56 protein-coding genes and 2 pseudogenes (1 of these 58 running past the window's edge) are annotated in these 54,707 nt (G+C 63.8%); 16 read left to right on the plus strand and 42 right to left on the minus strand.

Annotated elements, in window-relative coordinates:
* Positions 1-90 precede the first annotated feature (90 nt).
* The 3 genes from Q0T48_RS05630 (at position 91) to Q0T48_RS05640 (ending at position 1,475) form a co-directional block, all read left to right on the plus strand.
* Positions 91-525, plus strand: a complete 435-nt coding sequence (locus Q0T48_RS05630) for a nuclear transport factor 2 family protein (RefSeq protein ID WP_295953815.1) — start codon at positions 91-93, stop codon at positions 523-525.
* 168 nt (positions 526-693) lie between these two features.
* The gene (locus tag Q0T48_RS05635; protein WP_295953816.1) at positions 694-1,005 is read left to right on the plus strand and encodes an MmcQ/YjbR family DNA-binding protein; all 312 of its coding nucleotides are present in this window, start codon (positions 694-696) and stop codon (positions 1,003-1,005) included.
* Positions 1,006-1,124: 119 nt separating this feature from the next.
* Positions 1,125-1,475, plus strand: coding sequence for a TfoX/Sxy family protein (locus Q0T48_RS05640; protein WP_295953608.1), 351 nt, complete (start codon positions 1,125-1,127; stop codon positions 1,473-1,475).
* A 28-nt stretch (positions 1,476-1,503) separates the two neighbouring features.
* Here Q0T48_RS05640 and Q0T48_RS05645 read toward each other — a convergent pair.
* From Q0T48_RS05645 to cbiE, 5 genes and pseudogenes are all read right to left on the minus strand, one after another.
* Positions 1,504-1,707 (minus strand): annotated as a pseudogene (locus tag Q0T48_RS05645) (methyl-accepting chemotaxis protein); the annotation flags it as partial.
* 94 nt (positions 1,708-1,801) lie between these two features.
* Entirely contained in the window at positions 1,802-2,563 is a 762-nt protein-coding gene (gene cobF, locus Q0T48_RS05650) for a precorrin-6A synthase (deacetylating) (protein WP_295953611.1), read from the minus strand.
* Positions 2,560-3,345 carry a precorrin-4 C(11)-methyltransferase gene (cobM, locus tag Q0T48_RS05655; RefSeq protein WP_295953614.1) on the minus strand — a complete coding sequence of 262 codons (786 nt, stop codon included), beginning with the start codon at positions 3,343-3,345 and terminating at the stop codon, positions 2,560-2,562. Before cobM ends, cobF begins: the two co-directional genes overlap by 4 nt.
* A complete protein-coding gene (locus Q0T48_RS05660) occupies positions 3,342-3,734 on the minus strand; it encodes a cobalamin biosynthesis protein (protein WP_295953617.1) in 393 nt (130 codons plus the stop codon). The genes cobM and Q0T48_RS05660 overlap by 4 nt, the downstream gene beginning before the upstream one ends.
* A complete protein-coding gene (cbiE, locus tag Q0T48_RS05665; RefSeq protein WP_295953620.1) occupies positions 3,716-4,897 on the minus strand; it encodes a precorrin-6y C5,15-methyltransferase (decarboxylating) subunit CbiE in 1,182 nt (393 codons plus the stop codon). Before cbiE ends, Q0T48_RS05660 begins: the two co-directional genes overlap by 19 nt.
* Here cbiE and Q0T48_RS05670 point away from each other — a divergent pair.
* Complete coding sequence (locus Q0T48_RS05670; protein ID WP_295953627.1) at positions 4,872-5,633, plus strand: cobalt-precorrin-6A reductase; 762 nt, start codon at positions 4,872-4,874, stop codon at positions 5,631-5,633. The two genes, cbiE and Q0T48_RS05670, sit on opposite strands and share 26 nt — an antisense overlap.
* A gap of 5 nt (positions 5,634-5,638) precedes the next feature.
* Here Q0T48_RS05670 and cobJ read toward each other — a convergent pair whose 3' ends face one another.
* The 4 genes from cobJ to cobG are packed head-to-tail and all read right to left on the minus strand — an operon-like array spanning position 5,639 to position 8,907.
* A complete protein-coding gene (cobJ, locus tag Q0T48_RS05675) occupies positions 5,639-6,373 on the minus strand; it encodes a precorrin-3B C(17)-methyltransferase (RefSeq protein WP_295953630.1) in 735 nt (244 codons plus the stop codon).
* Entirely contained in the window at positions 6,370-7,101 is a 732-nt protein-coding gene (locus Q0T48_RS05680) for a precorrin-2 C(20)-methyltransferase (RefSeq protein ID WP_295953631.1), read from the minus strand. Before Q0T48_RS05680 ends, cobJ begins: the two co-directional genes overlap by 4 nt.
* Positions 7,101-7,733 carry a precorrin-8X methylmutase gene (locus tag Q0T48_RS05685; RefSeq protein ID WP_295953633.1) on the minus strand — a complete coding sequence of 211 codons (633 nt, stop codon included), beginning with the start codon at positions 7,731-7,733 and terminating at the stop codon, positions 7,101-7,103. The genes Q0T48_RS05680 and Q0T48_RS05685 overlap by 1 nt, the downstream gene beginning before the upstream one ends.
* Positions 7,717-8,907, minus strand: a complete 1,191-nt coding sequence (cobG, locus tag Q0T48_RS05690; RefSeq protein WP_295953635.1) for a precorrin-3B synthase — start codon at positions 8,905-8,907, stop codon at positions 7,717-7,719. Before cobG ends, Q0T48_RS05685 begins: the two co-directional genes overlap by 17 nt.
* A 395-nt stretch (positions 8,908-9,302) precedes the next feature.
* On the opposite strand from cobG, the gene Q0T48_RS05695 reads away from it, so the two are divergent.
* Positions 9,303-9,947, plus strand: a complete 645-nt coding sequence (locus Q0T48_RS05695) for a DUF2076 family protein (protein WP_295953640.1) — start codon at positions 9,303-9,305, stop codon at positions 9,945-9,947.
* A 3-nt stretch (positions 9,948-9,950) separates the two neighbouring features.
* Here Q0T48_RS05695 and Q0T48_RS05700 read toward each other — a convergent pair whose 3' ends face one another.
* From Q0T48_RS05700 to cphA (Q0T48_RS05730), 7 genes and pseudogenes are all read right to left on the minus strand, one after another.
* On the minus strand, positions 9,951-10,418 hold the full coding sequence (locus tag Q0T48_RS05700) for a CreA family protein (RefSeq protein ID WP_295953644.1): 468 nt from the start codon (positions 10,416-10,418) through the stop codon (positions 9,951-9,953).
* Between the two features lie 14 nt (positions 10,419-10,432).
* Positions 10,433-10,696: a cell division topological specificity factor MinE gene (gene minE, locus Q0T48_RS05705; RefSeq protein WP_295953647.1), complete on the minus strand. Its 264-nt coding sequence runs from the start codon at positions 10,694-10,696 to the stop codon at positions 10,433-10,435.
* A gap of 3 nt (positions 10,697-10,699) precedes the next feature.
* Positions 10,700-11,515, minus strand: coding sequence for a septum site-determining protein MinD (gene minD / locus Q0T48_RS05710; protein WP_295953818.1), 816 nt, complete (start codon positions 11,513-11,515; stop codon positions 10,700-10,702).
* A gap of 95 nt (positions 11,516-11,610) precedes the next feature.
* Positions 11,611-12,345: a septum site-determining protein MinC gene (minC, locus tag Q0T48_RS05715; protein ID WP_295953650.1), complete on the minus strand. Its 735-nt coding sequence runs from the start codon at positions 12,343-12,345 to the stop codon at positions 11,611-11,613.
* Positions 12,346-12,461: 116 nt separating this feature from the next.
* Positions 12,462-13,280: pseudogene (locus Q0T48_RS05720) on the minus strand (outer envelope protein).
* A 240-nt stretch (positions 13,281-13,520) separates the two neighbouring features.
* A complete protein-coding gene (gene cphA / locus Q0T48_RS05725) occupies positions 13,521-16,088 on the minus strand; it encodes a cyanophycin synthetase (RefSeq protein ID WP_295953652.1) in 2,568 nt (855 codons plus the stop codon).
* Complete coding sequence (gene cphA, locus Q0T48_RS05730) at positions 16,088-18,334, minus strand: cyanophycin synthetase (RefSeq protein ID WP_295953655.1); 2,247 nt, start codon at positions 18,332-18,334, stop codon at positions 16,088-16,090. Before cphA (Q0T48_RS05730) ends, cphA (Q0T48_RS05725) begins: the two co-directional genes overlap by 1 nt.
* A gap of 154 nt (positions 18,335-18,488) precedes the next feature.
* Here cphA (Q0T48_RS05730) and Q0T48_RS05735 point away from each other — a divergent pair, with 154 nt between their 5' ends.
* From Q0T48_RS05735 to Q0T48_RS05745, 3 genes are all read left to right on the plus strand, one after another.
* On the plus strand, positions 18,489-20,765 hold the full coding sequence (locus Q0T48_RS05735) for an ABC transporter ATP-binding protein (protein ID WP_295953658.1): 2,277 nt from the start codon (positions 18,489-18,491) through the stop codon (positions 20,763-20,765).
* A gap of 2 nt (positions 20,766-20,767) precedes the next feature.
* The gene (locus tag Q0T48_RS05740) at positions 20,768-21,241 is read left to right on the plus strand and encodes a DUF1854 domain-containing protein (protein WP_295953661.1); all 474 of its coding nucleotides are present in this window, start codon (positions 20,768-20,770) and stop codon (positions 21,239-21,241) included.
* Positions 21,242-21,371: 130 nt separating this feature from the next.
* On the plus strand, positions 21,372-22,091 hold the full coding sequence (locus Q0T48_RS05745; RefSeq protein WP_295953664.1) for a hypothetical protein: 720 nt from the start codon (positions 21,372-21,374) through the stop codon (positions 22,089-22,091).
* 30 nt (positions 22,092-22,121) lie between these two features.
* Here Q0T48_RS05745 and Q0T48_RS05750 read toward each other — a convergent pair whose 3' ends face one another.
* From Q0T48_RS05750 to gspG, 13 genes are read right to left on the minus strand one after another with little or no spacing between them, the layout of a single operon-like run.
* Positions 22,122-23,885: an ABC transporter ATP-binding protein/permease gene (locus tag Q0T48_RS05750; RefSeq protein ID WP_295953667.1), complete on the minus strand. Its 1,764-nt coding sequence runs from the start codon at positions 23,883-23,885 to the stop codon at positions 22,122-22,124.
* 48 nt (positions 23,886-23,933) lie between these two features.
* Positions 23,934-24,836 (minus strand): 5'-nucleotidase, encoded by a 903-nt coding sequence (locus Q0T48_RS05755; RefSeq protein ID WP_295953669.1) that lies wholly within the window; start codon positions 24,834-24,836, stop codon positions 23,934-23,936.
* Between the two features lie 2 nt (positions 24,837-24,838).
* Positions 24,839-26,065: a type II secretion system inner membrane protein GspF gene (gspF, locus tag Q0T48_RS05760; protein ID WP_295953672.1), complete on the minus strand. Its 1,227-nt coding sequence runs from the start codon at positions 26,063-26,065 to the stop codon at positions 24,839-24,841.
* Positions 26,066-26,070: 5 nt separating this feature from the next.
* The gene (locus tag Q0T48_RS05765) at positions 26,071-27,459 is read right to left on the minus strand and encodes an ATPase, T2SS/T4P/T4SS family (protein WP_295953675.1); all 1,389 of its coding nucleotides are present in this window, start codon (positions 27,457-27,459) and stop codon (positions 26,071-26,073) included.
* A 13-nt stretch (positions 27,460-27,472) separates the two neighbouring features.
* Positions 27,473-29,662 carry a type II secretion system secretin GspD gene (gspD, locus tag Q0T48_RS05770; RefSeq protein WP_295953677.1) on the minus strand — a complete coding sequence of 730 codons (2,190 nt, stop codon included), beginning with the start codon at positions 29,660-29,662 and terminating at the stop codon, positions 27,473-27,475.
* A gap of 4 nt (positions 29,663-29,666) precedes the next feature.
* Positions 29,667-30,470 carry a type II secretion system protein N gene (gene gspN, locus Q0T48_RS05775; RefSeq protein WP_295953680.1) on the minus strand — a complete coding sequence of 268 codons (804 nt, stop codon included), beginning with the start codon at positions 30,468-30,470 and terminating at the stop codon, positions 29,667-29,669.
* Positions 30,470-30,976, minus strand: coding sequence for a type II secretion system protein GspM (gspM, locus tag Q0T48_RS05780; RefSeq protein ID WP_295953683.1), 507 nt, complete (start codon positions 30,974-30,976; stop codon positions 30,470-30,472). Before gspM ends, gspN begins: the two co-directional genes overlap by 1 nt.
* Positions 30,973-32,199 carry a type II secretion system protein GspL gene (gspL, locus tag Q0T48_RS05785; protein WP_295953685.1) on the minus strand — a complete coding sequence of 409 codons (1,227 nt, stop codon included), beginning with the start codon at positions 32,197-32,199 and terminating at the stop codon, positions 30,973-30,975. Before gspL ends, gspM begins: the two co-directional genes overlap by 4 nt.
* Positions 32,200-32,244: 45 nt before the next feature.
* Complete coding sequence (gspK, locus tag Q0T48_RS05790) at positions 32,245-33,279, minus strand: type II secretion system minor pseudopilin GspK (RefSeq protein WP_295953688.1); 1,035 nt, start codon at positions 33,277-33,279, stop codon at positions 32,245-32,247.
* Positions 33,279-33,950, minus strand: a complete 672-nt coding sequence (locus tag Q0T48_RS05795) for a prepilin-type N-terminal cleavage/methylation domain-containing protein (protein WP_295953691.1) — start codon at positions 33,948-33,950, stop codon at positions 33,279-33,281. Before Q0T48_RS05795 ends, gspK begins: the two co-directional genes overlap by 1 nt.
* Positions 33,950-34,303, minus strand: a complete 354-nt coding sequence (gene gspI, locus Q0T48_RS05800) for a type II secretion system minor pseudopilin GspI (protein ID WP_295953694.1) — start codon at positions 34,301-34,303, stop codon at positions 33,950-33,952. The genes Q0T48_RS05795 and gspI overlap by 1 nt, the downstream gene beginning before the upstream one ends.
* On the minus strand, positions 34,300-34,776 hold the full coding sequence (locus Q0T48_RS05805; protein ID WP_295953697.1) for a prepilin-type N-terminal cleavage/methylation domain-containing protein: 477 nt from the start codon (positions 34,774-34,776) through the stop codon (positions 34,300-34,302). The genes gspI and Q0T48_RS05805 overlap by 4 nt, the downstream gene beginning before the upstream one ends.
* On the minus strand, positions 34,751-35,191 hold the full coding sequence (gene gspG, locus Q0T48_RS05810) for a type II secretion system major pseudopilin GspG (protein WP_295953699.1): 441 nt from the start codon (positions 35,189-35,191) through the stop codon (positions 34,751-34,753). Before gspG ends, Q0T48_RS05805 begins: the two co-directional genes overlap by 26 nt.
* A 22-nt stretch (positions 35,192-35,213) precedes the next feature.
* On the opposite strand from gspG, the gene Q0T48_RS05815 reads away from it, so the two are divergent.
* The gene (locus Q0T48_RS05815; protein ID WP_295953702.1) at positions 35,214-35,669 is read left to right on the plus strand and encodes a type II secretion system protein N; all 456 of its coding nucleotides are present in this window, start codon (positions 35,214-35,216) and stop codon (positions 35,667-35,669) included.
* Here the strand turns inward: Q0T48_RS05815 and Q0T48_RS05820 are convergent.
* The 3 genes from Q0T48_RS05820 to ilvA are packed head-to-tail and all read right to left on the minus strand — an operon-like array spanning position 35,614 to position 38,588.
* Positions 35,614-36,192, minus strand: a complete 579-nt coding sequence (locus tag Q0T48_RS05820; protein ID WP_295953705.1) for a histidine phosphatase family protein — start codon at positions 36,190-36,192, stop codon at positions 35,614-35,616. The genes Q0T48_RS05815 and Q0T48_RS05820 overlap by 56 nt on opposite strands.
* A 7-nt stretch (positions 36,193-36,199) precedes the next feature.
* Positions 36,200-37,000, minus strand: a complete 801-nt coding sequence (locus Q0T48_RS05825; protein WP_295953708.1) for an adenosylcobinamide-GDP ribazoletransferase — start codon at positions 36,998-37,000, stop codon at positions 36,200-36,202.
* 1 nt (position 37,001) lies between these two features.
* Entirely contained in the window at positions 37,002-38,588 is a 1,587-nt protein-coding gene (gene ilvA, locus Q0T48_RS05830; protein WP_295953710.1) for a threonine ammonia-lyase, biosynthetic, read from the minus strand.
* Between the two features lie 272 nt (positions 38,589-38,860).
* Here ilvA and Q0T48_RS05835 point away from each other — a divergent pair, with 272 nt between their 5' ends.
* Complete coding sequence (locus tag Q0T48_RS05835) at positions 38,861-39,313, plus strand: OsmC family protein (protein WP_295953714.1); 453 nt, start codon at positions 38,861-38,863, stop codon at positions 39,311-39,313.
* Here Q0T48_RS05835 and coq7 read toward each other — a convergent pair.
* Together coq7 and Q0T48_RS05845 are read right to left on the minus strand one after the other, a co-directional pair.
* Positions 39,310-39,954 carry a 2-polyprenyl-3-methyl-6-methoxy-1,4-benzoquinone monooxygenase gene (gene coq7 / locus Q0T48_RS05840; RefSeq protein WP_295953717.1) on the minus strand — a complete coding sequence of 215 codons (645 nt, stop codon included), beginning with the start codon at positions 39,952-39,954 and terminating at the stop codon, positions 39,310-39,312. The two genes, Q0T48_RS05835 and coq7, sit on opposite strands and share 4 nt — an antisense overlap.
* Positions 39,955-40,072: 118 nt before the next feature.
* Positions 40,073-41,323, minus strand: coding sequence for a porin (locus Q0T48_RS05845; RefSeq protein WP_295953720.1), 1,251 nt, complete (start codon positions 41,321-41,323; stop codon positions 40,073-40,075).
* A 450-nt stretch (positions 41,324-41,773) separates the two neighbouring features.
* Here Q0T48_RS05845 and Q0T48_RS05850 point away from each other — a divergent pair, with 450 nt between their 5' ends.
* Positions 41,774-42,886: a porin gene (locus tag Q0T48_RS05850; RefSeq protein ID WP_295953721.1), complete on the plus strand. Its 1,113-nt coding sequence runs from the start codon at positions 41,774-41,776 to the stop codon at positions 42,884-42,886.
* 122 nt (positions 42,887-43,008) lie between these two features.
* On the opposite strand, the gene ylqF is transcribed toward Q0T48_RS05850, so the two are convergent.
* Both ylqF and Q0T48_RS05860 read right to left on the minus strand, forming a co-directional pair.
* Positions 43,009-43,944: a ribosome biogenesis GTPase YlqF gene (ylqF, locus tag Q0T48_RS05855; RefSeq protein ID WP_295953723.1), complete on the minus strand. Its 936-nt coding sequence runs from the start codon at positions 43,942-43,944 to the stop codon at positions 43,009-43,011.
* A 12-nt stretch (positions 43,945-43,956) separates the two neighbouring features.
* The gene (locus tag Q0T48_RS05860) at positions 43,957-44,457 is read right to left on the minus strand and encodes an Lrp/AsnC family transcriptional regulator (protein ID WP_295953726.1); all 501 of its coding nucleotides are present in this window, start codon (positions 44,455-44,457) and stop codon (positions 43,957-43,959) included.
* Positions 44,458-44,558: 101 nt separating this feature from the next.
* Between Q0T48_RS05860 and Q0T48_RS05865 the strand changes: the two genes are divergently transcribed.
* On the plus strand, positions 44,559-46,085 hold the full coding sequence (locus Q0T48_RS05865) for an aminotransferase class V-fold PLP-dependent enzyme (RefSeq protein ID WP_295953729.1): 1,527 nt from the start codon (positions 44,559-44,561) through the stop codon (positions 46,083-46,085).
* 51 nt (positions 46,086-46,136) lie between these two features.
* Here the strand turns inward: Q0T48_RS05865 and Q0T48_RS05870 are convergent, their stop codons facing one another.
* Positions 46,137-46,598: a glycine zipper 2TM domain-containing protein gene (locus tag Q0T48_RS05870; protein ID WP_295953732.1), complete on the minus strand. Its 462-nt coding sequence runs from the start codon at positions 46,596-46,598 to the stop codon at positions 46,137-46,139.
* A 262-nt stretch (positions 46,599-46,860) separates the two neighbouring features.
* Between Q0T48_RS05870 and Q0T48_RS05875 the strand changes: the two genes are divergently transcribed.
* Positions 46,861-48,078: an MFS transporter gene (locus Q0T48_RS05875; protein WP_295953821.1), complete on the plus strand. Its 1,218-nt coding sequence runs from the start codon at positions 46,861-46,863 to the stop codon at positions 48,076-48,078.
* A 59-nt stretch (positions 48,079-48,137) separates the two neighbouring features.
* On the opposite strand, the gene Q0T48_RS05880 is transcribed toward Q0T48_RS05875, so the two are convergent.
* The 4 genes from Q0T48_RS05880 to Q0T48_RS05895 are packed head-to-tail and all read right to left on the minus strand — an operon-like array spanning position 48,138 to position 51,709.
* Positions 48,138-48,758, minus strand: a complete 621-nt coding sequence (locus Q0T48_RS05880) for a membrane integrity-associated transporter subunit PqiC (RefSeq protein WP_295953735.1) — start codon at positions 48,756-48,758, stop codon at positions 48,138-48,140.
* Positions 48,755-50,431, minus strand: a complete 1,677-nt coding sequence (locus Q0T48_RS05885; protein ID WP_295953738.1) for an MlaD family protein — start codon at positions 50,429-50,431, stop codon at positions 48,755-48,757. Before Q0T48_RS05885 ends, Q0T48_RS05880 begins: the two co-directional genes overlap by 4 nt.
* Entirely contained in the window at positions 50,400-51,080 is a 681-nt protein-coding gene (locus Q0T48_RS05890) for a paraquat-inducible protein A (protein WP_295953743.1), read from the minus strand. The genes Q0T48_RS05885 and Q0T48_RS05890 overlap by 32 nt, the downstream gene beginning before the upstream one ends.
* A complete protein-coding gene (locus Q0T48_RS05895) occupies positions 51,077-51,709 on the minus strand; it encodes a paraquat-inducible protein A (RefSeq protein WP_295953745.1) in 633 nt (210 codons plus the stop codon). The genes Q0T48_RS05890 and Q0T48_RS05895 overlap by 4 nt, the downstream gene beginning before the upstream one ends.
* Positions 51,710-51,862: 153 nt before the next feature.
* On the opposite strand from Q0T48_RS05895, the gene Q0T48_RS05900 reads away from it, so the two are divergent.
* Both Q0T48_RS05900 and pgeF read left to right on the plus strand, forming a co-directional pair.
* The gene (locus tag Q0T48_RS05900) at positions 51,863-52,363 is read left to right on the plus strand and encodes a flavin reductase family protein (protein ID WP_295953748.1); all 501 of its coding nucleotides are present in this window, start codon (positions 51,863-51,865) and stop codon (positions 52,361-52,363) included.
* Entirely contained in the window at positions 52,360-53,139 is a 780-nt protein-coding gene (gene pgeF, locus Q0T48_RS05905) for a peptidoglycan editing factor PgeF (RefSeq protein WP_295953751.1), read from the plus strand. The genes Q0T48_RS05900 and pgeF overlap by 4 nt, the downstream gene beginning before the upstream one ends.
* On the opposite strand, the gene Q0T48_RS05910 is transcribed toward pgeF, so the two are convergent.
* Positions 53,068-53,340, minus strand: coding sequence for a hypothetical protein (locus tag Q0T48_RS05910; protein ID WP_295953754.1), 273 nt, complete (start codon positions 53,338-53,340; stop codon positions 53,068-53,070). The genes pgeF and Q0T48_RS05910 overlap by 72 nt on opposite strands.
* A gap of 150 nt (positions 53,341-53,490) precedes the next feature.
* Between Q0T48_RS05910 and phaC the strand changes: the two genes are divergently transcribed.
* A protein-coding gene (gene phaC / locus Q0T48_RS05915; protein ID WP_295953757.1) for a class I poly(R)-hydroxyalkanoic acid synthase crosses the window boundary here: on the plus strand, positions 53,491-54,707 show its 5' portion. 505 nt of this gene lie beyond the right edge of the window; 1,217 of the gene's 1,722 nt are visible here — the first part of the coding sequence; it begins with the start codon at positions 53,491-53,493; its stop codon lies beyond the right edge, outside the window.

Genomic DNA, 54,707 nt, shown 5'->3' on the forward strand with positions numbered 1-54,707 from the left:
CTGACCTCCCTCGACCAGTCGCACTGCTTCTTGCTTGAATTCGAGCGTGTATCGCGCTCTCGCCGTCTTCGTCATTTCCGTTCTCCTTGCGTGAATTTAAACACTCAGCAAGGGATACGTTTTTCGAGGGCAAGGTCAGAGCGCTCGCTCAATGAGCGGTGGAGCGCAGGAGACAACCGCGGTTATCTCGACAACTACCATGAGGACATTAGCTACTTCGACCCTGCTCTTGAGAGCCTGCTGGTGGGGCGCGATGCGGTCGTCGAACATATCCAGAAGCTGTACAAGAACCCGCATATCGTGCGCAGTGAGTATCTCAATCCACACGTGATCAGCAGCGAGGCAGGTGATCTGGCCGTGCTGAGCTACAACCTGCTTACCTATGTCGCGGATGACAACGGCGCAGAGCAACTGCTACGTGCCTGGAACGCGACGGAGGTCTACCGGAAGATCGCGGACGCATGGCGTATCGTGCATTCGAACTGGGCGATCACGCAGTCCATGGCAACGGCCTCGGCTTCCTGATCGCTGGACGCAGCGCTCCTCGGACCAAACACGCGAGTCTTACAAGCGCATGGAAAAGGTGTTCGTATAAACGTGCGCGATTCGGGTGACCCGAGGCCGGGTAGAAGAAGCCTTTCGCGGCGCCAACTCCAGCCGTTGGCCCGACAAGTGGCGGCATCGCTGCCAGGCGTGAGCCACGGTCGCCCATCCGTGGAAAAGCTGGACGTGTACAAGGTCGGCGACAAAGTTTTCATGATCGTGACCGATGATCCTGGCGAGAGGATCATCACACTGAAAGCCGATCCAGACCATGCGAGTGCGCTGCGCGATCACTTCCAAACGGTAACCTTTGGACGCTACCTGGACAAGGGGCACTGGATCTCCATCGGCGCGGGTCGGGGCATTACCCCGCAGTTGATTACGAAACTGGTCAAGACTTCCTATCAGGTGGTGGTCGAAACGATGCCGGTGCGTGATAGGCCAAAGAAGGACACGGAGTGAGCAAGAGGGTGATCCGAGCTATCAAAGTGCCTGGAGACCTGGTGCATAACCTGAAAGCATCGACGTATCGATCCTATTGAGCATTCGACAAAAGCCACCTCAACAAAAGGAACCCAACAATGACCCAGCAATCCCAGAAAACCCAAGCACTTGCAGATCATTACGTAGATCAGCTCTCGTCCTGGGCAAAGATCACGACACGGCCTCTATTCGGTGCCGTTGCACTCTATCGGCAAGATCATGTCTTTGCCATGGCTTGGCATGGAGGCATCTACTTCAAAGTTGATGACGACTCGCGCAAAAACTACGAGGCCGCTGGTTCCCATGCCCTAGGCTACGTGAGCGAAGGCGAGCAGCATGCGCTGAAGTCCTACTGGGAAGTGCCCGCCGACGTGGTTGAAGATCATGAGCAACTGCAGCAGTGGGCTGAGCGGGCCTACCTCGCGGCGGTCCACAGCGCGAAGGGTTGATCCACGGAGATGACGCTCACGGTGGGGATTCCACCCGTTCAACGTTGGTATGGATCAAGCTACCGATCTCTCGGGCCGCCTCTGCCGAGCGTGCAGCTAGGCTGCGCACTTCTGACGCGACCACCGCAAGGCCCCGTCCTTGCTCACCCGCACGGGCAGCCTTGATGGCGGTATTCAGAGCCGGAATTTTGGTTTGGAAGGGAGTTCCATCGATCACGCCAATGATCGCCGTATTCAGAACGAATGACCGCAAGGTGTCCCTTACCGAGAGTTCCGGCCTCTACATCGAAGGACAGCAAACGCTGCTTTGCAGACGTAGCTGCCGATCAACCCCGCGTGTCCCGTCGCATCAAATACGTATCCATCACCCACCCATGCGCAGCCCGCGCCGCCTGCCGCTCCACCAGAATCCGCGCACTGACTTCCGTCAGCGGCCCGCACACCAAAATCTGCTGCGGCATGCCCAGATAGGCCCCCCACCAGATCGTGACACCCTCAGTCGCTAGATGCTGAAACGCACAGTGCCCGTCCAGCATCACCGCCACAGTATCCGCATTCACGGGCCACCCAAAGTCGCGCAGTTGGCGGCCGGTGGTGATGGTGACGGGAGCGTTGATGTCGTTCAGCGCGATGGCGTGGGCGGCAGTCAGGGCTTGCAGGGCGGTGATGCCGGGCACCACCGTTACCTTCACCGGCAGATGCACCGCCAGCCGCTCGGCAATGCGCAGGGTGCTGTCGTACAGCGAGGGGTCGCCCCATACCAGCAGGGCAACAGAGCCACCGGCGGGTAAATGGGTGCGGATGGTGGCCAGCCACACCTCGGCAATTGCGTCGTGCCAGCGGTGCACGGCGGCGGGGTAGTCGGGGTCGTCGGTATCGCGCACCGGCATGTTGAAGCCGACGACCTGGGTGACAGGGTTGGTGACCAGTTCCTTGCAGAGTTGCAGGCGCAGCTCGGCCAGGTCGGCTTTGCCTGCGCCTTTGCGCGGCACCAGAATCAAATCGGCGGCGTTCAGCGCTTTCACGCCCTGGCGGGTCACGTGGTCGGGGTTGCCGGTGCCTATGCCGACCAAGCAGAGCTCGATCATTCCGTGTCTGCCGGGAAGCGGGGCGCGGTGCCCAGCGGGCGGTAGCGGCGGTCGTAGTCGCCTGCGTAGAGGCGGCTGTGGGCAAATTCTTCTGCACCCAAGGTATGGCCGACCAGAATCAGGGCGGTGCGCTCCATGCCTTCGCCCACGGCGGCTTCAATGGTGGACAGCGTTGCGCGCACCACGCGCTCGTCGGGCCAGCTGGCGCGCCAGACCACGGCCACGGGGCAGTCGGCGCCGTAGTGGGGACTCAGCTCGGCCACTACGCGCGGCAGCACATGGATGGACAGGTGGATGGCCAGCACGGCCTGGGTGGCGGCAAAGTTCGCCAAGGATTCGGTGCTGGGCATGGCCGACGCGCGGCCTGAGGTGCGGGTAAGCACCACCGACTGGCTCAGGCCCGGCAGCGTCAGTTCGGCCTCCAGCGTGGCCGCCGCCGCCGCAAACGCTGGCACGCCGGGTGTGACGGTGTACGGGATGCCCAGCGCGCGCAGGCCACGCAGTTGCTCGCCCATTGCCGACCACACCGACAAGTCGCCCGAATGCAGGCGGGCCACGTCCTGCCCGGCGGCGTGCGCGGCGCTGATCTCGGCCAGTATTTGCTCCAGCGACAGCGACGCGGTGTTGACGATATGCGCGCCGGGCGGGCAATGGGCCAGCACGCCTTCGGGCACCAGTGAGCCCGCGTAGAGGCACACCGGGCTGGCGGCAATCCGATCGCGGCCTCGCAGGGTGAGTAAATCCGGTGCGCCAGGGCCTGCGCCGATGAAGTGAACGGTCATGCTTGGGTCTTTTCAGTAGAAGCAATGGCGGCTGTCGCCAGTCGGTCGGGGCTGACGCAGCGGCCAACCCGCAGCACGGCAGCCGGGCCCGCCGCCGCCAGCGCGGCAGCTTCGGCCACGCTGTGCGCGCCGTAGCGGGCGGGCACGTGGGCGCTCGGCGTGGCGGCTTGGGTAACCAGCAGCGGCTGGTGGATGGGGATGATGGGCAGTTGCAGTTCGGCAGCGAGTTGCAGCAGGGCGGGGTGGTCGGCTTTGTCGGCGGCAGTGGCCAGGGCGGTGAGGGGCGCGCTGTGGGTGTGTTGCGCGGCATGGAGAGCCGCACGCAAAGAGGCCACGCTGCACTGGGCGCGAAAGCCCAAGCCCGCCACGCTCACAACACCACGCTCCACTGCACCACCGCTCGGCTGGGCTGCCAGCCACGCATGCGGCCCAGGGGCGCGGCCTGCGCCAGCTCTATGCGCAGGAGGGTGCCGCCATGCTGGGCGTGCAGTTGCAGCAGGGCGGATTCGGTCTCCAGCGTCACCGCGTTCACCACCAGGCGGCAGCCTGTGGGCGCTGCGGATTGCAAGCTGGCAAACAAGGCCGCATCGAAACCGCCACCGACAAAAATGGCATGGGGCGTGGGCAGGCCCGCCAACAGGTCTTGTGTGGCACCACAGTGCACGCCCAGGCGGTGGTCCATGCCGAAAGATGCGGCGTTGGCGCGGATGTTCACCACGCGCTCGGCGTGCTGCTCTACCGCGCTGGCCGTGCCGCCCGCCAGGCACCACTCCACCGACACCGACCCCGAGCCTGCGCCCAGGTCCCACAGGTGTTCGCCGGGGCGGGGTGCGAGGGCGCTGAGGGTGAGGGCGCGGATAGGTGACTTGGTGATTTGGCCGTCGTGGGCAAAGCTATCGTCTGGCAGGCCGGGGGTGTTCGGTAAGCCCAAGGGGCCCATGACTTGAACGGCCACGGCCACCGGGCTTTGGATGTCTGCGAAGTCCAGGGTGCTGGCCGCGCACTGGCGTATGCGTTCACGCGGGCCGCCCAGGGCTTCCAGTACCCACAGGTTGGATGCACCCAAGCCTTGCTGGGTCAGCCATTGCGCAAAGTCGCGCACCGCCGGGCCATCGCGCAGCAGGCACAGCAGTTGCGCGTCGTTGTGCAATGCAGAGCGGCTGCGGGAAAAAGGTGCGGCGTGCAGGGCCAGGCAATGCACGTTTTCCAGCCGCCAGGCCAGGCGGGAGGCGGCCAGCGAGAAGGTCGAGGGTGCCGGAAAAGCCTGCCATTCGCCGGGCACCAAATGGCTTGCCAAACTGCCACCCGCGCCAAACCAGAACGGGTCACCCGAGGCCAGTACGGCCACCGGCTGGCCGCGCAGGGCCAGCACCGGGGCGATGTCAAACGGCAGCGGCCACTCACGGCCCCGACTGCCCGCACCGGCCAGCGCCAGGTGCCGTGCGCCGCCAAAGACGTGCTGTGCGCGCGCCAAGGCCGAGCGGCTACCATCGCCCAGGCCATGCAGACCATCTTCTCCGATTCCTATGATTGACAGCCAGGGTTCAGCCATTCACCGCATCCTTGTTTTGGGGGGCACCACCGAGGCCAGCCGCCTGGCCCAGGCCTTGGCGCAGGCGGGCGTGGACGGCATATTTTCGTACGCAGGCCGTACCAGCGCGCCCATCGCCCAGCCGCTGCCCACCCGCGTGGGGGGCTTTGGCGGGGTGGCGGGTTTGCAGGCTTTTTTGCAGGCTGAGCGCATCACCCAGGTGGTGGATGCCACCCACCCGTTTGCCGCGCAGATGAGCAGTAACGCGGTGCAGGCCTGTGCCGCAGCAGGCGTGCCCCTGCTGGCGCTGGAGCGGCCCGCGTGGCAGGCCCAGAGCGGTGATGTGTGGCAACACGTGCCGGATATCGCTGCTGCGGTGCAGGCCTTGCCCACCGAGCCCGCCAGCGTATTTTTGGCCATTGGACGCCAGCACCTGGCACCGTTTTTGGCGTGTGCGCAGCATTGGTATTTGTTGCGGCTGGTCGATCCCGTGCTGGACTTGCCCGCCGAGCGGGGCCAGCTGGTGCTGGACCGGGGTCCCTTCACTCTGGAAGGCGACCGCGCCTTGCTGCAGGCGCACGGCATCACCCATGTGGTGTCCAAAAATTCGGGTGGTGCAGGCGCGCAGGCCAAGCTGACGGCGGCGCGGGAGCTGGGTTTGCCTGTGATCCTGATAGCCCGGCCCTTCATACCCGCCCGCACAGTAGTGCATAGCGTAAACGAGGTCCTGCGCCGTATCCATGGCGTGAGCAGCTAGAAAATTCATAGCGCCGAGCGCGGGGTGTAGACAAAGCGGCCCACGCGGCGGGTGGCGGAGTTACCCACAATCACCACGGTGCGCATGTCGGCCATCTCGGGCGTGGCCTCAAGTAGCGTGACGGTCAGCAGCTTTTCTTCCGGCGTGCTCACGGCACGGGCAAAGGTGATGAGCCGGTCTGGCCCGCAAGTTTCACGCAATATCTCCAGCATGCGGCCAAAGGTGTGCGGGCGGCTGGCGGAGCGGGGGTTGTAGAAGGCCATGGCAAAGTCGGCCCCGGCGGCGGCGCGCACGCGGGATTCGATCAGCGCGGCGGGCTTGAGGTTGTCGCTGAGGTTGATGGCGCAGAAGTCGTGGCCCAGCGGCGCACCGGCTTTGGCTGCCGCAGCCAGCATGGCGGTGATGCCGGGCAGCACGCGGATATCCAGTGCCTGCCAGTCCGGGCGGCCTTCCAACGCTTCAAACACGGCCGCCGCCATGGCAAACACCCCCGGGTCGCCAGACGAGACGATGACCACCTGGCGGCCCTCAGCGGCCATCTGTAGCGCAGCGCGGGCGCGGTCCATCTCCACCCGGTTGTCAGACGCATGCAGCGTGAGGCCGGAACGCGGCGCGATGCGGGCGACGTAGGGGATGTAGCCCACGATGTCGGTGGCGGCCTCTAGCGCCTGGGTGACTTCGGGGGTGACCAGTGCGGCATCACCCGGGCCCAGGCCTGCGATACACAGCCAGCCGCTCATTCCAGCACCTCGGGGCGGCGGCCCTGGCCGTGTACCAGCACGATGGCGAAGTAGGGGCAGTCGGTGCCATCCACTTCGACGAGCGGTACGACGCGCTCGCCTGGCATGGTGCCGCGCTCGACCAACCAAGCCTGGTCCAGGCGGCCCGCCTTGGCCAGCGCGCTGCGCACACGTGGCAGGTTGCGGCCCGTCTTCATGATCACCAGGGCATCGGCCGATTGCATGTGGCGCAGCAGCTCGGCCTCGGGCAGCGTGCCCATCAGCACCACCAGCACATCGTCGCCCCAGGTGATGGGGGTGCCGGTGGCCGACCAGCAGCCCACCATGCCGGGAATGCCGGGGATTACTTCCACCGTAGCCCGGCCTTTGAGGCGGGTGTAGAGATGCATGAACGAGCCGTAAAAGAACGGATCGCCTTCGCACAGCACCAGCACGTCATCAAGTTGCGCCAGATTTGCCAGGCGGATGGTCCAGTCGTCGTAAAACGCGGCCAGGCAGGCGATGTATTCGGGGCTGTCGAACGGCAGCTCGGTGGTCACCGGGTATTCCATTGGGTACTCGACTACATCGTCGGCCAGCATGCCGTCCACGATGCGCCGGGCCTGGCCGGGGCGGCCTTTTTTGCGGAAATAGGCCACATGGCGGGCGGCACGGATGGCACGGTCGGCGCGCACGCTCATCAGGTCCGGATCGCCAGGGCCTAAGCCCGCGCAGAGGATGCGGCCCATCAGATCTCCCTCCGGCAGGCGAGTGCGTTCACGGCGGCGACGGTGATGGCGCTGCCACCCAGGCGGCCTTGCACCACCATGGCGGGCACGGGCGGTGCAGCCATCAGCGCGGCCTTGGATTCGGCAGCCCCCACAAAGCCCACCGGGCAGCCGATGATGGCCGCAGGGCGTGGGCAGTTAGGGTCTTGCAGCATGTTCAGCAGGTGGAACAGAGCGGTGGGCGCGTTGCCGATGGCCACCACGGCACCGGCCAGATGGGGCCGCCACAGCTCCAGCGCGGCAGCGCTGCGGGTGGTGCCCATGCTCTGGGCCAGGTCGCGCACCTGGGGATCGTTCAGCGCGCAGATGACGGCGTTGTCGGCGGGCAGGCGGCTGCGGGTAATGCCTTCGCTGACCATGCGCACGTCGCACAGGATGGGCGCACCCGCCTCCAGCGCCGCGCGGGTGGCTTCGGCCATGCCCTCGGAGAAGCACACATGGGCTTCCAGCCCGACCATGCCGGTGGCGTGCACCATGCGGACCACGGCCAGCTCTTCGATGGGGTTGAAGCGGGCCAAGTCGGCCTCGGCCCGGATGATGGCAAAGGACTGGCGGTATATGGCAGCGCCATCGGTTTCAAATACGTGGCGCATGGGGTGTAGGGAACAAATAGGAAGCAATCGTTTCGGGGGCCAAGGCCAGCAGATCGGGTAGGGCGGCTGCCGTGCCGTGGCGAACCAGGTTGAAGCCTGCCGGTGTTGCCACCAGCGTCAAGGTAGCTCGCGGATGGGCGCAACCCTTGCTGCAGCCGGAGACGTGCAGCAACTGGTCTACAGGAACCAAAGGGGCTAGTGCGCGCGCCAGCGGGCGGGTGGCTGCGGCGGCTTGCAGGCAGCCGGGTGCGCCGGTACATGCCACTACCCGCATGCGCGCGTCAAAGGGTCGGGTGACCAGGCCGTCTATTTTGGGGGCGTGCTGCAAACCCTCGACCAGCAGCATGCGCCAGGGGGTCAACCGCAGTGCGCCCAACGTTGACAGGGCGGCCAGGGTGTCGGCCTGCAACTGGCCAAATTCGGCACCTACCAGCCAGCCGACGGCGGTAGGACCTGGCTGAGGTGGGGAGGCGGAGGGTGAAAAGTCGCTAGTCGCCTGAAAGCGTTCCGGCAGCGCATGCTGCGGGGCCAGTGCCGCCATCCGTTTCCCGCCTTGCGCGGTGAACCAGTGCGCCAGCGCCATCGCGGCGGGCACAAGGTCCTGGGCGCTGACACAGGCACCTGTGGCATAGCCCTCGGCGTGCACCGTGAAGCCGCCGCAGCCGCGTTCGATACGGATGTCGGCCGGGCTGGCGCGCAGCACGGCCTGTGCGCCGCAGTCCACCGCAAAGCCGAACTTTCCGGGCAAGGCGGGGGCATCCGGCGCGGCCAGGGCTTCGGCCAGTACGGCGGCGATGGCTTGTGTGCCGTCATCCGGCTGCCAGAACGGGCTGACGAGGATGTTGCGCCGGGATTCACACTCGGCGCTGCTGTCCACCAGACCCAGGGCGTGTAGGCCCTGCAGCAAGGCGGTGTGACCATCGGGATCGACACCGCGCAGTTGCAGATTGGCGCGGCTGGTCAGGTCCAGCAGGCCGTTGCCGTGCTGGCGGGCCAGGGCGGCGATACCAGCGGCCTGGGCCGATGTGAGCCAGCCTGCATGCGGCCGTACCCGCACCACCAGGCCGTCGCCCGACAGCATCGGGCGCAGGGCTCCCGGACACCAGCCCTGGATCTGCGGCGGTGCGGCGGTGGCCAGGGGTGGCGTGGAGGGCGTGGCTATGGCGGTTCGCATCCGGAAGCGGCTGGTTTCTGGGCGGTGGTGGGGGCAGTTGGTGCGCCCGTCGGCGCAAACGCCGGGGGTGTGTGGGCCGGTGGATGGGTCAAATCCCTCCACTGGTCAAGCCTTTAAGTATCGCATTACTGCCGGGCTGCCGGTCCTGGGGCCACGCTGTGGTGGGCACCGGCTATCGGTCCGCAGTGCGCACCGCGGGCTGGGAACGGAAATTTATAAAAAATAGAGCTCTAGCGTAGGTGTTGTCTTTGCTAATAGCTATTAAAAATATAGCAATTGTGAAGTGAATCACATCGATCTTTACCCCCACTTCACCACCGCAGGCTGGTGTGGGCATTGAATTTTGGGGGCTGGGCGGTATCTACTGTGCATTCACCCATACTGTTGAGGCTTCCATGAACACCCCAGAGCGCGACCAACTCACCACCTTTTTGCAGCAACTCGGCCAGGCGCGGGCCACCGTGAAGGACGCGGAGGCGCAGACGCTGATCGAAACCGCGGTGGCCCACCAGCCCGATGCAGCCTATCTGTTGGTGCAGCGCTGCCTGCTGCAAGACAACGCCTTGCAAGCAGCCCAGGCGCAGATCGCCAGCCTGCAAGCCGAGTTACAGCAGGCCAAGTCGGCAGCCGCCACGGCACCCGCCAGCGCTAATTTTTTGGATGCCAACGGCTGGGGCCGGGCACCGGTGGCACCGGTTGCGGCCTACGCCCCGGCACCGGCCTACCCACAGGCTGCCCCAGCTGCCGCACTGGCACCCGCCGCAGCCTCGCGCTTCCAGGCCCCCAGTTTCTTGACTGGCATGGCCACCACCGCTGCAGGCGTGGCGGCAGGGGCATTTTTGTTCCAGGGGATTGAGAGCCTGATGGGCCACCACGGCAGTAGTGCGTTGGCGGGCACACCGGCTTCGGCCTTTGGCCTGAGCGAGCCGACGGCGGCTGCACCGGAGGCGGCGCAATCCGTCGCGGATGCGAACACGGATGTGTTCGGTAACGACGACGGGCTGGATATTGGCGGCGACAGCTCCAGCGACTGGGCTTGAGCTTTATTTGAGCGGGATGGGTGTCGCGTGGTCTACCGCCACGGCGGTGACAGCGTTTTCCGGCGAGCCGTCGATCAGCTTGTCGGAATAGGTCAGGTAGACCAGGGCGTTGCGTTTTTTGTCCACCATGCGCACGATGCGCAGCTTTTTGAACAGGATGGACAGGCGCTCGTTGAACACCTCGTCGCTTTGCGGCAGTGGCTTGGTGAAGCTGATCGTGCCGACTTGGCGACAGGCAATGGAGGCCTCGGCCTTGTCTTCGGCTAGGCCGAAAGCACCTTTGAGCCCGCCGGTTTTGGCCCGCGAGACAAAGCAGGTCACGCCCTGTACCAGCGGATCGTCAAACGCATCAACCACGATTTTGTGGTCTGGCCCAATCCATTGGAAAGCTGTGTCCACCGAGCCAATTTGCTCGGCTTGGGCAGCGACGCAGGTGGCAGCCAGTGCCAAAGTAACAGTCCACAGTTTCATCCGAATCTCCAGTTTTAGCGCAATGCCTCAGGCAATTCGATTTTTACTTCCAGCACTTCCAGGTTGTCCTGGCGCTCCAGATGCACCTTGATGTCCTCAGCGTTGATCGACACGTACTTGGAGATCACCGCCAGCAGCTCACGCTGCAGGGCGGGCAGGTAGTCGGGGCGGCTGGCACCCCGGCCACTGCGCTCGTGCGCCAGGATGATTTGCAGCCGCTCTTTGGCCACAGAGGCGGTTTTTTTCTTCTCGCCCAAGAAGAACGACAGGAAAGACATGGCTTATTTCCCTCCGAAAAGGCGCTTGAAAAACCCGGGCTTCACGGCTTCGACAAAACGCATGGGCTTGTCTTCGCCCAAAAACCGCGCTACCACGTCCTTGTAGGCTTCTGATACGTCGGTTTCGGTCAGGTGGATAGCGGGCAGACCCTGGTTGGATGCCTGAAGTACCGTTTCCGACTCGGGGATCACACCCATCAGCGGGATGCGCAGAATGTCCTGGATGTCCTCCAGGGACAGCATCTGGCCGTCCTCTACGCGCACCGGGTTGTAGCGGGTGATGACCAGGTGCTCCTTGATGGGCTCCTTGCCTTCAATGGCGCGCTTGGTTTTGGAGCCCAGCATGCCCAGAATGCGGTCCGAGTCGCGCACCGAAGAGACTTCGGGGTTGGTCACCACTAGGGCTTCGTCGGCAAAGTGCATGGCCATCAGCGCACCGGTCTCAATACCTGCAGGCGAGTCGCAGACGATGTACTCAAAGCCCATGTCGCCCAGGTCTTTGAGCACGCGCTCTACGCCGTCTTGCGTCAGCGCGTCTTTGTCGCGGGTTTGCGAGGCGGCCAGCACGAAAAGGTTGTCGCACTGCTTGTCTTTGATCAGCGCTTGGTTCAGGTTGGCTTCGTTGTGGATGACGTTGATCAGGTCGTACACCACACGGCGCTCGCAGCCCATGATCAAGTCGAGGTTGCGCAGGCCGACATCGAAGTCGATCACAGCCGTTTTATGGCCGCGTAGCGCGAGGCCGGAGGCAAAGCTAGCGCTGGTGGTGGTTTTGCCAACGCCACCTTTGCCGGATGTCACCACAATGATCTTGGTCATGGGTTGCGGGTCTTTCAGGGTTCTGGGTTTGAATGGAGTGATGGATGCCGACGGCGGTGGGCGGCGAACCGGGTTTTGTTTGCGGCGTGTGGCCATTACAGGGCTTCCATGACAAGCTTTTCGCTGAGCAGCCGCACCTGGGCCGGTTTGCCCAGCACCTCGGCGGGCAGGGGGATTTCAGAGGTGCGGTACACACCGGCGATGGAAACCAGCTCGGCCTCCAGGCAGGTGCTGAAAATACGGGCATCTTCATTGCCCTTGGCTCCGGCAATGGCGCGGCCGCGCAGCGGGGCGTACACATGGATGCTGCCATCGGCCAGCACCTCGGCACCGTTGCTGACCATGGCCAGTACTACCAGATCGCTGCCCCGGGCGTAGACCTGCTGGCCTGAACGTAAGGGCTTGTCGATGACCAGTGCACCGCTGGGGACCACCACGGCCGGTTCGGGCGCGGGAGCGGCCACGGGGGGCGCAGCTTGCGGCAGGGGCGCGGCGGTGGTGATGTCGGGTGCGTCCACTAGCCCGGCCTTCAAGGCTGCCTGCCGCTGCGCTGCGCTGCCGCCGTGCACGGCAATCGGCTGCATGTGGTAGCTGCGCAGCAGCTCGACCAGCAGATTGAAATTAATGGGATCGGTGCTGTCGGCCACCGGCAGCAGGTTGATGACCACCGGGTCCTGGTCGAAAAAATCGGGGGTGTCGCCAAAGCGGGTTTCCATCTCCTGGGCCAGGGCGGCCAAGTCGGCGGTTTTCATCACCACCGCAAGCAGGGGCAGCGTGGCGCTTTTCAGGTCAAAGCAGGCCCGGGCTGGCCCGGTGGTTACAGACGACATGGATGGAGGAGGGGGGAAAGGCGACAAAGGCGCGATTTTACCGCTGCCCGTGGCCCCGGCCAGGGGCTGTTACGGGCCATGCGGGTTGGTAAGGTGCCCGCATGGCGCTTTTGACGCTAGAAGTGGTAGTCGGCGCGGACCATTGGCGTTTTGGCCGTGGTACCGGTGATGGTGCCGGGGTTGCCAAACTTGTTGCGCCAGTATTGGTAGCCGATGCCGACACGGAAGGTGTTTTTGCTGGAACCGAGTGTGGGGCTCAGGTCATAAAAAATGGAGCCGTCGAAATTGGTTTCGGGCGAGGTGGTGCCGCCAAATTCGTTGTTTCCCTTGGTTCCGATGTAGTTCATGTAGCCCTCGAACGACAGCCCGGTGCCGCCGATCGGTACACCCTAGGCCAACGTGAGCATGGGATGCGTTTTGTAGCTGTAACGGCTGGCGGTGCCGATGGGGAAATTGCTTTCTTTCAATACCAGCAGGCTGACGTTCAGAAAGCCTGGTACGTCGACCATCAGCGTGGGGCCCACCACAAGCATGCGCTTTTTGGAGGCGTAGTTGGGGTCGTTTTTGGTGTTCCAGTCAAAACCTGCCGTCAGGCCCAGGCCGCGCACCGGGCCGAAAGCAAAGCTTTTGCCGGTGACTTTGCCCAAGTCCAGGGTGTGGCGGTAGACTAGGTAGGCCTCTTGGGCACCGTGGTCGGTGGAGTCCGATTCGAGGATGTCCAGGTTCAGGTAGTTGCTGCCGTATTTGTAACCACTGGCATGGGTGATGTTGACGATGTTTTTGGAAATATCGCTGGGATTGAATGGTTCCCGAAAGCTGTTGCCGTATCGGTAGCCGATGGAGGTGTCGCTCCAGTCCGCAGCGTGTGCCAGCGTGCCGGTGGTCAAAGCCGCTGCGGCTGCCAAAACAAGCGTGCCTGTGCATGTGAATTTCATCGTGTATCCCTGGTGGTTAAGTGAACTGATTGCCCACTTCCACAGTGCAAACACCATACCAACAAATACTTACATTTATTTCAAAAAATATAGCTATCTGTGTATGCCGGATATGCGCTAAAGGCCTGAAAACTTTGTAAGTGTGCGGAGATGCACCATCCAAAGGCAACAGGGCAGGATGGCTTCCACCATCCTGCCCTGTTGCAGTGCAGCATAAACCGCCCACAGGCAGAGAGCGTTCTAGGCCGCGGCTACCCGTTGCGCCAGGTGCGCCAGGGCTTCTTCCACCTGGTCCACCAAGATTAAACACAGGTCGCCGGGTTGCAAGCGCGCCAAGGCGTGGTCGATGGCGATGAATTCGCCGTAGATCTCGTCCACCGTGCGGGTGCGCTGGGCATTGGCCAGGCCTTCGCGCAGCAGCTTGACCACTTCGCCATCGGCACGGCCCCGCTGGCAGGCATCTTCGAACAGGATCACGTCGTCAAACGCGTCACCCAAAATCACGGTTTGTTCGCGGATGTCTTCGTCGCGCCGGTCTCCAGCACCGCTGATGACCACCGAGCGTCGCTTGGCAGGCATGGCCTCTACGGCGGACACCAGGGCGCGCATGGCATCCGGGTTGTGGCCGTAGTCGGCAATCACCGTGGCACCCTTGTAGTCCATCACGTTAAAGCGGCCGGGGGCGTTGTCGGCATCGTTGGAAAAGCTCGACAGGCCGCGGCGGATGGTGTCCCAGTTCATGCCCACGCCCCAGGCGGCGGCCACCGAGGCCATGGCGTTGTCCACCTGGAAGGCAATGGTGCCGGCGCGGGTCAGCGGCACATCGCGCAGGGCGATCTGTTCGCGCCACGAGCCCACGGCGGCAACGATGTGGTCGCCATCGACATACACCGTGCGCCGCCCCTGGGCGCGGTGGGTGGCCATCACCGGGTGGTGGCGGTCGGCGGTGAAGTAGATGACGTTGCCGGGGCAGGCCGTGGCCATGGCGGCGACGATGGGGTCGGCGGCATTCAGCACGGCGTAACCGGTGGCGGGCACGTTTTGCACGATGACGCGTTTGAGCACTGCCAGGTCTTCCACCGTGGTGATGTAGTTCAGGCCCAGGTGGTCGCCTGCGCCGATATTGGTGACCACGGCCACCTGGCAGCGGTCAAAGCCCAAGCCTTCGCGCAGCATGCCGCCGCGGGCGGTTTCAAACACCGCAGCATCCACATCGGGGTGCATCAGCACATTGCGGGCGCTTTTGGGGCCCGAGCAGTCGCCGCTGTCGATCTGGCGGCCATTGACGTAGACACCGTCGGTGTTGGTCATGCCGACGCGCAGGCCGCTGCTGGTGAAGAGGTGGGCGATCAGGCGGGCGGTGGTGGTTTTGCCGTTGGTGCCGGTAACGGCCACCACCGGAATGCGGCCATCGTCGCCCGCCGCATACAGGTTGCTGACCATGGCTTCACCCACATTGCGGCCCTTGCCGAACGAGGGCGAGATGTGCATGCGCAGGCCGGGTGCGGCGTTGACTTCGACGATGCCGCCGTGCTGGTCTTCCAGCGGCTTGAGCATGCTTTCGCAGACCACGTCCACGCCGCAGATGTGCAAGCCGATCATCTGGGCAGCGGCCACCGCCTGGGCGGCGACGGCGGGGTGCACGTCGTCGGTCACGTCGGTGGCGGTGCCGCCAGTGCTCAGGTTGGCGTTGTTACGCAGAATCACGCGGCGGCCGATGGTGGGCACCGAGTCCGGGGCCAGATCTTGCAGCGCCAGCCGGGCGATGGCGATGTCGTCAAAGCGGATCTTGGTCAGCGAGGTGGCATGGCCTTCGCCGCGCTTGGGGTCGGAGTTGACGATATCCACCAGCTCGCGCACGGTGTGTACGCCGTCGCCCAGCACCTGGGGTGGGTCGCGGCGGGCTGCAGCCACCAGCTTGTTGCCCACCACCAGCAGGCGGAAGTCGCTGCCGGGCAAGAATTTCTCGACCATCACTTCGCCGATTTCGGCAGCCGCCGCGAAGGCCGCTTCCAGGTGCGCGCGGTCTACGATGTTGACCGTCACGCCCTTGCCCTGATTGCCGTCTTGCGGCTTCACCACCACGGGCAAGCCGATTTCCATTGCTACTTGCCAGGCTTCGTCCAGCGTTTCCACCGGGCGGCCCAGCGGGACCGGAACACCGGCGGCGTGCAGCAGTTTTTTGGTCAGGTCTTTGTCCTGGGCGATGGCTTCGGACACGGCGCTGGTCAGGTCGAATTCCGCGGCCTGGATGCGGCGCTGGCGCGAACCCCAGCCAAATTGCACCATGCTGCCCTTGGTCAGGCGGCGGTAGGGGATGCCCCGGGCCACGGCGGCATCCACGATGGCCCCGGTGCTGGGGCCCATGCGCTCGTCCTCGTCGGTTTCGCGCAGCTGGGCGATGGCGGCATCTTTGTCGAATGCGGTGTGGTTCAGCGCCGCCTGTATCAGGGCCTGGGCCAATTCCAGCGCCTGGCGGCCCACGGCTTCTTCGCTGTACTCCACCACCACCTGGTAGATGCCAGTCTGTTCGGTAGCCGAGGTGCGGCTGAAGGTGACCGGGCAGCCAGCCTGGGCCTGCAGCGCCAACGTGGCGGCTTCCAGCACATGGGCCAGCGACACCGAACCGTGTTCGCGGTTGGGGCGCAACGGTCCGATGGCGGGGAACAGGGCGCGCACGGCGACCTCGAACCCGGGAATCTGGGCAATAGCCTGCTCAGATTCCGCGCAGGCCACCACGGCTTCCACAGCGGTATGGCGGCTCCAAAGATTAGGGCCGCGCAGGGCCCGGATGCGTGAGACTTCCATCAGTCGGTCTTTCTATCTTCTTGTTCGGTACGGGGTGCGGCCGGGGGCAGGGTGGCGCGTACAGGGGGCGTGGGGCGGACGGTGGGCAGGTCCAGTTCGAAGGTCTTGAGCCCGGCCACAATCAAATCGGGCGAAATATCCATCGCCCAAGCGGCGGCAATCGAAGCCAGGATGGGCTCCAGCTGCGCCGGAGTGGTCCAGTTGGCGGTGAGCCGCTCCAGGTTGACCAGCGGCACTTCGGCACTGCCGGTAGCCAGCATGATGTGGCCTTTGTGGATGATGACTGCTCTGCCGCCTAAAGCACGGTGTGCAATGGTGGTGGGGAGTAGCGGGTCAATTCCATACAAAATGGCGGAGCCGTCGCAAAGCTCGGCCATCGCGGCCACGCGCTCGTCCACAGCATTCAGCACGGCCACGCCTTCGGCCAGCACTACGTCCACCTGGGTGCGTAGCACTTTCACCAGTTGGTCGTCTTCGGTAATGTCGAATTCGGCCAGCGTGGAGGCGCCACCCAGGTCGGTAACGATGCCGACGATGCAGCGGTCGTAGGCCAGGCCATCGCGCAGGATGCTGGCGGCCCCGTTTTCGATTACGGCGGCTTCCATCGAGCGGTTGATCAGCAGGCGGTGGGCTGGTTCCCAGTGGGCGCAGTCCTTGGTTTCGATGCGCCGGGTGTCCAGAAACAAGCCGTCGCGGCAGGCCAGGCCGACGCGCTTACCGCTCAGGTGCAACAGCCAGGCGACCAGCCGGGCGATGGTGTGCGTGCCCTGGGTACCGGCCACGCCCACGATGGGGATGCGGCCGGTCTCGTCTTCGTCAAACAGGTGGTCTACGATGGCGCGGCCTACCGGGCGGGGCGAGCCCTCGGCGGGTTTCAGGTGCATCAGCAAGCCTGGGCCGGCGTTGACTTCCACAATCGCGCCGCCCTGGGGGCCTAGCGGTTTGGAGATGTCTTCGCACACCACGTCCACCCCGGCAATGTCCAACCCGACGATGCGCGCCGCCAGAGACACGATGTGGTCCACCTCGGGGTGCATCAAGTCAGTGCAGTCGATGGCGACGTTGCCGTTGCGTTGGATCAGCACCTGTTTGCCCGCCGCGGGCACCGCATCAGGCGAGAGACCCTGGCGCTGCAGGTCCAGCAGCACAGCTTCGTCTTTGTAGGTGTCGATCAGGCCCAGCGGCGCGTCTTCGTGGGTGCCACGGCGCGGGTCGGTGTTGATGTGTGCGTCTACCAGTTCGGCCACGGTGGACTGGCCGTTGCCCGTGACCCAGGCGACCGAACCCCGGGCGGCGGCGACCACGCGGCCACCCACCACCAGCAGGCGGTGCTCGTTGCCGCGCACAAAGCGCTCGACCAGCACTTCGCTGCCGTGCTGCTCGGCCACCAGGTAGGCAGCTTCCACATCGGCCTGGGTGCTCAGGTCCAGTGCCACGCCCCGGCCGTGGTTGCCGTCGGACGGCTTTACTACTACCGGCAGGCCCACGTCTTGTGCGGCATCCCAGGCGGCTTGCGGGCTGTCGACCACCACGCCTTCGGGCACCGGCACGCCGCAGGACTGCAGCAGGGTCTTGGTCAGATCTTTGTCGTGGGCAATGCCCTCGGCAATCGCGCTGGTGAATTCGGTTTCGGCCGTCCAGATGCGGCGCTGGCGGGCACCATGGCCCAGTTGCACCAGGTTGCCGTCGTTCAGGCGGATGTGCGGGATGCTGCGGTCGGTGGCGGCGGCCACGATGCAGGCGGTGCTGGGGCCGAGGTAGCAGTCGTCGACCTCGGTGCGCACAGCGGCAACGGCAGCGGACACGTCAAACGGCTGGTCGTTGATGGCGGCCATCAGCAACCGGTGGCCCTGGGCCAGGGCGGTGCGGGCAACCTGCTCGTCGCGGGCCCGGAACACCATGCGGTACACGCCGCGCTGCGAGGTGCTGCGGGTCTGACCAAAGCCGGTGGGCATGCCCGCTAGGTTCAGCAGCTCGATGACCACGTGCTCCAGCGTATGGCCGGCCCAGGTGCCCTCTACCAGCCGCTGCAGAAAGCCGCCACGCTCGCCCACGCCGCAGTGGTGCTCCACCAGGGCGGGCAGCAGGGCGACCAGACGGTCGGTAAAACCGGGCAGCAGGTTAGAAGGAAATTCTTCCAGTTCCCCCAGGTCGAGCCAGACTTCGAGGGCGGGCCGGTAGGTCCAGATGTTGGGGCCACGCAAATAATTGATGCGCAGCAGTTGGATATCGTCCTTGGGGCTCATGTTTTTGGCGTAAGTAGTGTCCGGGCGGCCCGGCTGCTGGTGGCTAATGTGCGCAGGTGCATATGGTAATTAGAAATGGACTTGGCATCGGCGAGAATCTGATGCCCCGACGAGGCACCGGCGCTTGGCCAGAAATCTTAGGGTCTTTATATACATGCAACATCATCATCCCGTCGAATTAAGCAGTGGCTTGCAATCGCAGCTCCTCTCCCACGAGAACGCCCTAGTCAGCTTGTCCGTTGACCTGGATGCCCAGCTGCGCTTTGCACCGGGGCTGCTGACCCTGACCGACCAACGCCTGCTGAGCCACCAGGACGGCACTTGGCAGGCCTGGCCGCTCACGCCCGGTCTGGCCTTGCGCCATTTTGACCACGCCGGTGTCGGCACGCTGGAGCTGCACGACACCCAGACCCGGCTGGCCCGCTGGCGCTACACCCTGGCTGCCGACCCGCAGGCGCAGCGCCTGGTCAAACTGTTTGACCAGCGCGCGGCCCCCCTGGAGCTGAGCCTGGACGAACCTGGCCAGTGCCCTACCTGCCACGCGCCCCTGCCACCCGACAGCGAAGAGTGCCCGGTCTGCCAGCGCGAGCTGCATACCCCGCCGTCCACTTGGGTGCTGTTGCGCCTGTGGCGCTTTGCCAAGCCGTACCGCAAGCAGTTGGCGGCCGGTTTTGCGCTGACCATGGCCTCGACTGCCGCGTCCATGATTCCGCCTTATTTGGCGATTCCGCTGATGGATGAAATCCTGATCCCGTTCCAGAACGGGCAGACTATCGAGCCGCATAAGGTGGTGGTCTACCTGGGTGGCCTGTTTGGTGCGGCGGTCTTGGGCTGGGGGCTGAACTGGGCCCGCACGTACATCCTGTCATTGGTGTCCGAGCGCATTGGGGCCGACCTGCGCACCACCACCTTCGACCACCTGCTGGAGCTGTCGCTAGACTATTTTGGCGGCAAGCGCACCGGCGACCTGATGTCCCGCATCGGCTCGGAAACCGACCGCATTTGCGTGTTTTTGTCGCTGCACGCGCTGGACTTTGCCACCGACGTGCTGATGATCTCCATGACGGCGGTGATTTTGTTCTACCAAAACCCGTTGTTGGCACTGGTGACCCTGATTCCGTTGCCCTTTATCGCCTGGATGATCCACACCGTGCGCGACCGTCTGCGCACTGGCTTCGAGAAGATCGACCGGGTCTGGTCCGAGGTCACCAATGTGCTGGCCGACACCATTCCCGGCATTCGCGTAGTAAAGGCTTTTGCGCAAGAAAAGCGCGAGGCTGAGCGCTTTCGCACTGCCAATCGGCACAACCTGGAAGCCAACGACCGGCTCAACAAGATCTGGTCGCTGTTTTCGCCCACCGTCTCGCTGCTGACCGAAATCGGCCTGCTGGTGGTCTGGGCGTTTGGTATCTGGTTGGTATCCAAACAGCAGATCACCGTGGGCGTGTTGACCGCCTTTGTGGCCTACATCGGCCGTTTCTACACCCGGCTGGACTCGATGAGCCGCATTGTGTCGGTGACGCAAAAGGCCGCCGCCGGTGCGAAGCGGATTTTTGACATCCTGGACCACGTGTCCAACGTACCCGAGCCCACCCAGCCCGTGCCGGTGCCCGTCAGCGCCAGTACCGGCGGCGTGCGCGGCCAGATCGAGATGAAGGGCATTGGTTTCCGCTATGGCAACCGCGCCGTCATCCGCGACCTGGACCTGGTGATCCGCCCTGGCGACATGATTGGCCTGGTGGGCCACAGCGGCTCGGGCAAGAGTACGCTGGTGAACCTGATCTGCCGTTTTTACGACGTGACCGACGGCTCCATCCAGGTGGACGGCACCGATATCCGCCGCTACGCCGTGGCCGATTACCGGCGCAACATCGGCCTGGTGCTGCAAGAGCCCTTTCTGTTCTTTGGCACCATCGCCGAGAACATCGCCTACGGCAAGCCCGATGCGACCCGCCGAGAAATCGTGGCCGCCGCCCGTGCCGCCCACGCACATGAGTTCATCCTGCGCCTGCCCCAGGGCTACGACTCGCTGGTAGGCGAGCGCGGCCAGGGCCTGTCGGGCGGTGAGCGCCAGCGCATCTCGATTGCCCGTGCGCTGCTGATCGATCCGCGTATTTTGATTTTGGATGAAGCCACTTCCTCGGTCGATACCGAAACCGAAAACGAAATCCAGAAGGCGTTGGACAACCTGGTACAGGGCCGCACCACCATCGCCATCGCCCACCGTTTGTCCACCCTGCGCAAGGCCGACCGCCTGGTGGTGATGGACCGGGGCCGCGTGGTCGAGGTCGGCCCGCACGAAGAGCTGATGGCCCGCGAGGGCGCCTACTGGCGGCTGTACCAGGCGCAACTACGCCGCACCGAGAGCGAAGACGAGGGCCTGAGCCTGTCGCGCCCCACCGAGCACTCAGCCCACCCCGCAGGAAACTAAGCATGACATCTACCCCTGATTTCTTGCTGGAACGCGATGCGTTCGGCCGCCTGGCCGTGGTTTTCACCACCGGCGAACGCCATGAAGGCGTGGTGCCGGTGCGCGCTTTCCCAATTGCTGCGCCGGACGAGGGCGTGTCCCTGGTCGGCACCGAGGGCCACGAACTGGTGTGGATTGACAGCCTCAGCGGCTTGCCCCCCGCCGTCCACAGCCTGCTGGTGGAGGAGCTGGCCGCTCGCGAATTTGTGCCCGAGATCCTGCGGGTCAAGGCCGTGTCTACCTTCTCCACGCCCAGCGTCTGGACGGTGGAAACCGACCGTGGCGACACCGACTTTGTGCTCAAAACCGAAGAAGACATCCGCCGCCTGGGCCGTACCGGCTTGCTGATTGCCGGTGGCGCAGGCGTGCAGTTCAGCGTGCGCGACATGACGGCGCTGGACCGGGGCTCGCGCAGGCTGTTGGAGCGATTTTTGTAAGTTGTCTATCCGGGCGTAAAGTTTTTTTAATATTTTTAGAAATAGGCCTAAATAACCCTGCATTTCTGCCGTTAACCAAAGTACGAGGTCTGAAAAAAGTATCCACAGACTCCCTTACCTGGTGAACACAATGCAAATCCCTCCTGTCGAACGTACCGTGAACTGGCCGCCCGCTGCGGCTGGCACGCGTTCTGGCGTAGGGTCTACGGCGACCCAGGGGCCAGATACACAGCCTGTAACCGCAGCCATCCAGGAAGAAACCACCAAGCTGGAGGCGGCTGCGACACCCACGCCGTCGGTCAAGCTCATCATTTCGACCACCCAAGAAGAAGTGGCCAAGCTGGAGGCCGCAGAGCAGGCCCGTACGGCTGTGCGGGCCGTGCCCAAGGGCGAGGCGGCGCAAGCCCAGGCGGTCAAAGCCGTGGGGGGCGTCGAGCCCAGCACACCGACGGCGGTAACCCAGGCCGTTAGCCAGAAGGTGGCGGCCACCGAAACGGGCGCCAAAGCTGGTAACGGCCTGCAAAACGAATCGCCTGAGACCGCAGCCAAAGCCGCCAAGCTGCTGGAAGCCGGTAAAGAACCTGGTCCGAACCAGCCGCTGAGCACCGAAAAAGACCCGTCCACCGACTGGACCACCACGCCTAAGGCGGTGGAAAAGAAGCCCGAGAATCCACCCCCTGAGCCGATCTCCAAGAAGCTGTTGGACTTTTTGCAGTTGCTGTGGCGGGCTGGTGGCAATGCCATCGATGTGGCGCATACCGCCAACCAGACCCTCAACCCCGACAAGTTGGCCGAGGGGCCGCTGACCTACGAAGACCCGTCTGCCGTCAAGAAAACGACGGGGGTTTAATCCAAAAAGCCGCTCCCAGAGCGGCTTTTTTTATAGGGCGGTTTGCGCGATCTGGTAGCGCGCAACGGCCCCTGCGGGTTGCGGCTCCAGCGTCCAGCGCTGGTTGTGGAAGGCTGCTACACCCGGGCGGTGTGCTATTGAAATAATAGCGCCTTGTGCAGATTCTACCTGGGCTAGAAGCCGTTTATATATCAAATTCTCGGCCACGGCATCCAGCGCGCTGGTGGCTTCGTCGGCAAAAATCCAGCGCGGCTTTTTCAGCAGCACCCGGGCGATCGCCAGCCGCTGCTGCTCGCCACCCGATAGTTTTTGGCCCCAGGCGGCTTCCTGGTCCAACTGGTCGGCCAGGTCGGGCAGCAGTGCGTCTACCAGGGCCTGGCGCAGGGCCTCGTCGGTGTAGCCGCTGGCGGCGGTGGGGTAGGCCAGGGCGCTGCGCAAGGTGCCGTCGGGGAAATAGGGGCGCTGGGGGATAAACATCGCGTCGGCTGGCAGGGCAATCTGCCCGCTGCTGAACGGCCAGATGGCGGCAAACGCGCGGAACAGCGTGGATTTTCCGCTGCCCGAAGGTCCGCTGAGCAAAATGTGGTCGCCAGGGCGGGCTTGCAGGTTGACACCGTTCAGTAGCACGCTGCCGTCCGGCAGGCGCAGCGTCAGGTTGCGGGCTTCCAGGGTGCTGCCTGCTACTGAATTAGTAGCTGCTTGCGAAGACTGCACCAGCGCTAGAGCCTGAATTTGTTCTTCAAACGAGGTCAGCCGGTCGGTGGTGGCGCGCCAGGTCGCCAGGCTGCTGTAGTTGTCGACAAACCAGCTCAGCGAGTCTTGCACCCGGCCAAACGCCGATGAGATCTGCATCAGCGTGCCCAATTGGATGGCACCGCTGAAAAACCGCGGTGCGGCCACGATGAACGGAAACACCACCGCTGCCTGGCCAAAGAAGCTGTTAAACCAGATCAGGCGCTTTTGGGCCTTCAGCAACTTCAGGTAGTTGACCAGCACGGCCCCAAAGCGCATGTTCAGGTGGGCGCGTTCGACCTTTTCGCCGTGGTCCAGTGCAATCGATTCGCTGTATTCGCGCACCCGCACCATGTGGTGCCGAAAATCGGCCTCGACGCGCTGCTGCTGGAAGTTCAGTTTGATCTGCGGACGGCCAATGTAGAAGGTGATGATGCTGCCCGCCAGGCAGTACAGCAGGGCCATCCAGACCATGAAGCCGGGCACAAAGTATTCGCTGCCGCCGAAGTGGAACGAAAAGTCGCCCGACAGTTTCCACAAAATCCCGACAAAGCTCACCAGGGTGACCACCGAATTCAGCACGCCCATGCACAGGCCAATGGTCAGGCCGGTGAACTGGTTCAGGTCTTCCTGGATACGCTGGTCGGGGTTGTCGGGCCCGGCCTCCGGGTTGGCCTTGGCGAAGCGGGCCAGCTCCATTTTGTAGAAGGCCTGGTTGGACAGCCAGCGCACCAGGTAGTGCGTGGTCATCCAGGCGCGCCAGCGCATTTCCAGCAGCTGGGTCAGGTAAAACTTGTACACCGCCAGCACGATCAGGGCAAAGGCGATGTAAGTAAAGCGCCCCAGCTGCTGCCAGAACACCGCCGAGTCCTTGTTTTGCAGCGCGTCGTAGAACACCTGGTTCCAGTTGTTCAGCAGCACCAGCAGGTAGACCCCCAACAGGTTCAGCGCCACGATGGAGGCCAGCAGGGCGCGGGCTTTCCATTTTTCTTCGGACTGGAAATACGGGATCGACAGCTTCCAGACTTGGGCGGTCTGGGCTTTCAGGTTGGCGAGGCGCATGGGGTCTTTATGGTGGAGAAGCAGGCGGATGGACCTGCACGCAGCGATTTAGTTCGCTGGATTGGAAACGCCGCTGCTCACGTGCCCGGCTGGCACGTGGCGGGCGGCGGAGTTGACGTGGCCGGTCTGGTCGTCGAAGAAGAAGTCGGGTTCGAATTCGCGCAGAAACTCGCCCTTGGGCAGGCCGCCGAGGAACATGGCCTCATCCACCGCGATGTGCCAGTCCATCAGCGTCAGGATGGCGCGCTCGTGCGCCGGGGCGCTGCGGGCGGTGACCAGGGCGGTGCGGATGCGCATGTGCGGGTTGTTGGCCTGTTGTAGCCGGTTCAGTGCCACCAGCAGCGGTTTGAACGGGCCGTCCGGCAGGGGCATGGTGGCTTTGTCGGTTTCATGACGCTGGAAGGCATCCAGCCCCTGGCTTTGGTAGACCCGCTCGGCCTCGTCGCTGAACAGCACGGCATCGCCGTCGAAGGCAATGCGCACTTCATCGGGGTAGTTGTGGCCCGCCTGGGTTGATTCGGTCAGCACCCGCGCCGCCGGAAAGCCCGCTGCCAGCGCATCGCGCACATCCTTCTCGTTGGCCGATAAAAACAGGTGCGCGCCCAGTGCGCGCAGGTAGCCGTAAGGCGATCGACCTTGGGTGAACACGCCCCGCTCCAGGTGCAGGCCCCCCGCCTTGCTGGAGCGGAAAATACGCATACCGCTGACCGGGTCATTGCGCGACAGAATCACCACTTCGACCCGCTTGATGCCGTCGTCGTTGAAGGCCAGCAGCTTCTTGACCAATGAAAACGCCACGCCCGGCTGCGCAGGCAGGTCCAGCCGGTCAAACTGCAGCTGCATGTAGGCCTTGTCGTCGCCCGCGTCGAAGAGGCGGTTTTCTTCTTCGAGGTTGAACAGGGCGCGCGAGGAAATCGCCACCACCAGTTTGTCGTCGAGGGAGATTGGCATGCTTACTTCGCGAATTGGTTCAATTGAATAATCGGCATCAGTACGGCCAACACGATCAGCATGACCACCAAGCCCATCGCCACGATCAAGAGCGGCTCCAGAATGGTTGCCAGGGCCATGGCGCGGCGTTGCACTTCGGTGCTGAGTTGCACGGCGGCGCGCTGCAGCATTACCGGCAACTGGCCGGTTTGCTCGCCCAACCGGGCAAACATGGCCAGCAGGCCGGGGAAGCGCTTCTTTTGCGCCAGTGCCGAGGCCAGCGGCGCGCCTTCGCGTACCAGCACCAGGGCGTCCAGCGCGTCGGCGCGCATGGCGGTGTTGTTCAGGGTTTCGGCCGCCGCCTGCAGGGCTTTCAAAATCGGTACGCCCGCCGAGGCCAGCATCGCCAGCGTGCCGGAAAACCGGGCCGCGTTGTAGCCCCGGGCCAGCGGGCCCAGCAGCGGCAGCTTCAGGAATGCGGCATCAATTTTTTGGCGAAACAAGGTGTTGGCGTAGGCAGTGCGTGCACTGATGGCTATCACAATAATAGCAATCAGCATGGCCCAGCCGTAGTTGCGCACCACGCCGCTGATGGCCAGCATGGCCACCGTCAAGAACGGCAGGGCGCGCTTGCTCCCGGCAAACACATTCGCCACCTGCGGCACCACATAGCCCACCAGAAACAGCACGATGGCAATCGCCACCAGTGTGACGATGGCAGGGTACAGAGCCGCGCCGATCAGCTTGGACTGCAACGCCTGGCGTTCTTCCAGGTCGTCGGCCAGGCGTTCCAGCACCAGGCCCAGGCTACCGCTTTGCTCGCCCGCGCCGATCACCGCCACAAAAATGGGCGAGAACTCGCGCGGATGCTGGCCCAGCGCCTTGGCAAAGCTTGCGCCCGCATTCACCTCGGCGCGCAGCGAGGCCAGCAGGTTGCGTTGGCGCTCGTCTTCGGCCTCGTCGGTCAGGGCGGTGAGGGCCCGCTCCAGCGGCAGGCCCGACGACACCAGCCCAGCCACTTGTCGGGTCCAGATGGCCAGGCCGGTGGAATTGAAAACGCGGCTTTCAAACAAGTTGGTGCGCAGGCCCTTGCCGCTTTGGCTGCCGCTAGCGTTCACCGGCTCCACTGCCAGCGGTACCAGCGCCTGCGCGCGCAGCAGGCCGCGCGCGGCCTTGGCCGTATCGGCCTCCATCACGCCTTTGCGGGTTTGGCCTTGGCTGTCGAGGGCTTCGAAGGAATAGGCGGGCATGGGGTTCAGTCTCGCGTCACACGCAGCAGCTCTTCACGCGAGGTGACCCCGGCCTGCACCAGGCGTTCGCCGTCTTCGCGCATCAGGGCCATGCCGGCGGTGCGGGCGGCGGCGCGGATGTCGGCCTCCGAGGCGCGGTTGTGGATTTGCGCCTGGATGGCATCGTTGGTGACCAGTAGCTCGAAGATGCCGGTGCGGCCTTGGTAGCCGGTCTGGTTGCATTTTTCGCAGTTTTTACCCAGGCAGACCGGGCACAGCTTGCGCACCAGGCGCTGGGCCAGCACGCCGAGCAGAGTGGAGCTGAGCAAAAACGGCTCCACGCCCATGTCGATGAGCCGGTTTACCGCGCTGGCGGCATCGTTGGTGTGCAGGGTGGCCAGCACCAAATGGCCGGTGAGCGAGGCCTGGATGGCGATCTGGGCAGTTTCGAAGTCGCGGATTTCGCCGATCATGATCACGTCCGGGTCTTGGCGCAGGATGGCGCGCAAGGCCTTGGCGAAGGTCAGGTCGATCTTGGCATTGACCTGGGTTTGGCCCACGCCGGGCAGCTCGTATTCGATCGGGTCTTCCACCGTCATGATGTTGCTGGTGCTGGCATCCAGGCGGCTCAGGGCGGCGTACAGGGTGGTGGTTTTGCCGGAGCCGGTAGGGCCGGTGACCAGAATGATGCCGTGCGGCTGGGCGATCAGCTGCTGCAGTTGGTCGAGTACATCGCCCTGCATGCCCACCGATTCCAGCGTCAGCTTGGCGCCGCTCTTGTCCAGCAGGCGCAGCACGGCACGCTCGCCATGGGCGCTGGGCAAGGTGCTGACGCGCACGTCTACGGCCCGGGTGCCGATGCGCAAGGAGATGCGGCCGTCCTGCGGCAGGCGTTTCTCAGAAATATCCAGGTCGGCCATGATCTTCAGACGCGAAATCAGGGCGGCGTGCAGGGCGCGATTCGGTTGCACCACTTCGCGCAGCGTGCCGTCCACCCGAAAGCGCACGCTGGAATGGCGCTCGTAGGGTTCGATGTGGATGTCGCTGGCCCCGTCGCGTGCAGCCTGGGTCAGCAGGGCGTTGAGCATGCGGATGATAGGCGCGTCGTCGCTCATTTCCAGCAAATCTTCGACCGCGGGCAGCTCCTGCATCATGCGCGACAGGTCCGCATCGCTTTCCACTTCGCTGACCACCGACGCGGCGCTGGATTCGCCCTGGGCGTAGGCGGCGCTGATGCGTTGTAGCAGGGCATCCAGGGCCAGAGTTTCGATCTGGCGTACGGGGTACTTGCGCATCACCTCGCTCAGGGCCGATGGGGCGCTGGCCGGGTGCAGCCACAGGGTGAAGTCGCCCAGGTTGTCCTCCAGCAGCATTTGCTGGGTGCGGGCGAAGGCGTAGGGCAGGGGGTGGCGCATGGTCAGGGCGGAATCAAGGGGCCGATGCCGTGGGCAGTGTGGTCAGCGGTCTGGGCACATTGGCTTTGCGCTCGGTGGTGGTGGGTAGCTCGGGCAGCTCGTTGGCCGAGGGCACGGCGGACAGCATGGGGTGCTGGGCGGGCTTCATGCCCTGCTGCTGCACCCGCATCATGTCGTAGCGGTCCGATGCCAGCGTGTCACTGGTATCTGCGTCACGGACCACGATGGGGCGCAAAAATACCATCAGGTTGGTCTTGGTGCGGCTGCGGCTTTCGCTTCTGAAGAAATTGCCCACATAGGGCAGGTCGCCCAGCAGCGGCACTTTTTCGACGTTGCCCGCGTAGGTGTCTTGCAGCAGACCGCCCAGCACCACGATGGAGCCGTCATCTACCAGCACATTGGACTCGAAGGAGCGCTTGTTGGTGGTAGGGCCGTTGCTGTTGTTCTTGGTGGAGGCATCCACGTTGGAGATTTCCTGGTAGATGGACATCTTTACCGTGCCGTTTTCGTTGATCTGCGGGCGCACACGCAGTGTCAGGCCCACGTCTTTGCGTTCGATGGTCTGGAACGGGTTGGCGGTGGTGGTAGAGCTGGTGCTGGTGTAGGTGCCGGTGACAAACGGCACGTTCTGGCCGACGACGATCTTGGCCTCTTCGTTGTCCAGGGTCAGCAGATTGGGGGTCGATAGCACGTTGCCGGTGCCAGTTTGGTCCATCAGCCGGGCCAGCGCACCCAGTACATAGGTGCCACCGATCTTGGTGGCCACGCCCAGGTTCAGGCCGTTGCTGAGCACGGTGCTGGTGCTGCCGGTGGCAATGCTGGTGGCCAGGGTGGCCAGATTGCTGCTGCCGGTGCCAAAGTTGGTACCCAGACCGACCTTGCCCAGCACGCCCTGCCACTGGATGCCGAACTCGGCGGCCTTGTCGCTGTTGACTTCGACGATCAGGCTTTCCACCAGCACCTGGGCGCGACGGCCATCGAGCTTGTCGATGACGGCGCGCAGCTGGCGGTACTGGGGCTCGGGCGCGGTGATGATCAGCGAATTGGTTGAGGGGTCGGCCTGGATCTGGCCGCCGGTGGACGGCTGGTTGCTGGTGGTGCCGCTGAGGGCCGCAGTGCTGGCCGTACTGGTGGCGCTGCTGCTCGAAGACATGTTGCTGGTGGTCGGGCTCAGCCCGCTGCCGGAGCTGGAGGTGCTGCTACTGCCCGAACTACCCGAACTGCTCCGGGCCTCGCCGCTCATGGCGGCGCGCAAGGTGGTGGCCAGCTTGGTGGCATCGGCGTTCTTCAGGTACACCACATAGATGTTGCCCGCGTCGCCGTTGCTACCGCTCATGGTGGGCTGGTCCAGCTTGGCAATCAGCGACTTGACCAGCGACACCCGGGCCGGATTCGCGGCACGCAAGATCACGGCATTGCTGCGCGGCTCGGCCAGCATGGTGGTTTTGAACGAGCTGTCGGTCTGCCCGGGAGCGGCGGCGGCCCCGCTGCTGCTGCCAGATTCGACCAGCTTGGTCAGCAGCGGCACCAGGTCCCCGGCAATGGCGTATTTGAGCGGGATGATCTCTACGTCGGTGGCGTTGGACACGTCCATCGCCGAGATGATGCGGCCAATGCGGCGCAGGTTGTCGGCGTAGTCGGTGATGACCAACGAGTTGTTGCCGGGGTTCAGGTTGATGGTGTTGTTGGGGCTGATCAGCGGGCGCAGCACGGGCACCAGGTTGGCGGCGTTTTCGTAGTTCAACTTGAAGATCTGGGTGACGATCTGGCTGCCTACAGCGGCGTTGTTCTCACCCAGCGTGACCGGGCCGGGCTGCAGCTTGGCATCGGCCTCGGGCACGATTTTGTCCAGCCCGGCAGATTCCACCACGGTAAACCCTTGCAGCCGCAAGGCCGACAAAAACTGGCTGTAGGCCACGGCGGGCGACACCGCGTGGTCGGTGCTCAGGGTCATGGTGCCCTTGACGCGCGGGTCCACCACCACGTTGCGCCCAGTGATCACGGCCATGGTGCGGGCCACGGACTCGATCTCGGCGTTGGCGAAGTTCAGCGTCACCGGCTCGCCGCGCTTGGGGGCTGCCGCCGCGGCCGGGGCTTGGGCCTGGGCATTTATAGAAAAAATGGCTGTACCGCAGGTACATAGTGCGCAAGCAGCTATTGAAACAATAGCGCGCGAAAAATGCTGAGAGGAAGACTGTTGCATACCGTTAGCCTACTTTGATGGTGGCGCGCGCGCCGTCGCGCCGCCCGATGATATTGAGAAGATTGGACAAGGCATCCACCCGGTCGGGTGCGGCGGTGGCCATGCCTTCAAAGTGCAGCCGTGCGCCCACCCACTGGCCGCTGCCGGTGAGCTGCAGGCTGCCGCCCAGGGTTTCGAGTTGGACGGTACTGGGGTTGCCGCCGGTCAGCGTCAGCCGGTAGCTGCCCATGGGTTTCAGGGTGGACAGGCGCGATGCCATGTCGATGGCTTCCAGCCGCGCTTGGCCCGCCAGCACCATGCGACCTGCGTTCCAGTCCAGCACCAGGGACTGGGTGCTCAGGGCCAGTGTGCCCTCGGGTTGCAGCGTATTCCAGGGCGCGCCCAGGCCCGCCAGAAGGGGCGCAGGCCAGTGCGATTGGCTGTCGGTCAGCGCCAGTTGCGCGCCGCCCCAGTGGGGCGTGGCGTGTACGTGCAGAGGCTGGGCCATGCAGCAGTCGGCCTGGAGCGCGGTGTGCAGCCCGTTCCAGGCGGGGCGGATCTGCCAGCGCAGGCGCTCGGGCAGGGCGGTACTGCCGGTACTGCCTTCGCCCCCGGCCAACACCAGTTGGGCCGAGCCGTTCCACACCGTGCCGCGCGGGTCGGCCAGTTGCACCCGGTCCTGGCTGGCCTGGGCCACACCTGTGGCCAGCCAGCGCGCCGGGGCGCACAGCAGCACGGCCAGGGCCAGGCCCAGCAGGCCGCCCGCCCAGGCCCAGCGCCAGGGGGTAGTTGCCACGGTCATGGCGGATTTGGTGGACGAGCGGCGCATCAGCGATTGCTGGGCAGGGTCAGCACCAGCGAGCCATCCCAGGTGGCGCTGGGTACGCCGCTGGTGGGGGCTGGGCCGCGCACCAGCCGGGCCTCGGTGGGCAGGGCGCGGGCATTGATGCGCACCTGGGCCAGCCAGTGGGCCAACGCGTCGGCCGGGGTGTTTTTCAGGCTGACGGTGACGCGTTCGCCGGTGACGTTGATCTGGCCGCTGCCGCCCAGTTCGGATTTGACGGCCAGCTCAACCGCCTTGAGGGCATCGTCAAAGCTGAGCTTGGGCTGGGCTTGCAGCGCCTGGGCTTCGGCCTGCAGGCTGCGCATGGTTTGCAGCTGCGCGTCCAGGCTGCGGTGCTGGGCATCGGCGGCACCCAGGGTGTGCAGGGCCGGGGCAATGGCCACCCACCACAGCAGGGCCACCACGACCAGGGTCAGCGCGGCCTGCACGCTGCGGCGCTCACGCGGGGCCAAAGTGTCCCAATGCGGGCGAATCGATGCAGGCAGCTTCATGGGGCGGCTCCGGTGGCCGGTTGCGGAATGGGTTGCAAGATGAACAGATTGCCTTCGGCCCGCACGCCGTAGCCTTGGGCACGCAGGCTTTCGGCGGTGGCCGTGTCGCTGCCGGTGGGCAGGCCTTTGAGCCGGGCTTCGCCGGGGGCAAAGTCCAGCGCGGTGGCGGCTTGTTGCGGTGGCAAGGCGGTACCCAGTACGCTGAGCATGGCCTCCAGGTCGCGGGCCGAGGTGGCCCCGGCGGTCTGGCGCAGCAGCGCCAGTTCCCGGGCCATTTGCACCGGGGCATCGACCACCACTTTCACGCCGGGGAAGGTCTGTGTCAGGATGGTGCGCAGGGCGACGCGCTTGGCTTGCAAGCTGTTGCTTTCCTTCCAGGCCCAGGCGTTCAGACCGACGATCTGGGCCAGCAGCAGCAGGGCCAGGCCCCAGCGGGCGGCCCGCCATTGCGGTGCCTGCAGCCAGACGGTAGCCTGTGCCGCCAGGCCTTTCCAGGCGCGGCTGCGGGTGGAGTTGCTCAGGTCGAACTGCGCCAGGTCCCAGCGCCCGCGGGCCGAATCCAGCCAGCGTTCAGAGGCCTGCTGCAAGGTCACGGGGCGCTGCGCCAGTTGTTCGGCCAGCCCGGCCACGGCGGGTTCGGCGACCAGGTCCACTGCCTCCGTGTGCATGGCCTGGGCCATGGCCAGCGTGGCGGTGTTCAGGGGTAGCAGGCTGACCCCGTGCAGGCTGGTGCTGAGCAGTTGGGGAAATTCGGGCGTGCCCAGCACCTGCAGGCGCAGGCTGTCGGGGGCGCATTCGGGCACGATGCGGGCCACCGGGCGCTTGGCGGCCTCCAGCACGGCCAGTGCGGCGCGCAGCCAAGCGCGGTTGCAGGCCGCTACCCACACCGGGCCGTCGGTGGGGGCATCGGGTTGCAGCGCAAAGTGCAGTTCAGTGGGTTCTTCCAGCAGGCGGTCTTCCAGCAGACCTTCGAGCACGGCGCGCAGCCGGGGCGAGTCGATGGCACCGCCCAAGGTGCCCTGTTTCAGGCTGCCTTTGGGCAGGGTGACCTGGTGCCACGACAAGGCCTGCGCAGGCACCACGGCCACCAGCTCGGCGCTACGCGGTAGTAGGGCGACGGGCGCGTGGTCGTGGCTGCCTGCGCTGCGTCCGTCAGAGGTGAGCACGTAGTCGAACATGCCGGTGGCAGGCTCTAGGGGAAGGAGGACGATCAGGGTGCTCATATGCGACGTAAAGGGTCGGCCATTGTATGTAGTGGCATGCAGACTTCAGGGGGCGGCTTGGCCGACAGGATCGGCGACCGCACGCTCGCGCTGGACGGTGGTCACCGTGCTGCCTTCGCGCCGTACCAGCGAGCGTTCCAGCACGGTGGTGGTGCCCATGCGCAGGCGGCCCAGCACTTCGAAATAGTTGGTCGCCACGCCGTGTTCGGTACTGTTGAAGACGATGGTGGGTTGGTTCAGGATGTCATTGGCATCGGCGGTGCTGCGAAAGTATTTGCTGGCCCGCGCGGCCACCAGTTTTTGGGCTTGGGCCATGCTCAGGTTGGGCACGCTGGCCACCAGCACCTGGGCGCTGGCGGTGTTGATGTTGACGGGGGTGGGTACCGGTAGCACGGTCACGTAGGGCTGCAGGGCTGCCACGGTGCCGGGCGACAGGCCCAGCCAGCCCAGTTGTGATGCATTTTTCGGCAGCAGGGGTACGGTGGCATCGGTGTTTCTGGCATTGCGGGTGTCCATCGCCAGTTGCAGTTCGGTGCTGAGGAGGGTGAGTTCCAGCGGCGGCAGGTTCAGCAGTTCAAACAGGCGGTGGAAGGCGGCCAGAGTGACCACAGAGATCTTGCTGTCCTGCACCAGGTTGGTGACGTTCAGGCGCGACTGCATGTCGGTGATCTGGCCGGACAAAAACGCGTCCACCTGTTCGTCGCTGTCGATGCCGCCGGTGTTGTTGCGGTCGGCGGCCAAAAAGGTGGACAGGCGGGATTCCTGCAGCGGTACGGCCCAGGGTTCGCCCAGGTAGTCGTTGGTGCCCGAGCGCCCGTCTTCGCGCAGGATCAGCCGTGCCCAATCGAGCGCGCCGGTCAGAATCCAGGTGGACTGCACGCGCTGGCGCTCTGCCGCTTCCACTTCCACGCTGCGCCACTGCTGCCACAGCGAGGCTGCGGCCAGGGTGGCGACCAGGGTGACGGTCAACATGGCCATCAACAGAGCGGCACCGCCTTGGCGATATTTGCTATTTAATTGAGAGCTACTTGCGTAAGTGAAATATCCGCTAGAGGCCGATTTTTTATATAAATAGACCATCAGGATTTGCCGCCACCTAACGTCGGCCGGATCCAGTCATGCGTGATCACCCCGGCCAGCGCTTGGCCGGGCGGCAGGGTCAGCACCAGGCGCACGCCGTCGGGGACGCTGGTGTCGGGGGCGGGTCCCACATTGGCCGGGGCGGGGGTCGTGGCGCTGCTGGACAGCGGGTTGCTCCAGGCCCCGTCGCGGTAGTAAAAAATGCGCCAGTCGGCCAGCGGGGTCAGCGCGACTTCGGCACGCTTGGACTCGTCGCTGGGGTTTTGCGCCCACAGTGCGGCGTTGCTCCAGGCCTGGGCCAGCTCGGCGCGGCTATGCACCTGGGGCGACTGCCAGCGCAGCCACTGGTCGGTGCCGTCCACCGTGCGGCGCGTCCAGGCCACCACCAGCGGGCCGGTGGCCTGCGGGTCGCTGCTGCGCCGGGTGAGGCGCAGGCCGCGCCCGTCCCAGTCGAGGGCGTTGGTCATGGGCTGCTCCAGCAGGGCGTCCAGGTCGGCCGTCCACTGGCCTAGCCCGGCCTGCAGGGTCAGCACCTCGTCGGCGCGCTGCTGGGTCTGGGTTTGCGCCCGGGTCATGCCGTCCAGCCCACGCCAGCTCAGCACCGCCAGCAGCGCCATCACCATCAGCGCCACCAGCAGCTCGACCAGGGTGAAACCTTTTTGGCGCTGCATCAGAACCGCCCGACGATGGTAGATAAACGCAGGATCGGGGCATTGCCATCAAACACCTGCGCATCGACGCGCCGAAAGCTCGGGTTGGGCGTGGGCAGCACGTTCAGGCGCACTTCGTAGACGTGGCCCGACTGTTCGCAGCTCTGGGTGCTGTCGCCCACGCTGGGCATCTGGGCCGATAGGCGCATGGCGATGAGCTGGTTTTCGGCGCACAGGTGGGCCAGCAGCACATCGGTTTGCCGGGTGGCGTTGGTGGTCAGTGCCTGGGTGGCCTGCAGCCCGGCGATCAGGGCAATCGACACGATGGCCAGGGCCACCAGTACTTCGATCAGGGTGAAACCTTGGGCCTTCATGGCGTGGCGGCTTGCACCGTTTGAACCGTAAAAGGCCGTGCGCCGTCGGTGGCGATGCGCAGGGCCTGGCTGGGCTGGCTGATGGACTGCAAAACGATTTCCTGGCGGCCAATCACCGGCTCGGGGCCGAGCAGCACGGGGGCGGTGTTGCGCGCCACGGTGTCGTTGCCCAGCCAATGGCTGGGCAGGGCACCGGAACCGCTACTGGGCAGGCCGTCAAAGGCAAAACCCTCGGGCGTAAGCCGCCAACGCACCGGCACACCGGTGGCACGCGATTGGGCACGGGCCGATTCGAACAGGGCGGCCAGCCGCGCTGCATCGCGCTCCAGCAGGGTCTGGCTGTTGTCGCGCAGAGCGAATGCGACCCCTGCGCTGGCGATGGCGATGATGGCCACGACGACCAACAGTTCTAGAAGGGTGAAGCCCTTCTGGCGGGCTTTCAACGGGCTACTGCCAACTGCCGATGTCGGCATTTTTACCTTCGCCACCGGGCTGGCCGTCGGCACCGAAGGACATCACGTCGATCTCGCCTTGCACGCCGGGGTTCAGGTACTGGTAGGGGCGGCTCCAGGGGTCGTTGGGTAGCTTCTCGACGTAGGGCTTCCAGTTCGGGGGGATAGGGTTGGTGCTGGGCTTGGTGACCAGGGCCTGCAGGCCTTGTTCGGCGGTGGGGTAGCGCTGGTTGTCCAGCTTGTAGAGCTTCAGGGCCTGGACCAGGTTGTTTACGTCGGTCTTGGCGGCGGTGGCGCGGGCGTCGTCGGCACGCTCCAGTACGTTGGGCACGATCAGCGCGGCCAGCACGCCGATGATGACCAGCACCACCATCAGTTCGATCAAGGTAAAACCGCGGTGCAGAAAACGGCGGGGGGAGAGTCGGTGGTGTGTCATGGGCAGCGATGATAATCAATCCATGTTACTCAACACATCCGACTCCGTTACATCGCGCTGGGCCCCTCGGCTGGTGACTTTTGTGGTCTGGGCTTTGGCGCTGGCCAGTGCGGCGTACTGGGGGCTGAAGTCCACCGCCGACGCCGCCGGTCCGCAGACGGCCGTGTCCACGCAAACCCGTGCACCCATCGACACGGCCGCCGTCGCCCGCGTGCTGGGTGCCGTGCCGCAGGGCATGGCTTCTGAACCCTTGGTCAATCCCTCTACCCGGTTTGTACTTTCCGGTGTGATTGCAGGCCGTGGCCACGGTGGCGCGGCCCTCATCGCGGTCGATGGCAAGCCGCCCAAGCCGTACCGGGTGGGGAACGTAGTGGACGGTGACCTGCTGTTGCAGTCGGTCGGCCCGCGCCGGGCCGAACTGGCTAACAGCCTGGAAGGTCGGGCAGCGTTCGCGCTGGAATTGCCCGTTCGAAAATAAGCCATTCGCCGTAGCCGGGCGCCGCGTGCGGCCACTGGTCGGCGCGGGCTATGCTGCGGATGCCCACTGCCAGCAGGCTGCAGGCCCGCGCCACCCCGGCGTGCGTAATCCACAGCGTGGGCCTTGTCCCCACGGCATCCCAGGCCGCCGCCACCCGCTGCATGAACATTTGCACCGATTCACCGCCGCCGGGCCGGTGCCGGGCGAAGTCGGCCGTCCAGGCCTCTAGTGCGGGCTGGCCGATGGCATCCCAGTGCTGGCCTTCCCAGTGGCCAAAATCCATCTCGCGCAGGCGGGGGTCAAAAATAGGGGTTAAATCAGGCCTTAGCGTAGATAGCGCCTGCGCTAGGTGCTCACATCTTTGTAGCGGCGAGCTGGCGACATAAATGCCCAGGGGCAGTGCGGCTGCCAGCGTGTGCGCCGCCGCCAGGGTGGCTGGCCCATCCGCCGCCACATCCAGCGCGCCGTAGCAAACGCCTGCCGCCACCCGCGGCTGGGCATGGCGGGCCAGCCACAGCGTCATGTGAACATCATGGGAGGGCTACCGCCGCACCCAGGTAGAACGCGATCTCGCAGATCTGCTGCGTGGCACCCAGGCAGTCGCCGGTAAAGCCCTGCAGCCGCCGCTGGAACATCCGCCCCATCCAGGCCAGTGCCACCCCACTGGCCAGTATGCCTGTTATTAAAAACGGAGCTGCTTGCGCGTATACAACAAGCGCTAGCGGCATAAAACACCATAAAAATGCAATACCCAGCGCGCTGCGGCTGATCTGGTCGGCCAGCGGCTTGCTTTTGGACGTGGCGGTGTCGCCCACGTGCGGCAGCAGGCGCACCAGCACCAGCGGGCAAAACCGCGACCACACATGCCCACCGACCAGCGCCGCCAGCAGGGCTGTGCCGCTGGTCGCGTCCAGCAGGGCCAGCAGGGCGATCTTGGCGGTCAGCGCCAATACCAGCGCCATCGCACCGTATGCGCCAACGCGCGAGTCCTTCATGATGTCCAGCGCGCGCTTTCTCTCCACACTGCCGCCCAGGCCATCGGCCACGTCGGCCAGGCCGTCTTCGTGGAAGCCGCCGGTGAGCAGCACGGTGGCAATGGTGCACAGCACCGCCGTCACCAGCGCGCTGCCCACCCGCCCGTGCAGCAGCGTACCGCTCACCGCCGCCACCGTGCAGGCCACCAGCGCCACCAGCCAGCCCACGCCGGGGAAGTGCGCCGCGCTGGCGCGCAGCATGGCCGGGCTGTAGCCCACCCAGGCCGCCAACCGCCCGGTCACCGGGATGCGGGTGAAGAACTGGACGGCGAGCAGGTAGTGGCGGATGCCGTTCACATCAGCTTTGCAGGAACAACCGGTAGACCGGGTTCAGGGTTTCTTCGATGCAGGGATAGTCCAGCGCGTCCAGGAACTTGGCAAAGGCCTTGTCGTCGGCTTTGGGCACCTGGATGCCAACCAGGATGCGGCCGTAGTCCGCGCCCTGGTTGCGGTAGTGGAACAGGCTGATGTTCCAGCCCGGGCGCAGCAGGGTCAGAAACTTCAGCAGCGCACCGGGCCGCTCGGGGAAGATGAAGCGCAGCAGGCGCTCGTCTTTGGCCAGGCTGGAGTGGCCGCCCACCATGTGGCGGATGTGCTCCTTGGCCAGTTCGTCGTGCGTCAGGTCCAGCGCCTGGAAGCCCTGCTTGCTGAAGTTGGCGGCAATCTTGGCCGACTCGCCCTTGGCCTGGGTGGTCAGGCCCACAAACACATGGGCCTTGGCCGCATCGTTGATACGGTAGCTGAACTCGGTCACATTGCGCGGGCCGCCGGGCAGCTCGGCAATCACGCCGCAAAACTTCTTGAAGCTGCCGCGCTCTTCAGGCACGGTGACGGCAAACAGGGCTTCGCGCTCCTCGCCCACCTCGGCCCGCTCGGCCACGAAGCGCAGGCGGTCGAAGTTCATGTTGGCACCGCACAGGATGGCCGCGTAGGTTTCGCCCTTGGTTTTGTGCGTGGCCACGTACTGCTTTACGGCTGCCACAGCCATCGCGCCCGAGGGCTCGACGATGCTGCGGGTATCGACAAACACGTCCTTGATGGCGGCGCACACGGCATCGGTGTCCACCGTGATGTAGCTATCCACCAGGCCGCGGGCTACGCGGAAGGTCTCTTCACCCACCAGCTTGACGGCGGTGCCATCGGCAAACAGGCCCACGTCGGCCAGGGTGACGCGCTTTTTAGCTTTGACGGACTGCAGCATTGCGTCCGAATCTTCGGTTTGCACGCCGATGACCTTGATCTCGGGCCGCACTGCCTTGATGTAGTTGGCTACGCCAGAGATCAAACCGCCGCCGCCGATGGCCACAAACACCGCGTCCAGCTTTTGTGAGCCCAGGCTTTGCAGCTGGCGCAGGATTTCCATGGCAATCGTGCCCTGGCCGGCGATCACGTCCGGGTCGTCAAAGGGGTGCACAAAGGTCAGGCCCTGCTTTTTTTGCAGCTGCAGCGAGTGGTTGTAGGCATCGGTGTAGCTATCGCCAAACAGCACCACTTCGCCGCCCAGTGCCGCCACGGCATCCACTTTGAGCTGCGGCGTGGTGGTGGGCATCACGATGACTGCGCGGGCCCCCAGCTTGCGGGCGCTCATGGCCACACCCTGGGCGTGGTTGCCAGCCGAGGCGCAAATCACGCCTTTCTTGAGCTGCGCAGGGGTCAGGTGCGCCATCTTGTTGTACGCGCCGCGCAGCTTGAAGCTGAACACCGGCTGCGTGTCTTCGCGCTTGAGCAGCACGGTGTTGTTCAGCCGCAGGCTGAGATTGCGGGCGGGTTCCAGCGCGGTTTCAATCGCCACGTCGTAGACGCGGGCGGTCAGAATCTTCTTCAGATAGTCGGCGGGGGTGAGCGGCTTGGGGGCTTTTACGGCCTTGGCGGGTGCGGTGGTCATGGGTTCTCCTGGGCCTTGGATGATAAGGGGCAGCCCGCCGGGCATAAAAAAAGCCCCGAGTCGTGAAACTCGGGGCTTAAATCCACTTTTTCAGAGGGTGGAGGAGACAACTGGGGTAACAAAGTAGTTTTGTTACGATGGTTTTATTGTAGTCGTTTTCCCTTAGTGATGTTGCGATGCAGCATGTTGTGTGGCGAAAAGCGTGAACAAGTTGGCATCGCGGGCAGAATCGGCCCTTTTCTTCCGTAATTTTGTTAAAGAAAGACAGCAGCATGGAATGCACAGTGAGTTGGACCGGCGCAGCGGGCACCCGTTCGGGTATGGGTTTTGTGGCCGAAACCGGTAGCGGCCACACCTTGGCCATGGACGGCGCGCCCGATGCGGTCAAGCCAGAGAATGGCGGTCAGAACCTAGCCCCGCGTCCGATGGAAACCCTGCTGGCGGGCACCGGCGGCTGCACGGCCTACGACGTGGTGCTGATCTTGAAACGTGGCCGCCACGATGTGCGCGGCTGCTCGGTCAAGCTGGTGTCCGAACGCGCCGAGGTCGATCCCAAGGTGTTCACCAAGATCAACATGCATTTCACCGTGACCGGCAAAGGCATTCCCGCCGTGGCGGTAGAGCGTGCCATCGCCATGAGCCACGACAAATACTGCTCCGCCACCATCATGCTGGGCAAGACGGCTGAGATCACCACCAGTTTTGACCTGGTCGAAGCAGCTTAAATTCGGTGCGCCACGGTGGTCATCACCTTGGCGGCCAGGGTCATCAGGGTTTTGACGGGCGCGGGCAGGTCCAGCGCGCCAGCCAGCGCGGCCTGTTGCGCATGGCGCTCTTCGTCGTCTTTCATTTGCACCACGATGGCCCGTGAGGCGTGGTCGTCGGAGGGCAGGTCCTCCAGGTGGCTTTGCAGGTGCGCGGCGACCTGGTTTTCGGTTTCCACCACAAAACCCAGGCTCCAGCGGTCACCGCCGAATTGACCGGCAACCAGCCCCAGGCCAAAGGCCCCTGCGTACCACAGGGGATTCAATACGCTGGGATGGGCACCCAATTCGTCCAGCCGCTGGCGCGTCCAGGCCAGGTGGTCGGTTTCTTCGGCGGCCGCGTGCAGGAAATGGCTGCGCAGCGCGGGGCTTTTGGTGACCAGCGCCTGCGCGGTGTACAGGGCTTGGGCGCACACTTCACCGACATGGTTGACACGCATCAGCGCACCGGCATGGGCTTTGTCGGCCGGACTGAGTTCGGTCGCGCGCTCGGGCACTGTCGGGCAACTGCGGCTGGCGTGCGGCTGGGTGAAAACCGTGCGCAGTGCGGTATCGGCCGCGCGGCAGAGCTGGTCGAGGGTGGGGAGGCGGGGCAAGGACATGCGTGGGCTGGATGAGGACATCCGCTCACTGTAAAGCAAGCCCGCCTGCGTGTAGTTGCCCAAAAAAAAGTCCTCCACAGGGGAGGACTTTTTATCAGAGGCCGTTCAGGCCGCCCGGTCAGAAGCGGTGGCGAATGCCGAACGCCACGTTGGTCGAATCGGTACCTGCAGTGGCTGTCACACCACCCAGGAAACCGTTACCACCGGGAGCCAGTTGCGAACTATTTTTATTATTGAAACGTGTCAGCACGGCGTTCAGGTCGGTCCGCTTGGACAGCGCATAGCTGTAAGCAACACCGTACGAGTCCCGGTCTGCATTGGACGCGGTTTTGTCGTTCATGGTGTTGTAGGCCACAGTGACGGTGTTGGCACCCATGGTCATGCGGTAGCCGATGTGAGCCAAGGTGGCGTTTTGCTTCAATGCAGTGGTGAAGGCGTTTTGTACCAATACACCTGCGCCGCCACCGACCAAGGCTGCAATGCCCGACACGCCTGCTGGATTGTCGTCTTTGATGGTGGCAAACATGGTGCTCAAAGTACCTGGGCCAATATCAACCGATGCACCCAAAATGCCATTCGTCAACGATTTTTGGCCTACTTCGTTATTCTGTGTGTTGTATCCGCCACCGACCGAGAAGCCCGCGCCTTTGTACACCACCATCGTGCCCAGCAAGCGGTTGGCCGAGTTATTGCCTGCCACTTCGCCCATGGCGTACATGACGGTGGCGGTAATGCCATTGGTCTGGATGGCGTACTGCAAGGCGTTGCTGGTGCGGATCGTGAAGGAAACCGGCACCGACACCAACTGGCCCAGCGCCAGACTGGATTCAGTATGCATGGAGTCAAAAGTAGCGGATGCCAGATAGCCAGGTGTGTACTGGCGGCCTGCCGTGATGGCACCTACTGGGGTAATAAGTCCGACGTAGGCCTGGCGGTCAAACAAATTCTTATCAATATGGTTGACGCCAAGCTGCGCGCCCAGGCTGCCTGCGACGGCCGTCACTGCGGGTTGAAATACTGCGGGCAGGCCCATGAGGGTGGCTGTATTCAGGCGATCAGGCACTTGTGAGCCTGAGGCGGGGCGGTTACTTACCGAACCCGTATCCAGTTCGACCCGGCTTTCCAATGTGAAGATGGCCTTGTATCCGCCGCCCAGCTCTTCATTGCCTTTGAGGCCCCAGCGCGAACCTTCCATGATGCCGCTGGCCAATTGGGTGACGGAACCTTGTTTCAGGCCTGTAACGTGGTTGAACCCTACATCGGCGATACCGTAAAGCGTTACGCTGCTGGCCGCAGGGGTTTCCTGTGCCATGGCTGCCGTGGCCATACAGCCCAGTGCGGCTGCAGAAACCAAAGTCATCTTCTTCATAGTTGCTCCAAAGTTATTCTCAAAATTACGCCGTTAAGCTGCTGATTCCCCAGCTGACCTCGGTTGCTTACCAAGCTGCGTGAGCCCGCATGTTGCCAAATTACAGCCGTGCACAGGTCGCTTGTGCGACTTTTTTGGCAGGTACAAACCCTGTGTTCCCCTATTTCACTGGAGCTAGAGCGCCCTATGCCAAGTATCTACTGTGTTTCTTTTGGGCAAAGTTACAACATCTTATGGTGGCACATGTAACAAGACCGGTAAGAGTTACGAAGTGATTACTTTGCGCTAAAAACCGTTGTTTAATTTCAACATATGCGCTTTTGTGACAAGCTAGTCACTGAATGTTTATTAACCGTCTGGTGTAATCGCGGCAGCTTCTGAAACAGAAGTAACGTTGAGGTGGCAGCCAGACTGCAAACCCGACACTTATCAATCTTTGGAGATACCTGAATGAAAAAATCCCTGGTTGCATTGGCTGTGCTGGCCGCTTCCGGCGCCGCAATGGCCCAATCTTCCGTCACTCTGTACGGCGTTGTTGACGTGTTTGTGGGTAGCTCGTCGACAACAAACAAGGGCAATGTTGCCGTGCCATCGTTGCGCCAGACCGTTGAGACCTCGGGTTCTGTCAATGGTTCGCGTTGGGGCCTGAAGGGTTCCGAAGATCTGGGTGGCGGTTTGAACGCCGTCTTTGATCTGCAAAGCGGTTTCAGCCTGGACACCGGCGCTTCTGGCCAAGGTGCTTCCGGCGTAGGCCTGTTGTTCGGTCGCCAGGCCATCGTTGGTCTGCAAGGCGGCTTTGGTAAGGTTGTGGTTGGCCGCGTGATCACGCCGTTCTACGACAACGAAGGTATGAATGACTCCATGCTGAACGGCTCCTTGTCGGCCCAAAGCAATGTCATGCGCACTGCCAACGGTTTCAACACCTTCTATGACGGCAAGAGCGGCCCTACCATTGCAGGCGTCGCTACTGGAGCTTTGGCTAACTACGTTCTGCGCGCCAATAACGCTGTGCGTTATGACACCCCGAACATCGCTGGTTTTGTCGGTGCAGTGGCTTACTCGCTGGCTGAGCGTACCCAAACCAATTTCGCTACCAACATCGGCATCAGCGTGGTTTCGACCTCCCTGGTGTACGCAAACGGCCCTTTGAGCGGCGTTTTGGCTTACCAATCGGAGAAGCCTTTCTCGGTGTTTGGCACGGCGACCGACCGCAATTACACCCGTCTGTCGGGCCAGTATGACTTCGGCAAGATCATTGCCAAGGCTGGCTATGGCCGCGTGAAGAATGTGGATTACGTGAAAGACGCTTCCACCAGCGAATACCAGATCGGTCTGGACTTCAAGGTAACCGATGCGTTCTTGCTGACCGGCGGCGTAGCCCAATCCAAGGACAACCTGGCTGCTGGTGATGTGAAGCGCACGGCTTACGCCTTGGGTTACAAGTACACCATGTCCAAGCGTACCTTCCTGTACGGCGGCTACGAATCCGGCGTTGGCAAGGTCAATGGTTCGCCTGATGCCAAGCAAAACATTTTTGCTCTGGGCGTCCAGCACCGTTTCTGATCTGACGCTGGCGCAAGCCAGTTGACGGTTTGAACTTCAAAAACCCACTGTGTCAAAGCAGTGGGTTTTTTGTTGCGTGTTTGAAATGCATTGGCCTTTAAAGAGGCCAATGCCGAGAAACCTTAATCTGCAGAGGCCAGGTCTGGGCCTTTCTTGTTTTTGCGTGCGTCCTTCTTGGCTTGCCGCGCAGCATCGGCGGCCTGGCCTACGGCCAGCCACTGGGCGAATTCTTCCGGGGTTTCCAGCGTCACACGGCCCAGCGTGGCGGAGCGGAACTCGGTCAGCACAATCTCGGCAGCTTTTTGCAGGTTGACCTTGCCACCGCCCAGCAGGCCGCCGCGTTTGCGGGCGATCTCGGTGAGTACGCCAACATCCGTCAGGCCCAGGATCGGGTCCAGTTTGTAACGTTCTTCCACCTGTCCGGCGTAGTGCTTTTGCAGGATCAGCAACAGCTCCAGCGCCACTTCTTCTTCGTCAAAAGCATTGCGGCCGATGGAACCGCAGGCGGCCAGGTGGTAGCCACTTTGTTCCACGATGATGCGCGGCCACAGCATGCCGGGCGTGTCGTAGGCATAGAAGTCGTCGGCCAGCACGATGCGCTGCTCCAGTTTGGTGATGCCTGCCTCGTCGCCGGTTTTGGCGGCGCGCTTGCCTTTCAGGGTGTTGATCAGTGTGGACTTGCCCACGTTCGGTACGCCGCAAATCAGCACCCGCATCGGCTTGACCATGCCGCCGCGGAGCGGGGCCAGCAGGCGGCAGGCGGGGATGAGGCGTTGGGAGGGCGCGGTTTCGCTGGCATCCAGGGCAATGGCGCGGGTGCCGGGCAGGCCGTTGTAGTGCGCCAGCCACAGTGCGGTGCGGGCCGGGTCGGCAATGTCCTGCTTGTTCAGGATTTTGAGGGTGGGCGTGCTGCCGATCAGCTCGGCCAGCATGGGGTTGGCGCTGGAGCCGGGCATGCGTGCGTCCAGCAGCTCGATCACCACGTCGGTCTCTTTGAGGCGCTCGGTGATGGCTTTTTTGGTCAGGTGCATGTGACCGGGGAACCATTGGATGGCCATGGGAAATTCTTTCTAGATTTTGTTGCTGCTGGACGTGCTGCCGAAGGAGACTAAATCCAGCGGCAAAGCCGTGGTGGATTTGATTTGCTCCATGGAGAAGGCGGAGGACACGCCGCTCAAAGGCACGGCCTGGATGAGTTTTTTGTAGAACCGATCGTAACCGCCGATGTCGGTAGTCACCACTTTGAGTAAATAGTCCACATCGCCGCTCATGCGGTGCAGCTCCTGGATCTCGGGTAGGGCGGAAGCGGCGGCGGCAAACTGGGCCAGCCATTTCTCGTCGTGGTGGGCGGTGCGGATGCTGACGAATACGGTGATGGGCAGGCCCACCTTATGCCTATCCACCAGCGCCACGCGGCCGGTGAGGTACCCGGCATCTTCCAGGCGTTTCAGGCGCTTCCAGCAGGGCGTGCTGGACAGGCCCACCCGCTCGGCTAGCGCGGCCACCGACAGGCTGCCGTCGATCTGCAGCGCGCCCAAAATGGCGTAATCCAGGCGATCAAGTTCATTCATGCTAAATATTCGATATTTATAGTTTATTTTTTCTTTTATTTGTCCATATTGTAATATTTTTGGAATCCATATTTCGAAATGGCTAGGTAGGATTCGCCGCCATGAACTCCACTATCTACCTCGACTGCAATGCCACCACCCCCGTACTGCCCGCCGCCCTGGCCGCTGCGCAGCAGGCCATGGCGGCCGTGTTTGGCAACCCCAGCAGCACGCATGCCACGGGTGTGCAGGCCCGGCAACTGGTGGATGCCGTGCGTGCCCGTGCGGCGCGGGTACTGGGTGCGGGGGAGGGCGACGTACTGTTCACCAGTGGTGCCACCGAAGGCATCCAGACAGCAGTGCTGTCTGCCCTGTGTGCCGTGCGGGGCCGACAGGCGCGCGGCGACGCAGTGGGCCGCCTGCTGCTGTATGGAGCTACCGAGCACAAAGCCGTGCCCGAAAGTCTGGCCCACTGGAACCGGGTGCTGGGTCTGCAACTGGAACTGCACGCCTTGCCGGTAGAGCGCAGCGGGCGACACGATCTGGCCGCCTTGCGTGCACTGGCTCCGCAGGCCGCGCTGGTCTGCACCATGGCTGCCAATAACGAGACCGGCGTGGTGTCGGACCTGGCGGGTATCGAAGCCGTGTTGGCGACCGTGGCCCCGCAGGCCTACTGGCTGGTGGACTGCGTGCAGGCCTTGGGCAAGCTGCCTTTGCACTTGGCGCAGACCCGCATCGACTACGCGCCGTTTTCCGGCCACAAGCTGTATGCGCCCAAAGGTATCGGCCTGCTGTACGTCCGCCCAGGTGCGCCCTTTACCCCGCTGATGGCCGGGGGCGGGCAGGAAGATGGCCTGCGTTCCGGTACCGAAAACATGGTCGGCATCGCGGCGCTGGGCGCGGTGTTGCAAGCGCTGGAGGACGGCGGTAGCTTCAGCAGTCCCACCAAAATGCTACAGTTTCGAGAGCATTTTGTGCAGAGCCTGCATGCGGCGTGGCCCGAAATCATCTTTAATGCCAAGTTTGACGATACCCTGCCCACTACCTTGAATTTTTCGGTGCCTGGTTTGCCCAGCAGCGCGGTGGTGGATGCGCTGGGTGCCGTGGGCGTACAGGTGAGCGCAGGCAGTGCCTGCTCGGCCAAGAAAGTGGCCCCTAGTTACGTGTTACGGGCCATGGGCGTGCCCGAATGGCAGGCCGCATCGGCCGTGCGCATGTCGTTTGGAGCGATGGCCGATGCGACCTTCATCGCCGCCGCCTGTAAGCGCATCGCCCGCTGTGGTGCTGAGTTGCAAACCCGCGCTGCCGCTGCCGAGGCATTGCGTTGCGGCCCGCCGCTGCAGGCCGACCCGGCCATGCACCTGGTGCCTGCCGAATTGACCGATTTTTTTCAGCAGCACCCTAACGCCGTGTTGGTGGACGTACGTGAACCTCAAGAGCATGCCGCCGACCCCCAGCCTTTGGGCTGTGGCCGCACTGCGCTGAATGTGCCGCTAGGTAGCTTGGACGCTCGCTTGGCGGACTGGCTGGGCGGAGCACCCGTACCCTTGGTGTTTGTGTGCCGAAGCGGCCAGCGCAGCCAGCGCGCGGTACATACCCTGCGGCAACTGGGTTATGTGCAGGCCTGGCAATTGCTATCTAAAGAGTAGCTACTAGCGCTTATCCCATCAGCACAAGCACCCTAAAAAGCATCAAACCGTTCAAAACCTAAATAGCTGACCATTGCCCATACGCACGCGGTCGCCGATGCGCAGGTCGGTTTGTACGGGCACGCTGAAGTAGCGGTAGCTGCCGTCGTCGGCTTGAACGCCCACGCGGTAGGACTCGTGGACCTGGCCAGGCTGCTGGTTGCTTTCGATCGCATTGCCTGCGACCGCGCCGCCTACACCGCCAAGGACGGTGGCTGCGCTTTTGCCAAAACCGCCACCGACCTGGTGGCCGATCACTGCGCCCAAGATACCGCCAATCAGGGCACCACCGCCGGTGGCCTGGGGACGCTCTTGCGTACGGATCAGCTCCATCTGGGCCACGCGGCCAGTGTCTACGCGCTGTACCTGTTGCACGGCGACAGGCTGGGGGGCCTGCTGGTAAGGGGCCACCACACAGGCGCTGAGGCCGGTGGCGAGCAGGGTGGCGGTAAGGACGGTAGTGGTAAAGCGCATAGCGGGATGTTCCTGGAAAAATGGCACCTGGACGGTGTTTTGCTTACTTTGTATGACGCGCCAAGCGGAAGATGGTTGACAGGGTCTCCCTGGCATTGGTTCCATCGGCAACGTGAACGGTGTGTAAACGGCAGACAATAGTGGTCTGCATGGAGCAGGGCCCCGCGCCCCTTACCGGCCATGCAACGCTCCGCACAATTCCCTTGTCCTTTTCGCCTGAAAGTCCGCCCCATTGGTGGGCTGCGGCCTTGTATTGCCTACCGTGAAACTCAAAGACTTCCTGCGCACCATTCCCTACCTGGCCTGGGTGGTGATCTATACCGCGTTCTGCGCGGGCATTTTTGCGGCCATTTTGGGGGCCATTACGCCCGAGCTGCGCGAGGAGCTGGACAACTACCAGCAGCTGGGTATTTTGATGATGGTCTGGTCCAGCGGCGCGGTGCTGGGGGCTTTGCAGGGCGGGCGCATGGCCCAGCGCTACCCACCCCGGGCCCTGTTTTTAAGCTACACCGCCGCTGCACTGGCCTCGATCGTGCTGATCGTACTGTCGCCCAATTTTGGCGCGCTGTTGCTGGGGTTTTTTGCGGTGGCGCTGGTGGAAACGGCGCTGTTCACCCTGGCCCACAGCATCCTGGCCGATGTGAGCCCGCAGCCCGAGCTGCGCGCCCGGCTGCTGAGCATGGTGGACGTGGCCTTCAGCCTGGGCAATCTGCTGTCGCCCATGGCGGTGATTGGCGTGCAGAGCCTGAACACCAACTGGCGCGCGCCCTATGCCTTGTACCTGGTGCCGCTGTTCAGCGTGCTACTGCTGTTCTGGCCGCGCCGCCACTTCGTGCACTTGGCGCCAAGCCACCACGCGGCCGAGGAGCAGGGCGGCGCACTCAGCTACGCACAACTGCTGCGCCGCCCACTGGTCGCCTGGGTGGTAGCGGGCGGGGTGCTGAGCGGGTTTCTGGAATGGGGGCAAAACTTTTGGTACGTGAGCTACGGCATCAGCGCCCAGCACCTTAGCGCCAATGCCGCACGGGTGGGGTTGCAGTTTTTTGTGGCCGGGATGGTGGCGGCGCGGTTGTGGCAAGCGTTTTTCCAAAGCAGCTGGTCGATACGGCAGAAGCTGTGGCGCATGAATCTGCTGGCGCTGGCGGGCATGGCGCTGAACGTGGCCTTGCCGGGCTTGGGCGGCTGGGCACTGCCCGCCGTGGGCAACTTTATGGTGGGCCTGGGGATTGGCGTGGTGTTCCCGATCCTGCTGGCCATCATGATCGACGCGGCACCGGGGCAGACCTCTCGGTTGTCGGCGCTGCTGATGATTGGTTTCAGCGTGGGTTCGCAGCTGGCGGGCTTGCTGGTGGGCAGCCTGTCGGACTGGGTGGGCCTGCGCTGGGCCTATGGCTGCATGCTGCTGGTCGTGCTGGCGTTCACGGCGGTTGTCTGGCGGATCGTGCACTTTGCCGCCCCGCCCGTCCAAAATAAACAATAAAATAGGCCGATAGCGCATTTTCTGCTTACGCTAGTAGCTATTTTAAATATAGCAATGCACTAACCTGGGCAGGTGGCGGCAGCGTCTGCATCTAGCGCCTTGACCGACGTCGCCATGCTTTGCGCCGCGCGGCTGGTCAGGCGCTGTGCGCCCTGGGCCAGGGCGGCTATGCCAGAGCCCACGGGCTCAGCCTGGCTCCATTGGCAGGCCAGAGTGCGGCTGACCATGCCGGTGCTGTCCAGACGGCGAATGGTCCAGCTGAAGCTGGCCTGCACCTGGCTGTCCACAGTGGCATCCCACTGGCGCAGTTGCACAGCGATGCGGTAGACCGGCTGGCTGGCCAGGCGGCCGCCGGTGGTTACGTCGATAGCGCCCAGCTGCTGGGTGATACCGCTCACCAGCGCGTCGTGCAGCTCGCTGTCAAACGGTGCGGCCCAGCGGTGCAGGTCCAGAATGTCTACCGGCGCGCTGGCGCTGCGAACCACCAGCTGCGGGCGCACCAAGCGCTCGGGCAGGGCGATAGGCGGGATTTCAACCTGCAGCGCGCTGGCCGGTGCCATGGTGGCTATAACGGCCGGGGCTAGGCTGTAGTAGCGCACAGCAGGCCTAGTGGCACAGCCCGCCAGGACGGCCACCATGGCCAGGGCGGCCAGGGCTGTGGCGTGACGGGTCAACTTCATTTCTTCTCCTCGGGTTTGCCGCGCAGCAGCGACTCGGGGTGCTGCTCCAGGTAGTCGGTCAGCACCTTGATGGATGCAGCGGCGCGGTTGACCTCGCGCAGGGTCTGGCGCAGGTCTTGTTGCAGGGGCGCGTCGTCGGACAGGGTGCGGCCCGCCGAGCCCAGCGTGGCGTTGGCGGTGGCTAGGGTGGTGCGCAGGTCTTGGATCGCTGCGGTGATCTCGGGGGCGGTGTCGGTGTTGAGCTTTTTCACCAGCTGCTCGGTGCTGGCCAGGGTGCCGTTCAAGGTGGCCAGGGTGGTGCGCAGGTCGGTGCTGATTTGTTCAAACGGCACTTTGTTGATCTTGGCAACGATCTCCGACACCTGGGTTTGCAGCTCGTCCAGGCCATTGGGCAGGGTGGGCAGCTCGATCGGGTCGTCCGCCTTGCCCTGCACCGTGCTGGCGGCCGGTGCCTTGGGGAAGAAGTCCAGCGCTACATAGACTTGGCCGGTGAGCAAGTTGCCGGTGCGCAACTGGGCGCGCAGGCCTTTGCTGATCAAAAACTGGATGCGTTTGCGCTGGGCGGCAAGCGGTTCAGAGGCCGGGCCGTTGCTGGACGCGCGGCGCAGACGGTCGGGGTAGACCTCGATCAGCACCGGCATGCGGAAGTCGCGCCCGGCTTTGTCAAATTCGACACCGATGGACTTGACCGCGCCGATCACCACCCCGCGGAAGTCCACACTGGCACCGGGTGTCAGGCCGCGCAGCGACTGGTTGAAGTACAGCAGCAGCGTGTCGGCCGGGCCGTCTGGGGCTTTCATGGCGGTGGTTTCGTCGTCCGACAGGGTGAAGCTGGCGTTTTCGGCGGCTTCGACTCCGGGGTTGTCGTCGGGGGCGGCCAGGGCGATGCCACCCACCACCACCGAGGTCAGCGATTGGGTGCGTAGCTTGAAGCCGCTGGCGTTGGCCTCTACATCGATGCCGCTGGCGTGCCAGAAGCGCGTGTTGGCTCCCACAAACTTTTCATACGGCGTGTTGATGAAGACGCTCAGGGTCACGCCCTTGCCGTCTTTGTCCAGCGCATAGGCCGCCACCTGGCCGACCTGGATGCGGCGGTAGTAGATGGGCGAGCCGATGTCGAGCGAGCCGACGTTGCTGGCGTGCAGCACAAACTGCCGTCCAGTGGTGTCGCGGGTGACGATGGGGGCCACTTCCAGCCCGACAAATGAGCTGCTGGTTTCCTCGGACGCACCGGCATCGGCACGGATGTACGCGCCCGACAGCAAGGTCCCCAAGCCGCTGATACCGGCGGCTTCCAGGCGCGGGCGGATGACCCAGAAGCGGGTGTCGTCGGCGGTGAAGCTCTTGGCTTCTTTTTGCAGCCGCACCGACACCACCACGTGGGTGCGGTCCTCGGCCAGGGTGATGCTGCCCACGGTGCCGATGTCCACCTCTTTGTACTTCACCTTGGTTTTACCGGCCTCCAGCCCTTCGGCGGTGCGAAAGCTGATGTCGATGGTTGGGCCCCGGCCCAGCACGGTTTTGACCACCAGGGTGATGCCCACCAGCGCGGCCACGATGGGGATGAGCCAGATCAACGAGGGCAGCCAGCTGCGCGCACGGGTGATGGTGGGCGTGGGCAGCTCGGGTGGCGTGTGGGATTCAGGCGGTGGGGGGGGGCTCATGCTGTCCATTGTGCTTGGGGAGAGGGGGGAGTTCGGAAGAAGGCGGGGGTTGCGGGCCGTCCCAGGTCAGGCGCGGGTCAAAGCTTAACGAGGCCAGCATGGTCAGCACCACCACCGAACCAAAAGCGGCAATGCCGACCCCGGCGGTGACTTCGGCAAAGCCCTGGATGCGCACCAGCCCGGCCAGCAGCGACACCACAAACACGTCCAGCATCGACCAGCGGCCAATCACCTCGACGATGCGGTACAGCCGCGACCGGTCCAGCCGGTGGCGGCTGCTGCGCCGCTGGGCCATCCAGACCATGGTGGTCAGCGCGCCCAGCTTGAACAGGGGCACCAGAAAGCTGGCCACAAACACAATCGTCGCCAGGCCCCAGGCACCGGTCACCCAAAAGTAAATCACCCCGCTCAGAATCGTGTCGGTCTGGGTTTCCAGCAGGTTGCGGGTCACCATTACCGGCAGCAAGTTGGCCGGCAGGTACATGATGAAGGCCGCCGCCAGCAGCGCCCAGGTGCGGTTCAGGCTATCGGGCTTGCGGCGGTGCAGGCGCGTGCCGCAGCGTTCGCAGGCCGCACCTTCGGCTGCGTCCTGCCAGACGGCACCACAGTGGTGGCAGCCCAGCAGGCCCAGGGAGGCGGCGGTGGTGGTCGGATTCATGCCGGGGTTTGCGGCTCGGCAAACGCCAGATGCCAGAAGTTGCGCGGCTGGAACAACAAAATCGCCGTCAGCAGCACCGTCAGCGCCACGAACGCACCCAGCGCTGGGCCAGCAATCACCTCGGCCGAGCTGGTCAGCTTGACGATGGCCACCAAGATGCCCAGCAAGAACACCTCCACCATGCCCCAGGGCTGCAGCGACTGCAGCGCCTTCACCAGCAAGCCAAAGCCCCGCGGGCGGCGCTGGCGTGCCGGGGGCTGCGCCAGCGGAATGAGCAGGTACAGCAAGATCAGCAGCTGCAGCAGCGGAAACAGCAGGGTGGTGGCCAGCACCAGCATCGCCACCTCGCCCATTCCCTCGTCGGTCAGCGCTACCACCGCGCCGACCAGGGTGGTGGTGCTGTGTTTGCCACCAATCGCAATCGACACGATGGGAAACAGATTGGCCACCGCAAACATCACCAGCCCCGCCACCACCAGCGGCAGGATGCGCTTGTGGGCGTCGCCCATGTAGCGTTCCAGCTCCGTGCCGCAGCGCGTGCAGCGCGCCGTCTCGCCGCAGGCCAGCGGGGTCTTGGGGTACACGGCATCACAGCCTTCACAAATGACGACGTGGGGGACAAGGTGCATGGCGGGTGGGGTTTGGCTCGGACTAAGTAGTGGAGCGTACTTTAGTCGGTTTGGGCCTGCGGCTAGGTAGGTCATCGCTTCTGGGTAAACTCATTTGATGCATATCCATTTCCTGATGCCGCCGGGCTTCGCCATCCACAGGACACCGTCCCCATGAGCCGTGAACTGCGCGATGCGTTTGGCTGCTTTGCCACCGGCGTGACGCTGGTCACCACCCATTGGAATGGGCAGGATTGGGGCATGACCTGCAGCTCGTTCAACGCGGTGTCGCTGGACCCGGCCCTGGTGCTGTGGAATATCCGCCACAGCAGCGCCAGCCATGAGGCATTTGTGCGCGGCGGCGGCTACACGGTCAGCGTGCTGGGCATCGAGCACAAGGAACTCGCCCAAGCGTTTGCCCGGGGCACCCAGGCCGAGCGTTTTGCGGCGGGGCAGTTTATGCGGCGGGACAACCAGCGTCTGCAACTGGTGGACGCGTTGGCCTGGTTTGACTGCACGCTGCAGCAGGCCGTTACCGCGGGCGACCACGACATCCTGATCGGCCAGATTAACCACAGCGGCAGCCGCCTTGGCAAGGGGCTGGTGTTTGAACGCGGACAGTTTGCGGTCGACACGCTGGAGGTGGGCGTTGCGCCGACCTCGTCGTTTGAATGACCGATTGGATCGTCCCCGACTGGCCCGCACCCGCCCAGGTGCGCGCCGTGTTCACCACCCGCGCCGGGGGCGTATCGGCCGCGCCATATGACGCACTTAACCTGGGCGACCATGTCGGCGATGTGCTGGCCGATGTGCAGGCCAACCGCGCCCGACTGGCCGATGCGATAGCCGCCCAGCCGGTGTTTCTACAGCAGGTGCATGGCCGCGTAGTGGCGCACCTGACCGGGCCGTCTCAGGCGCCGGTGGTGGCCGATGCCAGCTTCACCACCCAGCCCGGCATCGCCTGCACCGCCATGGTGGCCGACTGCCTGCCGGTGCTCTTCACCGACACACGGGGCACCGTGGTGGCTGCTGCGCACGCGGGCTGGCGTGGCCTGCTGGGGACGGACGGGCAGGGCGTGTTGGAATCAATTTATAAAGAAATAACAGTTCAGGCGCATGTGGCATCTGCACAAGCAGCTACAGAAATAATAGCGTGGCTGGGTCCGTGCATTGGACCAACCGCCTTCGAGGTGGGGCCGGAAGTGCCTGCCGCCTTCATTGCCCAGCAGCCCGAGGCCGCCGCGTTGTTTGTACGCCACGGCCCCGACAAATGGTTGGCTAATCTGCCAGGGCTGGCGCGGCTGCGTTTGCAGGCGCTGGGCTTGCAGGGCATTTACGGCAACGACGGCAGCCTGGACTGGTGCACCGTCAACCACCCCTCACGCTTCTTCTCGTACCGGCGCAGCGGGGTCTGTGGGCGCATGGCTGCCTGCATCTGGCTGCAGGCCTAGGGCCTGCTCGGCTGCCTCGCGCTTTTTGAGCGCCTTGCGCCGCCCGGGCGCACCCATCAGGTACACCACCAGCGACACTGGACCCAGGCCGTACAGTAGAAACGTGAAGATGCCGCCTAGTACAGTACCGTTAGTATTGGTCGCCTCGGCGACAGCCATCATGAGGGCCACGTACAGCCAGCCAATCGGAACGATATACATACAAATTGTTTCAAAAACAGAGTGGTCTACGCAGTTTCCGCAGGGTTTTAGGCCCAGGCGTCAGTTACTGTCTACAACCTAAAAACGACCTGTGCCCTGCACCATGTGCCGGATACCGGTCTTAAAAATACCGCTTTGTGAGGATTCACTATGCATTCTGATCCAGACTGGGCCAAAACCGCCCAGCAATTCCAGCAGACCTTGGGCGACACATGGACACGGGCCTGGGCCGATGCCGTCAAGCCCATCCAGGGGCTGGATTTGGGCGTGCCAGTGGGTGGCATGGCCGCCGCACCCCAGATCAATTTTTCCGCCGCCAAGCTGCAGGCTTTGCAAAAGCAGTATCTGGAAGAATCTGCTGCGCTGTGGAACCAGAGCATGGATGCCGCCGCCATCGCCAAAGACAAGCGTTTTTCGGCCAAGGCCTGGGCTGAAAATCCCCTCACCGCGTACAACGCCGCCTCGTACCTGCTGACCAGCCGCACCCTGATGGGCCTGGCCGATGCCGTCGAGGCCGACGACAAAACCCGCGCCCGCATCCAGTTTGCGGTGGAGCAGTGGATGGCCGCGTCTGCGCCCAGCAACTATCTGGCGATGAACGCTGATGCGCAAAAGAAGCTCATCGACACCCAGGGCGAAAGCCTGGCCAAGGGCCTGAAAAACCTGATGCACGACATGCAGCAAGGCCATGTGTCCATGACCGACGAAAGCCTGTTCGAGGTGGGCCGCAATGTGGCCACCACCGAAGGCGCGGTGGTGTTTGAGAACGAGTTGTTCCAACTGATCGAATACAAGCCGCTCACGGCCAAGGTCTACGCCAAGCCGTTCTTGCTGGTGCCACCCTGCATCAACAAGTATTACATCCTTGATCTGCAGCCCGAAAATTCGCTGATCCGCTATGCGGTGGAACAGGGCAACCGCACCTTTGTGGTCAGTTGGCGCAACCCCGACAAGTCCATGGGCGACAAGACCTGGGACAACTACATCGAAGACGCTGCTATTAAATCAATAGCTGTCACCCAAGAGATTACGGGTGCCAAGACCATCAATGCCCTGGGATTTTGCGTGGGCGGCACTATCCTGAGCACGGCCGTGGCCGTGCTGGCGGCGCGCGGCGAAAAGCCGGTTTCCAGCCTGACCCTGCTGACCACGCTACTGGACTTCACCGACACCGGCATCATCGACATCTTTGTGGATGAGGCCATGGTGCAGTACCGCGAAAAGCAAATGGGCAAGGGCGGCCTGTTGCCCGGCGGCGATTTGTCTAGCACCTTCAGCTTCTTGCGCCCGAATGATTTGGTGTGGAACTACGTGGTGGGCAACTACCTCAAGGGCGAAACCCCGCCGCCGTTTGACCTGTTGTACTG

Source organism: Rhodoferax sp., from assembly GCF_025354435.1.
Lineage (GTDB): Bacteria > Pseudomonadota > Gammaproteobacteria > Burkholderiales > Burkholderiaceae_C > Rhodoferax_B.

Coding starts and splice junctions, on each gene's coding strand:
- Q0T48_RS05640 (WP_295953608.1), top strand. CDS start 1,125: ATGACCCAGCAATCCCAGAAAACCCAAGCACTTGCAGATCATTACGTA.
- cobF (WP_295953611.1), bottom strand. CDS start 2,563: ATGATCGAGCTCTGCTTGGTCGGCATAGGCACCGGCAACCCCGACCAC.
- cobM (WP_295953614.1), bottom strand. CDS start 3,345: ATGACCGTTCACTTCATCGGCGCAGGCCCTGGCGCACCGGATTTACTC.
- Q0T48_RS05670 (WP_295953627.1), top strand. CDS start 4,872: ATGATTGACAGCCAGGGTTCAGCCATTCACCGCATCCTTGTTTTGGGG.
- cbiE (WP_295953620.1), bottom strand. CDS start 4,897: ATGGCTGAACCCTGGCTGTCAATCATAGGAATCGGAGAAGATGGTCTG.
- cobJ (WP_295953630.1), bottom strand. CDS start 6,373: ATGAGCGGCTGGCTGTGTATCGCAGGCCTGGGCCCGGGTGATGCCGCA.
- Q0T48_RS05680 (WP_295953631.1), bottom strand. CDS start 7,101: ATGGGCCGCATCCTCTGCGCGGGCTTAGGCCCTGGCGATCCGGACCTG.
- Q0T48_RS05685 (WP_295953633.1), bottom strand. CDS start 7,733: ATGCGCCACGTATTTGAAACCGATGGCGCTGCCATATACCGCCAGTCC.
- cobG (WP_295953635.1), bottom strand. CDS start 8,907: ATGCGAACCGCCATAGCCACGCCCTCCACGCCACCCCTGGCCACCGCC.
- Q0T48_RS05695 (WP_295953640.1), top strand. CDS start 9,303: ATGAACACCCCAGAGCGCGACCAACTCACCACCTTTTTGCAGCAACTC.
- Q0T48_RS05700 (WP_295953644.1), bottom strand. CDS start 10,418: ATGAAACTGTGGACTGTTACTTTGGCACTGGCTGCCACCTGCGTCGCT.
- minE (WP_295953647.1), bottom strand. CDS start 10,696: ATGTCTTTCCTGTCGTTCTTCTTGGGCGAGAAGAAAAAAACCGCCTCT.
- minD (WP_295953818.1), bottom strand. CDS start 11,515: ATGACCAAGATCATTGTGGTGACATCCGGCAAAGGTGGCGTTGGCAAA.
- minC (WP_295953650.1), bottom strand. CDS start 12,345: ATGTCGTCTGTAACCACCGGGCCAGCCCGGGCCTGCTTTGACCTGAAA.
- cphA (WP_295953652.1), bottom strand. CDS start 16,088: ATGGAAGTCTCACGCATCCGGGCCCTGCGCGGCCCTAATCTTTGGAGC.
- cphA (WP_295953655.1), bottom strand. CDS start 18,334: ATGAGCCCCAAGGACGATATCCAACTGCTGCGCATCAATTATTTGCGT.
- Q0T48_RS05735 (WP_295953658.1), top strand. CDS start 18,489: ATGCAACATCATCATCCCGTCGAATTAAGCAGTGGCTTGCAATCGCAG.
- Q0T48_RS05740 (WP_295953661.1), top strand. CDS start 20,768: ATGACATCTACCCCTGATTTCTTGCTGGAACGCGATGCGTTCGGCCGC.
- Q0T48_RS05745 (WP_295953664.1), top strand. CDS start 21,372: ATGCAAATCCCTCCTGTCGAACGTACCGTGAACTGGCCGCCCGCTGCG.
- Q0T48_RS05750 (WP_295953667.1), bottom strand. CDS start 23,885: ATGCGCCTCGCCAACCTGAAAGCCCAGACCGCCCAAGTCTGGAAGCTG.
- Q0T48_RS05755 (WP_295953669.1), bottom strand. CDS start 24,836: ATGCCAATCTCCCTCGACGACAAACTGGTGGTGGCGATTTCCTCGCGC.
- gspF (WP_295953672.1), bottom strand. CDS start 26,065: ATGCCCGCCTATTCCTTCGAAGCCCTCGACAGCCAAGGCCAAACCCGC.
- Q0T48_RS05765 (WP_295953675.1), bottom strand. CDS start 27,459: ATGCGCCACCCCCTGCCCTACGCCTTCGCCCGCACCCAGCAAATGCTG.
- gspD (WP_295953677.1), bottom strand. CDS start 29,662: ATGCAACAGTCTTCCTCTCAGCATTTTTCGCGCGCTATTGTTTCAATA.
- gspN (WP_295953680.1), bottom strand. CDS start 30,470: ATGCGCCGCTCGTCCACCAAATCCGCCATGACCGTGGCAACTACCCCC.
- gspM (WP_295953683.1), bottom strand. CDS start 30,976: ATGAAGCTGCCTGCATCGATTCGCCCGCATTGGGACACTTTGGCCCCG.
- gspL (WP_295953685.1), bottom strand. CDS start 32,199: ATGAGCACCCTGATCGTCCTCCTTCCCCTAGAGCCTGCCACCGGCATG.
- gspK (WP_295953688.1), bottom strand. CDS start 33,279: ATGGTCTATTTATATAAAAAATCGGCCTCTAGCGGATATTTCACTTAC.
- Q0T48_RS05795 (WP_295953691.1), bottom strand. CDS start 33,950: ATGCAGCGCCAAAAAGGTTTCACCCTGGTCGAGCTGCTGGTGGCGCTG.
- gspI (WP_295953694.1), bottom strand. CDS start 34,303: ATGAAGGCCCAAGGTTTCACCCTGATCGAAGTACTGGTGGCCCTGGCC.
- Q0T48_RS05805 (WP_295953697.1), bottom strand. CDS start 34,776: ATGCCGACATCGGCAGTTGGCAGTAGCCCGTTGAAAGCCCGCCAGAAG.
- gspG (WP_295953699.1), bottom strand. CDS start 35,191: ATGACACACCACCGACTCTCCCCCCGCCGTTTTCTGCACCGCGGTTTT.
- Q0T48_RS05815 (WP_295953702.1), top strand. CDS start 35,214: ATGTTACTCAACACATCCGACTCCGTTACATCGCGCTGGGCCCCTCGG.
- Q0T48_RS05820 (WP_295953705.1), bottom strand. CDS start 36,192: ATGACGCTGTGGCTGGCCCGCCATGCCCAGCCGCGGGTGGCGGCAGGC.
- ilvA (WP_295953710.1), bottom strand. CDS start 38,588: ATGACCACCGCACCCGCCAAGGCCGTAAAAGCCCCCAAGCCGCTCACC.
- Q0T48_RS05835 (WP_295953714.1), top strand. CDS start 38,861: ATGGAATGCACAGTGAGTTGGACCGGCGCAGCGGGCACCCGTTCGGGT.
- coq7 (WP_295953717.1), bottom strand. CDS start 39,954: ATGTCCTTGCCCCGCCTCCCCACCCTCGACCAGCTCTGCCGCGCGGCC.
- Q0T48_RS05845 (WP_295953720.1), bottom strand. CDS start 41,323: ATGAAGAAGATGACTTTGGTTTCTGCAGCCGCACTGGGCTGTATGGCC.
- Q0T48_RS05850 (WP_295953721.1), top strand. CDS start 41,774: ATGAAAAAATCCCTGGTTGCATTGGCTGTGCTGGCCGCTTCCGGCGCC.
- ylqF (WP_295953723.1), bottom strand. CDS start 43,944: ATGGCCATCCAATGGTTCCCCGGTCACATGCACCTGACCAAAAAAGCC.
- Q0T48_RS05860 (WP_295953726.1), bottom strand. CDS start 44,457: ATGAATGAACTTGATCGCCTGGATTACGCCATTTTGGGCGCGCTGCAG.
- Q0T48_RS05865 (WP_295953729.1), top strand. CDS start 44,559: ATGAACTCCACTATCTACCTCGACTGCAATGCCACCACCCCCGTACTG.
- Q0T48_RS05870 (WP_295953732.1), bottom strand. CDS start 46,598: ATGCGCTTTACCACTACCGTCCTTACCGCCACCCTGCTCGCCACCGGC.
- Q0T48_RS05880 (WP_295953735.1), bottom strand. CDS start 48,758: ATGAAGTTGACCCGTCACGCCACAGCCCTGGCCGCCCTGGCCATGGTG.
- Q0T48_RS05885 (WP_295953738.1), bottom strand. CDS start 50,431: ATGGACAGCATGAGCCCCCCCCCACCGCCTGAATCCCACACGCCACCC.
- Q0T48_RS05890 (WP_295953743.1), bottom strand. CDS start 51,080: ATGAATCCGACCACCACCGCCGCCTCCCTGGGCCTGCTGGGCTGCCAC.
- Q0T48_RS05895 (WP_295953745.1), bottom strand. CDS start 51,709: ATGCACCTTGTCCCCCACGTCGTCATTTGTGAAGGCTGTGATGCCGTG.
- Q0T48_RS05900 (WP_295953748.1), top strand. CDS start 51,863: ATGAGCCGTGAACTGCGCGATGCGTTTGGCTGCTTTGCCACCGGCGTG.
- pgeF (WP_295953751.1), top strand. CDS start 52,360: ATGACCGATTGGATCGTCCCCGACTGGCCCGCACCCGCCCAGGTGCGC.
- Q0T48_RS05910 (WP_295953754.1), bottom strand. CDS start 53,340: ATGTATATCGTTCCGATTGGCTGGCTGTACGTGGCCCTCATGATGGCT.